The following is a 57,671-nucleotide window of genomic DNA, read 5'->3' as shown; positions in this document are numbered from 1 at the left end:
ATGTCGATCCGGGTGATGGTCGCGGACGATCATCCTGTCGTCCGCCAGGGACTGAAATTCATGCTGGCTCGGGAAGGCTTCGCGGTCGTCGCGGAAGCCGCAGACGGGCGCGAGGCGCTGCGCCAGTCGGAGGGGACCCACCCCGAAGTGGTGGTGCTCGATCTGGCGATGCCGGGCCTGAACGGCATCGACACCGCCCGCGAGATCATGCGGATCTCGCCCGGTACCAAGACCATCATCCTGACCCAGCACGCCGAAGAGCCGTACATCCTGGAAGCGCTGCGCGCCGGGGTCCACGGCTACGTCCTGAAATCCCAGGCGGTCTCCGACATGATCCAGGCGATCCGCGACGTGCATCGCGGGCGTCTCTACCTCAGCCCCGCCATCTCCAACGTCGTGGTCGGCGCCTACCGCGAACGCGGCGAGCTGCCGCGCGACCCGCTCACGCCGCGTGAGCGCGAGGTGCTGCAGCTCATCGCCGAAGGCAAATCGACGAAGCAGGTGGCGGAGGTCCTGGGGATCACGGTCAAGACCGCCGAGTCCCATCGGAGCCGCATCATGTCCAAGCTGGAAATCCACGAGAAGGCGGGGCTCGTCCGCTACGCGATCAAGCGGGGCCTGATCCAGCCATGACGAGCGCAGCACTTGCCCGCGACAGCGACAGCCCGCCACGGCCGGGCTGGCACGTGATCTGGACGCAGAGCCACTGCGAGCAGCTCGTGCACGATCAGCTCGCGTCCCGGGGGTTCGAATCGTTCCTGCCGAAGGTCAACGTCTGGTCGAGCCGGGCCGGCCTGCGGCACCTGGTTCGCCGCCCGATGTTCCCGGGATACCTGTTCCTGCGCCACGCCATGGACAAGAGCTCCTACCTCAGGGTGCGCCAGGCGCGCGGGCTGGTTGCCGTGCTCGGGGAGAGCTGGGAGAAGCTGGCGGTCGTCCCCGACGCCGAGGTCGAGTCGGTGCTAGCGCTGGCGCGATCGGATCTCCCGTGCATGCCGCATCCGTACCTCAAGGAGGGGATGCGCGTGCGCGTCACTCGCGGCCCGCTCGCCGGAGTCGAGGGGATCCTCGAGCAGCGCAGCGACCAGAAGGGCCTGCTGGTTCTTTCGGTGGACCTGCTCTCGCGCAGCGTGGCCGTGCAGGTCGACTGCACGGTGGTAGATCGCGCGTGAGTCCCGCGCGCAGGCCGCCGCTGGTGCCGGGGATGCTCATCTGCGGGGGCCTTCTCTTGCACGGGGCGGCGCGCGCCGGGTCGGACGTCTCCCTGCGCGGCGCCCTCTCCCTGACCGGCGTCGAGGACGACAACCTCTTCTCGACTCCGGGGACCGGGACGAAGGATCGCATCTCCCGGCTCACGCCCCAGGTCGCGGCGGACTTTCGCTCGGCGCGCCTGTCGCTCGCGGGGCGCTACGCCCTCGATGCGGAGCGCTACGCGGAGCACCCGGAGCTGGACACCTCCCGGGCGCGCCAGCACGCGGCGATCGATCTGTCGGCCCGGCCGTCGCACCGGGTCGGCCTGGCGCTGCATGGCGACTACGTGACGACGCTCACGCCGGGAGGGGACCTCAACCTCGCGACCGGGCTTGCGGCCGGCCGCGTGCGCGCCCGCCGCCTCGAGGTGAGGCCGTCGGTCGACTGGCGGGCCGGCCCGGCCTCCGGCGGCAGCCTGACCTACACGCAGACCATGGACGACCTGTCCGGGGGCGCGTCGACAGAGACCCGGGCCGCGGCCCTGGAGCTCGAGCGGCGGACGTCGCCGCGGAACACCGCGAGCCTCCGCCTCGGAACGACCCGTTACGACTTCGACGCGCCGGAGGTCACCACGGCGCACGTTCTGAGCGTCGGCTGGGAGCGGGATCTGGGGCGGAGTGCTGCGCTCGTGCTGCGCGGCGGCCCGCGGTTCTCCGAGGGGAACACCGATCCGGAGCTCTCGGCCTCGGTCCGGGGCGATTTCAAGAGGACGCACCTGGCGCTGACGTGCGGCCGCAGCCTGGTCACCGTCATCGGCCGCGCCGGCGCCGCAGTGACCGACAGCGTCCAGCCGTCCGTGGCCTTTCAGCCGCGCCCGTCGTTTCAGGTGAGCGCCTCCCCCGGGTACTTCCGGATCCGGGACGCGCGCGGGGGACCCGAGGCCACGGTGTATCTGTCGGACGTCCAGGCCGCGTGGCACCTCGGGGAACGGCTGTCGCTGGTCGGCGGCTACCGCAGCGCCCGGCAGCGCGGCGCCCTGGATCCTCCCACGGGGGGCGCGGCAGGCCCGATCGCCCACCACACCTTTCTCCTGAGCCTGGTCGCCCGGCAGGGCGGGCGATGGGCCAGGTCCGGCGGCGTCCCGCCCGCGGAGTGAAGCGATGAGAGCCATCCGATCCGTCGCGCTGTGCCTGGCCATCCTGGCCATCCTGTTCATCCCGGGTCCGCCGCCCGCGGCGCAGGAGCGGTCCCCCGGCCGGAGCGGTCCCCCGGAAACCACGTCCGGGGACTACCGGATCGGGCCCGAGGATGTCCTCACAATCGCGGTCTGGAAGAACGAGGCCCTCGGCGGGGAGATGCCGGTGCGGCCGGACGGGATGATCTCGCTGCCGCTCCTCAACGACGTGCAGGCCGCAGGCCTCACCCCCATGGAGCTCAGGGACGTCCTCGTGAAGCGGCTCTCCGAGTACATGCCGTCGCCCGAGGTCTCGGTGATCATCAAGGAGGTCCGGAGCCCGAAGGTCTCGATCCTCGGAGAAGTGGTGCATCCCGGACGCTACGACCTCAAGGGACGGACCACCGTGCTGGATCTTCTCGCCCTGGCAGGAGGCCTGACCGAATTTGCCTCGCGCTCGCGCATCGTCATCCTGCGCGGCGACGGTCCCGGACCTGCCCGCATCCGGTTCAACTACGGCAAGGCGACGCAGGACGGGGCAAGGGAGAACATCGAGCTGCGTCCCGGCGACATCGTGCTGGTGCTCTGATGGCCCCGAACGCAGAGAATGGGTCCGCCGCCCCGGCCGGAGACTTTGCCTCCATCCGGCAGCCGCCCGGCTGCCCCCCCGTTGCCCGGGCGGCCAGCGGGGCGGCGGACACCATCCCGCCGCCAGGCTCCCAGGAGTGTGTCCGAGTATTCGGCCGGGCCGCGCGCATGGGGCTTGCGGATTGCAGGCAAGGAGCGAGGAGGAGAGCGATGCGGGTTCATCGCCGACGACGAGCGACGCGGTATGCAGCCGCAATCCCCATGCGCCCTTCGGGTTCCGGCGGCGTGGGGCCGTCTGCTTCGTTGCCGCGCCTCGACGATGCTCTGGCATCGGACGTCGTCGCGGCGCCTCGCATCCGGCCCCACGGCGTCCGGAACGCGACCCGGCCCAATACTCGGACACACTCCTAGCCATGGGTGCGGTCGCGCTGTTCTGGATCTCCGTCATCCTGATCGGCTACACGTACCTCGGCTACCCGCTGCTGATCCGGGCCTGGGCCGCGCGGCACCCGGGACGGCCCGCGGCCGGGTGCGACCTCCCCTCGGTCTCGGTCGTGATCGTGGCGCACGACGAGGGGGCGCGCATCGCCGCCAGGATCGAGAATCTCCTGGCGCTGAGCTATCCGAAGGACCGTGTCGAGATCCTCGTCGGATCGGACGGATCGACGGACGACACGGCGGCGCGCGCCCGGACCTTCACCGGGGACGGGGTGCGGGTGGACGATTTCAAGGAGCGCCGCGGCAAGGCGGCCGTGCTCGGCGATCTGCTCCCCCTCTGCCGGGGAGAGATCGTGGTCCTGGCGGACGCGCGGCAGCGGTTCGAGGCGACGGCGCTCGAGGCGCTCCTGCGCCCCTTCGGCGATCCCGCCGTCGGCGCGGTCGGCGGCGAGCTGATCCTGACCGATCGGCCGGTGGCGACGACCGTGAGCCGTGGCGTGGGCCTTTACTGGCGCTGCGAGACGGCGATCCGGGCGAGCGAGAGCCGCATCGACTCGACCGTCGGGGCCTCAGGGGCGGTCTACGCCATCCGGCGCGCGCTGTTCGAGCCGATTCCCGCGGACACGATCCTGGACGACGTGCTCATCCCGATGCGCATCGCGCGCCGCGGCTACCGGGTGGTGTTCGAGGCCGGGGCCCGCGCCTACGACCAGCCGGCGGAGACTCCGCGCCAGGAATTCGTCCGCAAGGTCCGCACTATCGCCGGAAATTTCCAGCTGTTCGCCCGCGAGCTCTGGCTTCTCGACCCGCGCCGCAACCGTCTCTGGTTGCAGACCGTGTCGCACAAAGGGCTCCGTCTGCTGGGCCCCGTGCTCCTGGCGGCGATCCTGGGATCGAACGTCCTGCTCGCCGATCGGCCGCTCTACGCCGCCACGCTGCTGGCCCAGGGGATCTTCTACGCCGCGGCGCTGGGCGGCGCGCTGGCGGGCGCGGGACGTGGCGGCGCCGTCCTGGCCGTGCCGTACACGGTCTGCCTCCTGAACTGGGCGACCGCCGTCGCATTCCTCCGCGTCGTCACCGGGCGCCAGCGCGTCACCTGGGAGCGGGCCCCCGTCTAATCCCCGCCACTCTCCCTAGGCTCCTAAGGTCTTCCCCGAGGAAACCGTCGGGCGTTCTCCGCAGCGCGATTGAGGATTCCACCGATTGTGCGGGCCTTCCTTCGCGCGTACAACAGTTCACGTCAATGCGGAACAATCCGCCGAGGCGCCCACGACGGGGATGAACGAGACGATGAGCGGGCTGACGAAGGGATCGAGGATGGGCCGGGGGCCGCGCGGGGACGCGGGGCGGAGCGCGTCATGACGGCGATGCTCGGCGCGCTGATCCAGGCTATGGCCGCCGTCCGGCCGCTGGCCCGGCGCACGGTGATCCTCGGGACCGGCCCCATGGCCCGCACGGTCGCGCGCGAGATCGCGGCGCGCCGCGGTTGCCGTGAGGCGATCGTCGGAGTCGTCGCCGAGGCCCCGGGAGGAGCGCCCCGGGCGTTCGGCTCGCCCGTCCTCGGGGCTCTCGGCGATCTCGACGAGGTGCTGCGCCGCGCCGCGCCGGGGCGCGTGATCGTCGCCCTGCGCGATCGGCGTGGGCGTCTTCCAGTCGAAAGCCTGCTCGACGCCCGGGTGCGCGGCGTCGCCGTGGAGGAAGCGACCGAGGTCCTGGAGCGCCTCACCGGAAAGATCGCCATCGAAGCCGTCTCCCCCGGCTCCCTCGCTTTCGCGAGCGAGTTCAGCGGCTCCCGGCTGCACGACGCGCTGGCGCGCGCGCTCGGCGTCCTCGTGGCGGGCCTTGGCCTCGTCCTGATGGCGCCGCTCCTGGCGCTGGTCGCCATCGCGATCAGGCTGGATTCGCCCGGTCCGGTCCTGTTCGTCCAGGAGCGGGAGGGTCTCCGCGGCAGGACGTTCCGTCTCCTGAAGTTCCGGACCATGCATGCCCCGGAGGGTCCGACGACTCTGTGGGCGCGGGACAACGGTGATCGCATCACGCGGATCGGCCGCTGGCTGCGCCGGTTCCGTCTCGACGAGCTGCCGCAGTTCGTCAATGTCCTGCGGGGGGACATGAATCTCATCGGTCCCCGCCCGCAGCCGCTGCCGAACTGCGATCTCTTCGCCCGCACGGTGCCGTACTACCGCCTGCGCTCCGCCGTGCGTCCCGGAGTGACAGGCTGGGCCCAGGTCCGTTACGGGTACGCGAACGACCTCGAGGAGGAGACGGAGAAGATGCGCTACGACCTGTACTACATCAAGCATCGATCCGTCTGGCTGGACGTGCGCATCCTGCTGGACACCGTCCGGGTCGTGCTCCAGGGCGGCGGCGCCGAGGCGCGCGAAGCGGCGGCCTCCTTTCCGGCCCGCGTGGGAAGCATGGCGTTCCTGCCGCGGATTCCGCATCGGCACGGCGCAGGACGAAGCCACCGGCTGAGCTTCCGAAGGGACCCGCTCGGGATGCTGGAGGATCCGCACCCGCGCCCCGGCCCGCGGCTTCCATGACCACCATCAGCCACCGGGAGGAACTACGCATGAGACCGAGCCGACTGAGCCGCACCTGTCGGGTCCTGTCCTTCCTTGCGGCCGCCGCCCTCATCGCCTGGATCTCGATCGGGCGCGGGACCGGCGCCCTCGAAGTTCCGACGATCGCCCCGATCTCGCAGGTGGCCGGCCTCGCCCGCAGCTTCGCGCCCGGGGACGTGCTGGTGTCGCTGCGCACCGGCGAAGTGCAGTGGCGCGCCGGCGACGGCTCGCTCGTGGGCGTCCTGGTCAACCTCGTGCCCGGAAAGGCGGAGGGGATGGGGTTCGACGCCGCGGGGAACCTGTACGTCTCGCACTACTGCGCCGACGCCTCCGTCTGCGCGGCGGGGAACTCGGTCGAGAAATTCAGCCCGCAGGGAATCTCCCTGGGTGCCTTCGGGAGCGGTTACGACTGCAACCCGTACGCGTTCGCCTTCGATCGGCTGGGGAACGTCTATGTCGGGCAGGCCGACTGCTCGGGAGACCTGAGGCAGCTCGACCTCTCGGGGACCTTCCGGACGGCCTTCGACGTCGCCAGCGAGGGCCGGGGCTCGGCGCGCATCGATCTCGCCGCCGACGGCTGCACGATGTTCTACACCTCGCAGGGGCCGAACGTGAAGCGCTACGACGTCTGCTCCCGCCGCCAGCTCCCGGACTTCAACGTCGCGCCGGTGCCGGGCGGCTACACGGGGAGCCTGCGCATCCTCCCCGACGGCGGGCTGCTCGTGGCCACCGCGGACGACGTGACGCGCCTGGACTCCGCCGGCCGGGCCGTCCGCCGCTACGACCTGGCCGACGAGCCGGACCTGTGGATCGGGCTCGACCTGGCGGGGGACGGGACCTTCTGGGCCGCCAATTACGGCTCGTCCGACGTCTGCCGGTTCGATCTCGCAACCGGGACCCTGCTCGGACGGTTCAACGCCGGGACCCCCACGACGACCGTGAAGGACGTTCTCGTCAAGCGCTGATCGGTGCCCGCGGCGCGCGGGCGATGTGCCGCGGACCCGGTCCCGGGGAGCTTCCCCCTCCCATCCCCGGGGCCGCGGCCCGCGTCCAGAGCCGGTTTCCCGGAAACACCCTCGTCCCTTCCCGATGATTTCCCATCCGCGCCTTGCGGGATCGACCAGATGGCCCGAGGTCTCGCACGGCCGTAGTCTCGCTCGTGAAGGTTGGTTCGATTCCTGAACGCAGTTCTTTCCATGGAGGTCAGCATGAATCACGGAACGAACGGACTTGGCAGGCTGGCGGCGCTCGCCATGGCAGCGGCGCTTCTGGCCTTATGGCCCGCGGCCGCGATGGCGCAGACCGTCGACGGCGCCGCCACCGCGATCCAGGCGAGCGTCCTGGGCATGAGCACGGCACTCGCGGACACGGGACCGCTGGCCGACGCGCAGGACCTTCGAGAGTCGTCGGAGCCCACCGCCGCCATCCTGTCGGTCGGCAGCGCCGGCGTCCTGCACGCCGCCACGGGGAGCTCGACCAACACGCCGCAGCCCTTCGTGGCGTCGGAGTCGTCCCTCGCCGACCTGGCCCTGTCGGTCGCAGGCAACTCCGTGTCCGCCGCCTTCGTCATGGCCAGGGCGATCGCCCCGCAGGGGGGCACCCCGGTCGGCACGTCGGAGTTCGACGCCCTGTCGGTCAACGGCATGGCGGTCCCCGTGAGCGGCGCCCCGAACCAGATGGTGTCCCTCCTGGGAGGCCGGCTGGTCCTCAACGAGCAGATCGCGTCGACGGCGGGAACGACCGTCAACGCGCTGCACCTGGTCGTCGACGGCATCGCGGACGTGGTGATCGCCTCCGCGAAGGCGGGAACCGGCTCCGGCGGCTCGTCGGTGCCGCCGCCGATCCTGCCGCCCCTGCCGCTGTTCTAACCGAGGAGACTGAAACGATGACTCTCAAGAGAACGATCGCGCGCAACGCAGTCCTGGCATTTGCGGTCTTCAGCCTGATACTGACCGGCGGCGGGCGGACCTTCGCCTGGCCGACCGACAATCTGCCTCCGTCCGACTTCGTCACCGGCGGGGGATGGATCGTCGGCACCCCCTCCGGCGCCAAGGGGAACTTCGGCGTCGGCGGAGGGGTGAAGAACGGCGCCTTCTGGGGACACCTCAACTACCTCGATCACGGCAGCGGCATGCACGTGAAGGCGACCAGCATCACCGGCTACGTCTTCGTGGACGACAGGACCCGCGACATCTGCGGGACCTACGAGACGAACACCGGGGACTCCGGCTACTTCCGGGTCCGCGTGACCGACAACGGCGAGCCCGGCCGAGACGACTTCTTCGGGATCAGGCTGCAGAGCGGCTATCTCGCCATGGGCGACCTGGGCGGACCGGACCCGGGAGGCGGGAACATCCAGCTCCACAAGGGGAACGCCTCCAACACGCCCCCCGCGACCGGCTCCTACTGTCCGGTCTGATCGCATCGGCGGCTGCTCCCGGAATCCTCCACGCTGCAACGTTCCGGGGGCAGCCGGCTGACGCGCGGCTCGGGGGGCGCGCGATGCGGGATCTCCCCGGTTCCGGTTCGGTAGTTTCCCCGATAGGCCGCGCCCTTCGGGCGGCGTAAGGTGACACGAAGGCGCGGGCCGATCGGTGGCCCGGTGAGAGAGGAGCCATGCGCGGACAGTCGGAACAGGGCGAGGGGATTCACCGGGTCCTCGAAATATGGGGCCGGCGGTGGTGGCTGGGGGTCGCGGTCTTCCTCGGCGTGCTCGTCCCCGGGCTCAGCTTCGTGGCGTTCCTCCCGGATATGTACCGGGCGACCACGACGGTCCTGGTGGAGAGGCCGCAGGTCTCGGAGACGTTCGTGCGTCCGGCGGTGACCGAAGAGCTGGAGACCCGGATTCACGCCCTCAGCGAAGAGATTCTCAGCCGGGCGAACCTGGCGGAGCTCCTGACGCGTTTCGATCTCTATCCCATCCTGAGGCAGAAGGCTTCCGTCGAGGACGCCATCATGAAACTGCGGCGCGACATCGACCTGGACCTCAAGGGGGTCGAGAACGGCTGGAGCCGCGGGGCGACGGTCGCCTTCGTCCTCGGCTACAGGGGGCGGGATCCCCGGAAGGTGGCGCAGGTCGTGAACACCCTGGCGTCGTTCTACGTGGAGGAGAACACGAAGGTCCGTGAGGCCCAGGCCGCGCGGACCTCCGAGTTCCTCAAGTCGCAGCTCGCGGAGATGAAGCAGAAGCTGGCGGACCAGGAGAACCTGATCGGGCAGTACAAGAAGCGCCACGCCGGCGAGCTGCCGCAGCAGGTCGAGGCGAACATCGCCGGCCTCGAGCGGCTGAACGCTCAACTGCAGCTCAACAACGAGAAGCAGATCCGGGCCATGGAGCGCCGTGACCGGCTGGCCGGGCCATCCGGCGACGCGGTGGCGGGGCTGGATCCGGAGGACGATGAGGGGCGCCTCGGCCGGCTGAAGCAGGAGCTGGCCGCGCTGCGCCGGCAGTACAGCGCCAAGTACCCCGACGTCGTGCGTCTCGAGCGGGAGATCGCGGCGCTCGAGGACCGGATCGCCGCGCGGGCCGAAGCGCCAGGCACCACGGGGGGCGCCGTCCCGGCCGGGGCCGAGGCGCCTCCCGCGAGCGCCAGCCGGCGCGGCCCGGATGCGGAGATCCAGGCTCTGAAGCGCGAGGAGGAGCGCCTGCGGCAGACCATCGCCGCCTACGAGCAGCGGGTGGACAACGCCCCCCAGCGACAGCAGGAGTTCGAGGCTCTGTCGCGCGATTACGAGACCACACGGGAGCTCTACGACTCCCTCCTGAAGAAGCACGAGGAGTCGCTGCTCGCCGAGAGCATGGAGCACGGCCGGACGACGGAGCAGTTCCGCGTCCTGGACCCTGCCCTCCCGCCCAGCGCGCCGGCGGCCCCCAATCGGATCTGGCTGTCGCTCATGGGGCTCATCGTGTCCGTTGGACTGGCGGTGGGGGCCATGGCCCTGGCCGAGCAGCTCGACACCTCCTTTCACACCGTCGAGAGCCTGCGCGCCTTCACCAGGGTGCCGGTGCTGGCCAGCATTCCGCGCATCGTCACCCGGGGGGACGCCTTCCGGAGGGGCCTGAGGATCGGGGTGGCGGCGGTGGGGCTGGTCATGGTGCTGGCGGCGGCCGCCGGCGCCTCCTGCTACCTGGCGCGCGAGTACGAGCCCCTGGTGTTCATGATGAGCGGCGGCCGCCTCTAGGAGTGTGCATGCCTGAGTCGATCGGCGCGGAGCGTCCGTCACGGATCGGACCGGTCCGGCCGGCGCCCGAGAACGCCTCCGCGGGCGGGGCGAAGAGGCTCGATCCCCATCTGGTGAGCCTGTCCGCACCCGCGTCGTTCGAGGCCGAGCAATACCGGACGCTGCGCGCGCGCCTCGAATCCCGCCAGGAGGGGAAGGCGATCCAGGTCGTGGCGGTCACCAGCGCCACGGTCGGAGACGGCAAGACCACGACCGCCATCAACCTGGCCGGGGCCCTGGCGCAGTCCTCCGAAGCCCGAGTCCTCCTGGTGGACGCCGACCTCCGCCGCCCGTCCGTGGAGTCGCTGCTCGGCTGGAGCGGCCCCGGGCTGGCCGACGCCATCCTCGACACGGACCGTACCCTGATGTCCACCGTCCGCCAGGACCCGTCGATGAACCTGTCGGTCATCACCGCGGGCCGGAAGCCCGAGGCGCCGTACGAGGCGCTGAAGTCGGCGCGGCTCGGCACCCTGTTCGAGGAGATGCGCCGGCATTACGACTACATCGTCGTCGACACCCCGCCGCTGCTTCCGGTCCCGGATTGCCGCTTGATCGCGCGGTGGGTGGACGGCTTTCTCATGGTCGTCGCGGCGCACCGCACCCCCAGGAAGCTGTTCGAGGAGGGGATGAGCCTCCTGGATCCCTCCCGGGTCATCGGGCTCGTCTTCAACGGCGCCAGCCGGCCTTATTCCCGCTACTACGGCCGGTACCACGCGTACGGCCACCCGTCGCGACAGTCCGCCCCGGGCCCCCGGCCTCCTTCGCGGCCCGCCCCGCGTCCCACGTCGGGCTGATCCGCTCAGGGAATTCCCTGAGGGGCTTTGAGGGATCCACTGATTGATGAGGGGCGATCGCCGTTGTAGTAATGATGCGCACAATGGCTTTGATGCGTCGTTCCCGCAGGCCCCCGAAACCGAAGGGGGCGAAGCCCGCCCGGAACCAGGCTCCATGACGAGGGTCTCGAGACGTTCCCGATGCTGAGAGCGGAAGTGGAGAGGAGCATTGCGTCGATCGCGCCGGGGCGATTCCGGGGCCGGGATCGGGTTCCCGCCCGTCGCCTGGTCGCGCTCGGCGGCGGAACCGGACTTCCGGTCGTGTTGCGCGGCCTGAGGAAGGGGCTCTTTCCGCGGCCGAGGCGCGCCGACTCCCTGGAGCGCGAGCGCCTGACCGCCATCGTCAATGTCGCCGACGACGGCGGCAGCTCGGGCAGGCTGCGGCGGGCGTACGGCGTGCTCCCGCCCGGCGACATCCGCAACTGCCTGGTGGCTCTGGCCGACGAGGGATCGGCCCTGTCCCCCGTCTTCGATTTCCGCTTCGAAGGGAACGGGGGGCTCGGGGGGCACAGCCTCGGAAACCTCATCCTGACCGCCCTGAGCCGGATGGAAGAGGACTTCTCCGTGGCCGTGGAGCGAGCCGCGGGCCTGCTTGCCACGCGCGGCCGGGTCTTCCCGGCGACGCTTGAGGACGTCTCCCTGCTCGCCCGGTTCGCGGACGGCAGCCGCGTCGCCGGAGAATCGCGGATCGCGGCGGTCCGCCGCGCGGTCCGCCGGCTCAGCCTGGTTCCCCCGAAGGTGAGGGCGCTGCCGCAGGCGCTCGAGGCTGTCGAGCGCGCGGATCGGATCGTCATCGGTCCGGGAAGCCTCTACACGAGCCTGATCCCGATCCTGCTGGTCGAGGACCTCGTGGAGGCGGTGGCGCGATCCCGGGCCCGCGTCATGCTCGTGATGAATCTGATGACCGAGCCGGGCGAGACCGACGGCTACAGCGCCTCGGACATCGTGCTCGCCCTTCGCCGGCACGCTCCCGGCCTGCCGATCGACGACGTCCTGATCCACGACGCGCCGATCCCCCGGTATCTGGCCGCGCGCTACGCCGAGAGCGGCGCGGTCCCGATCAAGGCCGATCCGCGTCTCATCCGGTCCCTCGGGTGCCGGCCGATCGGGCGCGACCTGCTGAGACGGGGCACCAAGGTCCGTCACGATCCGGTCAAGCTGGCCCGCGCCATCCTGGGGACGCCAGCCGGAAGGCGGGCATGAGCGCCGGCCGGAGCACCGAGTGGTGGAGGCCGGAACTCGCGCCGGCGGCGGCCGATCGACTCCCCGCGGAGGTCCCGGGAGACGCGGCGCGCGCCGGGAGCGAGACCCCCTTCCGGGCGCTCATGGCGTTCACCTTCGTCCTGCTACTCGCCCCCCAGTCCTTCGTTCCGGCCCTAGCGCCGATGCGTCCGGGGCTCCTGATGGCGGCGATCGCCATCACGACCTACCTGTTCGATCGTCTCGTGAGCCGCCGGCCGATCCTGAGAATTTCCCCCGAGATCGCGGCGTCCGCCGCCCTTCTGGCCTGGGCGGTCGTGACGCTTCCCATGTCGTACTGGCCCGGAGGGAGCCTGGCCTTCATCCTCGAGGTCTATTCCAAGACGCTGGCGATCTTCTGCCTGCTCGTCCAGGTCGTGGTGACGCCCCGCAGGTTGCGCACGGTGGCCTGGGGGCTGGCGCTGATGGCGATGCCCCTGGCGGCGTTCGGCATCCGCGAATACCTCGCCGGGCGCTTCATCTCATCCGGCGCGGTCCGGCGCATCCAGAGCTACGATGCCCCTCTGACGCAGAACCCGAACGACCTGGCGCTGATGCTCAACCTCATCCTGCCGCTCACCCTGGCGTTGATCCTGATCCAGCGTGCGCCTCTACCGCGCCTGGCCCTCATCGTCGGCGCGCTCCTGAGTGTCGTCGCGATCATCCTGACGTTCTCGCGCGCCGGCTTCATCACCCTCGCCGTCACCGGCGCCTTCTATCTGGCCAGGACCCTGAGAAGGCCCGGACGGGGCTGGGCGCTCGCGGTCCTCGTGCTGGCTCTCCTGGGCACGCCGTTCCTGCCCCAGGGGTACCTCGATCGGCTGAGCACCATCACCAACATCCACTCCGACCCGACGGGATCGGCGCAGGAGCGCTGGGGGGACACGCAGGCGGCCCTGGAGTTCGTCTCCGAGAACCCCGTGGTCGGCGCCGGAATCGGGATGAACGCCCTCGCCCTGAACGAGCTGCGTGGGGCCCTTTGGAAGAAGATCCACAACGCGTATCTCGAATACGCGGTCGATCTGGGCCTGCCGGGGCTGGCGCTCTTCCTGATCATCCTCGTCGGCTGCATCCGGGCCACCGTCCTGGTCATGCGGCGCACGGCGGCCCGGCCCGAAGGGCGCGACCTGTTCCTGCTCGCGGAGGGAATCCAGGCCGGCCTGGCAGCCTTCGCGGTCGCCGCCCTGTTCCACCCCGTCGCCTATCACTTCTATTTCTACTACCTGGCGGGTCTCGCCCTGGCGGCGCGGGCGGCGTGCGAGGCCGGGATACCAGGCTGAGACGATGAAGATCGCTCAGGTCGGCCCGAGCGCGTGGCTCTGGAAGAAGGAGACGGGCTACTACGCCGGGAGCGCCGAAGAGCTTGCGCTGCGGCCGGTCCTCCCGGACATCGGCCGACTGCGCGATCGACGAATCTTCGAGCTCTTCCTGAGTCACGGCAGTCTGTCGCGGGGCTCCCGGGTCCTGGAGATCGGCTGCGGGCGCTCGCCCTGGCTGCCGTTTCTCGCCCTGCGGCTCGGGTGCCGCGTCGAGGGCATCGACATCGAGCCCCACGCCGCGGATCTGGCGCGCGCCAACCTCGCGGGGGCACGCGCCGCCGGGGAGATCCACTGCGGCGACGCCTTCGCCCTCGTCGCCCGGCCGGATCTGCGCCACACATTCGATCTCGTCTACTCGATGGGAGTGCTGGAGCACTATGACGACGCGGCCGCGCGGATCGCCGTCCTGGCGGATTACCTCAGGCCCGGCGGCCGGATCCTGACGACGGTCCCGAACCTGCAGGGGGTGAACTGGCTGCTGCAGCGCCTGGCCGACCTGCGGACCCTGCAGGCTCACGTGGTGTACGACCGGACCCTGCTGGCCCGGGTCCACGAGGCGGCAGGGTTCACCTCCATCGCGTCCGGGTACGCGGGGTTCTTCGACGCGCACCTGGCATCGGCCGCCGGGGCGACGAGCCGGGTGAGGCGATCGATGCTGCGGCGTCTCTGCCGGGCCCTCGGCCTGGGCGCCGAGGCGTGGCTGAGGCTCTGCGGGGAGCGCGCGGCCCCGGACCTGCGCTACGTCTCCCCGCACGTCTTTTATGCCGGCCGCCGCGCGACCCCTCCGGGCCCGGCCGTGGAGGGCGCGGCGTGACACCGCTCCGGGCCGGCTCGGAAGATGCCCCGGCCGCCGGGGAGGCCCGCACCGGGCTCCTGATGTTCGTGAACGGCTTCGGCATGGGAGGCACCGAGCGGCACGTCGTGAACGTGGGGCGGGCGATCGACCGGACCCGCTTCGACCTCCACCTGGGCTGCTTCAGGCGGTGGGGCCATTTCCTCGAGGAGATCGAGAGCCGGCACGTGCCGATCTGGGAGTACCCGATCGACAGCCTGCACAACGCCGGGACGCTCCGGGCCCAGCTGCGCTTCGCCCGGGATCTGCGGCGCCTGCGCATCCGGATCGTCCATGCCTACAACTTCTATCCCAACGTCTTCGCCCTGCCGGCGGCCCGTCTGGCCCGCATTCCGCTCGTCCTCGCCTCCATAAGGGACACGGGCGTGTACCAGACGACGAACCAGAAGCGCGCCCAGAGGCTCATGTGCCGTCTGGCCCACTGCATCGTGGTGAACGCCGAGGCGGTGAGGCAGTGGCTGGTGGAGGAAGGGTTCCGCCGGGACAACATCGTCGTCATCCGGAACGGCGTCGACCTGTCGCGGTTCGAGAAGCGCGGAGACGGCCCCCGCCTGCGCCGCGAGCTGGGGATTCCGCAGGGCGCCCCCATCGTGGCGGTGGTGACGCGGCTGCACGAGCTCAAGGGACTCGACTACTTCCTGCAGGCGGCCGCCGCCGTGGCGGGTCGCTACCCCAATGTCCGGTTCCTGATCGTGGGGGATCGGTACGGCCTGAAGGACAGGATGGTGGTGCGGGAGGACGCCTACCAGGCCGAGCTGGAACGCCTGGCGGCGCATCTCGGGATCGCGCACCGTGTGGTGTTCAGCGGCTTCCGGCTGGACATCCCGGAGCTCCTGGCCGAGGTCGCCGTGTCGGTGCTGCCGTCCCTGAGCGAGGGGCTGTCGAACTCCCTGCTCGAGTCGATGGCGGCGGGAGTTCCGGTCGTCGCCACCCGGGTCGGGGGGAGCCCCGAGGCGGTGGAGGACGGCGTGTCGGGGCTCCTGGTGCCGCCGCGCGACGCCGCCGCGCTGGCGGAGGGGATGAACGCGCTCCTGGGGGATGCCGCCCTGGCGCGCAGACTGGGCGAGGCTGCGAGGCGCCGGATCGCGGACCACTTCTCTCTCGAGAGCATGACGCGGGAGCTCGAGCGTCTGTATCTGAGATTGCTTCGGGGGGAGCGCCCGCAGGCCACGCACGGTCCGGGGCCCGGACTCCTCCGCGAGGACAACTAGAGGCCATGTTCGACCCGCGCATCGAGATCTTCTCCACCTGCCCGCCGTCCACAGGCGACGATGCGCGGGCGTATGCCGATCACGTCGTCGAGGTGGCGCGCTGGAGCGAGCGCGCCGGCTGCAAGGGGATCCTCGTCTATTCAGACAATTCGCTCCTGGATGCCTGGCTGGTTTCGCAGCTGATCATCGCGGGCACCCGGTCGCTCTGTCCTCTGGTGGCGGTGCAGCCGGTCTATATGCACCCGTACACGGTGGCCAAGATGGTGACCACGTATGCCTCCCTCTTCGAGCGGAGGATCTACCTCAACCTGGTCGCCGGGGGATTCAAGAACGACCTGGAGGCGCTCGGGGACCGGACGCCGCACGACAGGCGCTATCAGCGGCTGGTGGAATACACCTCGATCATCCGGCACCTCCTCTCCGGGCAGAAACCGGTCACCCTCGCAGGGGAGTACCACCAGGTGGAGCGGCTGAGGCTTTCGCCGCCGCTCCCCCCGGATCTGTTTCCGGGCATCTTCGTCTCCGGCTCCTCGGAGGCGGGGAGGGCCGCGGCCCGGAGCCTCGAGGCCACCGCCATCGAGTATCCGAAGCCGGCGCAGGACGCCCCGGAGCCCTCGAAGGACGGGGGAGGGGCGCGCGGGATCCGCGTCGGCCTGATCACCCGGAGGAGCGAGGACGAGGCCTGGGAGCTGGCGCGCGCCCGGTTTCCGGAGGACCGCAAGGGGCAGCTGGCCCACCAGCTCGCGATGAAGGTCTCGGACTCCGTCTGGCACGGCCAGCTGTCAGGCATGGGGCAGGCCGGCGACGGCAGTCCCTACTGGCTGGTCCCGTTCCAGAACTACAAGACGATGTGCCCCTACCTCGTGGGGAGCCACGAGCGGGTCGGCGCGGAGCTGGCGCGATATCTCTCCGCCGGCTGCCGGACGTTCATCCTCGACATCCCACGCGACCCCGACGACCTGGAACAGACGGAGGCCGCCTTCGAGAGGGCCCTCGACCGATGCCCGAATCCCTAGCCCATCTCGTGACACGGCAGGCGGAGCGGCGCCCCGAGGCCGTGGCCGTCGTCGACTGCGGGCGCGCCCTCACCTATGCCGAGCTGGAGGTCCGCTCGCGCCGGCTCGCCCTGAGGCTCCTGGCGGAAGGCTGCGGGCGGGGGGATCGGGTCTGCCTGCTGATGCCGAAATCGCTGCAGGCGATCGTGGGGCTTCTCGGGATCTACCGGGCTTCGTGCATCTACGTGCCGCTCGATCCGTCGAGCCCGGCCCCCCGTCTGGCGAAGATGATCGACTCGTGCGCCCCCCGCTTCATCCTGGCGGGCGGCCCGGTGGGCCGCACGCTCGACGAGATTCTGGAGGATCGACAGCGGGGCTCCGGCATCGCCGTCGGCTGGCTGGACGAGGAACCGCCGGGTGCCGTGACCTTCAGGCCGCGCTTCGCCGCGCCCGACGTCAGCGGCGGAGACGTGGTCCCCGGGGCGCCCGCGACGCCCCCCCTGGACACGGCGCACATCCTGTTCACCTCCGGATCCACGGGAACGCCCAAAGGGGTGGTCATCACGCATGCGAACGTCCTGCACTTCGTCGACTGGGCCACGCGCTACTTCGGGATGGAGGCCTCCGACCGGGTCTCGTGCCACCCGCCGCTGCACTTCGACCTCTCGCTGTTCGACATCTTCGGGGCCTTCGCGGTGGGGGCGGAGCTGCACCTGGTTCCTCCCCAGGCGAGCCTCCTTCCCACCACGCTGGCGGAATTCATCCGCGCCTCGCGGCTGACGCAGTGGTTCTCCGTCCCCTCGGTCCTGAACTACATGGCCAAGTTCGACGTGGTCCGCCCCGGCGACTTCCCGGAGCTCAAGCGGCTTCTGTGGTGCGGGGAGGTGTTCCCCACGCCGGCGCTCGCCTACTGGATGCGGCGGCTGCCGCATGTCTCGTTCACCAACCTCTACGGGCCGACCGAGGCCACGATCGCCAGCAGCTACTACACGGTTCCGGGCGGCCCCGCCAGCGACCGCCAGGCGATCCCGATCGGCACCGCCTGCGACGGGGAGGAGCTCCTGATCCTGGACGACCACCTGAAGCCGGTCGGGGACGGCGAGGTCGGCAACCTCTACATCGGCGGGCGCGGCCTCAGCCCGGGGTACTGGGAGGACCCGCAGAAGACGCGCGAGGTCTTCCTGTCCAGAAACGGCGGCCCCGGCGAAGGCGAACGGATCTACCGCACGGGGGACCTGGCGCGCCGTGGCGAGGACGGGCTGGTCTATTTCGTCGGGCGGGCCGACGCGCAGGTCAAGAGCCGGGGATACCGCATCGAGCTGGGGGAGATCGAGACCTGCCTCGGCGCCCTGGACGGCGTGCGGGAGTGCGCGGTGGTGGCCATCCCGACGGACCAATTCGAGGGGACGATCCTGTGCTGCGCCTACGTCCCGGCGGAGGAGGAGATGAATCCCACGGCGCTCCGCCAGGGGCTGGGTCGTCTCCTGCCGGCCCACATGCTCCCCGCGCGCTGGCAGGCCTACGACCGGCTGCCCCGAAACGCCAACGGCAAGATCGATCGGGCCGTCCTCAAGGAGACCTTCGAGCGTCATGAAGCTGCTTCCGCTTGACAGCCCCGAGCTCATCCGGCTCGTCGCCTCCTGGATGTCCAGCAAGGAGAACTACCAGTGGCTGGATTTCGGGAACGGGCGGCAGATCCTCACACCGGAGTGGCTGAAGATCGCCACGCAGCGCGACTCGGAGGTCCTGCGGGTGTTCACGGGGGAGGACGACAGGACGCCCGTCGGCGTGGTCGGCCTGACCGGTGTCGACCGGGCCTTCGGGACCGCCCGCATCTGGGTCGTGGCCGGAGACAAGTCGTTCCGCGCGCGCGGCCACGCCACGCGGGCGGCCGGAAGGCTCCTGACGCTCGGCTTCCGGGAGCTGGGCCTGGGGGCGATCAACACCTGGATCGTCGAGAGCAACCCGTCGGCCCGCATCGCCGCGCGCCTGGGATTCCAGCCGATCGGCAGGCAGAGACAGTGTCACGTCATCGACGGCCGCCCGCACGACCGCCTGTGGTTCGACATCCTGGCCTCCGAGCACAAGGAAGAGTGAGATGCATGCCGCCGAGGAGTTGCAGGGGCGCATTGTCCGGCTGTTCGCCGACAGGCTGAACCTGGATGTGCCGTCGGGGGAGACCGATCTGTTCGAGGCCGGGGCGCTCGACTCGATGGCCTTCGTGGAGCTCCTGGCCCAGCTCGAGCGCGAGTTCGGGATCGTCGTGTCGCTGCAGGACCTCGAGATGGACAACTTCCGGACGATCGAGAGAATCGCCGGCTTCGTGGCCGCGCGCCGCGGGAGCGAGGGAAATGGATCCTGAGAGCCGGCACAAGACGCTGCGCCTGCTGTCGAACGGTGTGTACGTCATGACCTCGAGGAGCGGCGACCGCTTCGGGGCGGCCACGGTCACCTGGGTGTCGCAGGCCTCCTTCCGGCCGCCGCTCCTCATGGCGGCGGTGCGCCCGGGGAGCAACGTGTTCGCCTGCCTGCGCGACAGCGGGGTCGCGGCGCTGCACATCCTGGGGCGCGGCCAGGAGGAGATGGCCCGCAGGTTCTTCGCGCCGACCGAGGCCGATGCCTCCGGGATCAACGGCGAGCCGTTCCAGGAGGGGACCACGGCGGTCCCGATCCTGCGCAACGCGCCGGCGTACCTCGAATGCCGCGTGCGGAGAATCGTCGACGACCTGGGAGGGGACCACTCCCTGGTCGTCCTGGAGGTCCTGGACGCCAGCTGCCGCGAGCCGGTCCGACCGATGACCATCGCCGAATCCCCCTGGGAGTACGGTGGCTGAGGCGGCCGGATTGGAACGTCAGCCGGCGGCCGATCCGGGTCCGGTCGATCGCGGCGACATGCCGCGGGCGTCCGCGGCCTCCCGGGTCCGCCCGCTGGTCGAGCGGGATCTCCCGCACATCGTGTCGCTGTACGAGCAGGTCTTCGCGGGGCGCGCCGGGCGCGCGCCCGGATCGACGGGGGACCACCTCGAGCAGATCCTGTGCAAGAGCCCGTGGCGGGACCCCACGCTCCCTTCCCTGGTCTGCGAGGACGGCGCCGGCCGCATCGTCGGCTGCCTCGGCGTGATGCCGCGCCGCATGCGGATCGGCGGCCGATCGATCCGCGCCGCCATCAGCCATTCCTTCATGGTCGAGCCGGGCAGCCGGGCCAGCCTGGCGGCCCTGGCGCTCGCCCGGGCGTTCCTGGCGGGCGGCCAGGATCTCTCGGTGGCCGAAGGAGGGGGCCCCTCCCGACGCATCCTCGAGAGCCTGGGAGGCTCCACCTCGCTGCTCTACAGCCTCCGCTGGACGCGGCCGCTCCGTCCCGGACGCTACCTCCTGTCCTACCTGAGGCGGCGCGGGCTGCCCGCCGCCCTCTCGGCGGCGGTCGCCCCGTTGTGCGCCGCCGCCGACATGCTGGCCCCCCGGATCGCCGGCGCCTCCATGCGGACGACCCGCTCGCGCCTCACGGGGCAGGACCTCGCGCCGGGGGATCTCCTGGCCTGCCTGTCCGGAACCGCCGCCGATCGCGCCCTGCGCCCCCGCTACGACGGCGCATTTCTCGACTGGTTTCTCGACCTCCTGGCCGCCAGGCGGGGGCGCGGCCGGTTCGAGAAGGTGGCCGTCCGGGACGGCTCCGGCGCCCTCGTCGGCTGGTACCTCTTCTACCTGAACCCCGGGGGCATCAGCGAAGTCGTGCAGGTCGGCGCCATGCGGGGATTCATGGGAGACGTGGTCGATCACCTCTTCGAGCGCGCCTATCGGGGAGGGGCGGTGGCGGTGTCGGGCCAGATGGACCCGGCGGCTTTCCAGGCGCTGGCCGCGAGGCGGTGCGTGTTCCACCACGACGGGATCTCCTGGTTCCTGGTCCATTCGCGCGACCCCGAAGTGCTCGAGGCCATCCATCGGGGGGACGCCTTCCTGACGAGGCTCGAGGGTGAATGGTGCATCGGTCCCTGAACGTGCCGGGGGAGGGCCCGCCGATCGAATCGTGGCGAGGAAGGCGGCGGCGCCCCTCCCGGCCTGCCGGGTGGAGGTCGTCTCGGACGCGCGCGCGCTCCTGGACATGGGGCCGCTGTGGGACGGCCTCGTCCGGAGGGCCGGCCTGGATCATCCCTTCCAGAGCCACGCGTGGGTGCGCTCGTGGTGGGAGAGCTTCGGCGCCGGCCGGAGGCTGCACGTCCTCCTGGTGCGCGCCGGCGAGGAGGCGGTGGCGCTGGCGCCGCTCATGCTCGGACCGGCCCGGCTGTACGGCCTCCCACTGCGGCGCCTCGGCTCCCTGTACAACGAGCACACCCCGCGCTTCGACCTGGTGGTGGCGGACCGCCGGGACGACGCCTGCCGGGCGATCTGGAGCCACCTCAGGGCCTCGAGCGACGACTGGGATCTGCTGGAGCTCTGCCAGGTGCCGCAGGGATCGCAGGCGACCGCGGAGCTGGCCCGGCTCGCCGAGGCCGATCGATTCCTCGTGGCGTCCTGGCGCGCGTCCGAGTCACCCTACGTGCCGCTTCGGGACGGATGGGATCGGTACCTCATGACGCTGAGCCACAACCATCGGGCCAAGCTGCGCAAGCGCCTCCGCCGTCTCGAGCGCCGGGGCCGCGTGGCGCTCGAGACGATCGACTCGGAGGAGGGGCTGGACCGGGCTCTCGAGGACGGCTGGCGGCTGGAGGCCGGCGCCTGGAAGGACCGGGCCGGGACCGCCGTCCGGCTCTCCTCCTCCCTCGGCCGGTTCTACGCCAGCCTCGCCCGCCACGCGGCCCGCGCCGGGATCCTGCGGCTGTTCTTCCTGACGGTCGGAGGTGCCCGGATCGCCTTCGCCTATGCTCTCCGCCACGGCGACAAGGTCTACGTCCTGAAATCGGGGTACGACGCGGCGTACGCCGGCTACTCGCCCTACAACCTCCTGACCGGCCTGATCCTGGAGGAAGCCTGCAGGCGGGGCCTCAGCGAATACGACTTCCTCGGCGGCAACGACGAGTGGAAGATGCACTGGACCGACAAGGTGCGGTCGCACGAATGGCTCTATGTCTTCCCCGGGCGCCTCAAGGCCCGGGTCCTTCACGGGGTCAAGTTCGGGGTCGTCCCGCGCCTGGCGCGCCTCCCTCTCTATCGGACCGTGCGCGACACCCTGGCGGGATCGGGGGGCCGGTGACGTACATCCCCTCCTGGCCCGTGCTGGCGCCGCGCAGCCTTCTCGGCCACGTGCCGGCGCGCAGCCTCCCCTTTCCACTCAGCGCCCCGAGGCGCCACTCCTTTTACGTCGCGCGAGGCGGCATCTACCACCTGGTGAGGGCCCTGGGGTGCGCGGACGGAGGGACCGTCCTGATGCCGGACTACAACAGCGGTGCCGAGGTCTGGGCCGTCCGGGCGGCCGGGGCGACGGTCCGCTGCTACCACGTGGGGCGCGACATGCAGGTCGATCTCGACGAGCTGAAGGCCCTGTGCGATCTCAGGCCCAGGGCCCTCTACCTGATTCACTACCTCGGCTGGCCGCAGCCGGTGAACGAAGTGAAAATCCTGTGCCGGGAGCGGGGCATCCCCCTGATCGAGGACTGCGCCCTGTCCCTGCTGAGCGAGGTCGAAGGCCGCCCGCTCGGGACGTTCGGGGACTTCGCGGTCTTCTGCCTGTACAAGTCGCTGCCGGTCCCGAACGGCGGGCTCCTGGTGCAGAACACCGACGGGCCGTCCGCTCTCAATGGCCTGGAGCTCCGGCCGTGCAGCCGGGTGTCGGTCGTGGCGCGATCCTCGGAGCTGCTTCTCATGTGGCTCCGCGCCCGCTCGGATCCTCTCGGCGCCGCGCTCCTGCGCGGCAAGCGGGCGGCCGGCTGGACGCTCGATCGCCTCGGAGTCGCCCGCCACCCGATCGGCGACATCTCTCCCGAGTTCTCGACCGCGGGGTACGACATCAGCAAGCTGGACACCGCCATGTCGCCATGGTGCGCGGGGCTCCTCGACCGGCTCGATTACCAGGCCATCGTGCGCCTTAGGCGGGAGAATTTCCTGCGTCTTGCCGGACGCCTGAAGGGCCGGGTCGCCCTGGCGCGCCGGGATCTGCCGGAAGGAGTCTGCCCCCTGTTCCTCCCGATCCTGGTGCCGGACAAGGCCGCCGCCTCCCGGGCGCTCCGCGAGCATGGAATCGAGGCGGTGGAGTTCTGGAACTACGGCCACCCCGATGCGGACGGACAGGCCGGGCCGGACGCCGCGTTTCTCCGCAGACACCTGCTGGAGCTGCCCATCCATCAGGACGTCACAACCGCGCAGATCGACTTCATGGCGGAACGGGTCCTGCGCCTGGATCCATGTGCCTGAAGCCGCGGCCGCGAGAGTGTCATTGAACTCCGTCGAGATCATCGAGAGCACCGAACGCCTCATGGGATTGAGGGAGGAATGGACCGACCTGCTCCGGCACAGCTCCGCCAACTGCCTGTTCCTGACGTGGGAGTGGCTGTCGACCTGGTGGAGGCACCTGTCTCGCGATCGGCGGCTGTTCGCCCCGGTCGTGCGCGACCGGGGTCGGCTGGTGGCGCTGGCGCCGATGGTGATCCGGCCGCCCGGCATCTCCAGCATCCAGCCGTTTCCCGCCCTCGAGTTCATGGGGGTCGGGAGCGTCGGGTCCGACTACCTGGACGTCCTCGTCAGGCGCGGCGAGGAGGAGCGGGCGCTCCCGGCCCTCGCCGAATGCCTGGCGCCCGCCAACCGGCCCCTCGAGCTGGAGCAGATCCGCTCCGCCGGCAGCAGCGCCGAGGATCTCGGCGCGCACCTCGGACGCAGGGGCTGGCACGTGTCCACGGAGGAGATGAACCTCTCGCGGTACATCCCCCTGGCGGGGCAGTCCTGGACGTCCTACCTCGCCACCCTGGGGGGGGCGCACCGGGCCAACTTCAACCGCCGGCTCAGGAGGCTGGAGCGGGAGTTCACCGTCCGGTTCGAGACCGTATCCACCGAGGAGCACCGGCGCGCCGCGCTGGGCCGGCTGATCGCGCTGCACCAGGCGCGCTGGCGGGAGCGCGGCTTCTCGACCGCCTTCCACACCCCCAATCATCTGAGATTTCACGAAGAGTTCAGCCGGCTGGCGTGCGAGAAGGGGTGGCTGCGGATCTACACCCTGTGTCTCGACGACGAGCCGGTGGCGGCCCTCTACGGGTTCCGGTACGACGGGGTCTTCTCCTTCTATCAGTCGGGATTCGATCCGAACTACGCCGGATTCGCCGCCGGGCTCGTCACCATGGGCCTCGCCATCCAGAAGGTCATCGAGGAGGGGGCCTCGGAGTTCGACATGCTGCAGGGGCTCGAGCGCTACAAGGGACTCTGGGCCCGCGAGGCGCGATCGCTGGGGCGCGTGGACATCTTTCCGCCCCATCTCCGGGGGCTCCTCTACCGGGGGACCACGGAGCTTGGCCGCGCCGCCAGGCGGGCGGCGCGCAGGGTCCTGCCCGCGGCCCTGGCCGACCGGATCGCCTCGCTGCGGGAATCCGGCAACAAGTGCTGAAACGGGGATGCGAGGACTCGTGAAATCGGGGCTGGCCAACGGGATGCGCTTCACCGGCGCGAGCCTCGCGATGCGGACCCTGAACGGCTGGTCGGGCCGCCCATTCATCGTGGGTTACCACCGGGTGGTCGAGGACTTCGCGCGGGCCGCCGAGGACTCGATCCCCTCGACCCTGATCAGCCGGGCCATGCTGGAGCGGCAGATCGAGTGGATCGGCCGCCGCTTCGAGCTCGCCTCCCTGGACGAGATCGAATCGCGGCTGACGCGGCGCGCGCGCTGGCGCCTGCCGGCGGCGGCCATCACCTTCGATGACGGCTACGCCGACGTGTACGAGCAGGCGTTTCCCCTGCTCAGGGCACGGGGGATTCCCGCGGCCGTCTTCGTGGTCTCGGACCTGATCGGCACCGGGACGCCGCCGCTCTTCGACCGGATGCATCACCTGCTGGCTCGGGCGTGGACACGCTGGCCGGATCCGGTCCGGGGCCTGGCCCCCCTCGTCGCGGACCGTGGCCTGGATCTTCTGCGCGCGGCCGGCGGGAACTCGGTCCCTCCCGATCCGCAAGTGGTCCTGCGCATCCTGCTCGAGAGCATGACGCATTCTGCCCTCGAGCGCCTGGCCTCGGCCCTCGTCGCCGAGGTGGGATGGGATGAGAAGGTCGTGGCCCGGCACCGTCCCCTGACCTGGGAGATGATCCGCGAGATGCGCGACGCCGGGATCACCATCGGCTCGCACAGCAGGACGCACCCGCTTCTGACCCTGGAGGATCGGGGCAGGGTGCGGGAGGAGACCGCCGGATCGCGCCGCGACCTCGAGGCCCGGCTGGGCGCCTCCGTCCGTCATTTCGCCTACCCGAACGGCTGGTTCGACGGAAGGACGCTCGAGGCGGTCGAGGCGGCCGGCTATCGCTGCGCCTACACCTCGTGCCACCACCGCGATTCCGGCCGTCCGCTCCTGACCCTGCCGCGCGTCCTGCTGTGGGAAAACGCCGGCCTGGGAATCTCCGGAACGTTCTCGCCCGCCGTGATGGGCTGCCAGGCCGACGGCACCCTCCCGCGGGTGTCCGGCTGCCCGCTGGTGCACTGGAACTGAGAACCCTCCTCCCATGAATTCGACGCTCAAGCCCGCCCTGGCCCTGATGTCGGGCCGCCTGATCGGGACGGTGATCGCCTTCGCGATCCCCGTGGTCCTCGTCCGCCTCTTCGACCAGGCCGCCTTCGGCACGTACAAGCAACTGTTCCTGGTGTGCGCCACCCTGTACGGCATCGCCCAGTGCGGCATGGCGGAGAGCCTGTTCTACTTCCTTCCCTCGGATCCGAGGCGGGCCGGCCGCTACGCCATGAACGCGCTCGTGGTCCTCGCGGCGGTCGGGGGGGCGTGCCTCCTCCTCCTGTGGGCCGGCCGGTTCCGCGTCGCCACCTGGCTCGGGAACGACGCCCTGGCCGCGGGGCTCCCCTGGATCGGCGCCCACCTGGCCCTCATGCTGGCCTCCGCCGCGCTCGAGATCGTCCTCACGGCGCGCGGGCGCTACGCCGGGGCCGCCGCGACGTACGCGGCGTCGGACATCGTCCGCACGGCGCTCTGCCTGGCGCCGGCGCTCCTGCTGCGCAGCCTCGAAGGGGTGCTGATCGGGGCGACGGCGTTCGCGGCGCTCCGGTTCGGCGCGGCGATCGTGGCGCTGCGCCGGGAGTTCGGCGACGAGCTGCGGTTCGACGCCTCGCTCCTCGGGACGCAGCTCGCCTACGCGCTCCCGTTCGAGTTGGCGGTCCTGGTCGAGATCCTGCAGGGGAACCTGCACCAGTACGCCGTCTCCCTGCGCTTCGATGCCGCCGCCTTCGCCGTCTACTCCGTGGGATGCCTTCAGGTGCCGCTGGTGGACCTGGTTGCCGGGTCGACCTGCAACGTCATGATGGTCCGGATGTCGGAGGAGCTGCGGGACGGCCGCAGGGAGGCGGCGCTCCTCGAGTGGCACGGCGCGGTCCGCAGGCTGGCCCTGGTGTTCCTCCCCCTGGTCGGCGCGCTGCTCCTGAACGCCCGCGACCTGATCGTCCTCCTGTTCACCCAGGCCTACCTGGCGAGCGTGCCGATCTTCATGCTGTGGGCCGGGGCCTTCCTCCTGGCCGCCCTGCCGGTGGACGGCGTGCTCCGGGTCTACGCGGACACGCGCTTCCTCTTCGTCCTGGGGGCCCTGAAGCTGGCCTTCATCGCCGCCACGGTCGGATGGTTCCTCGGCCGCTTTCATCTCGAGGGAGGGGTTCTGGTCACCCTCGTGGCGACGCTGTTCGGAAAGACGCTCGCCCTGGGGCGGATCGCCGGGCGTCTGAAGACGGGAGTCGCGATGCTTCTCCCCTGGCGGGGCCTCGCCGCGATCCTCGGATCGACGCTGGCCGCGGGCCTCCCCGCGCTCCTCGTGAAGGAGGCCGCGGGGCTCGCGCCGCTCCCCTCGATCCTGGCGAGCGGGCTGGTCTTCGCGGCGGCGTACGCGGCGCTCGCCGGCGCATTCCACCTGTTCGGCCCGGGCGATCGGCTGGTCGCCGTCCCGGAGGCTCCGAAGTAGATGTGCGGCATCGCCGGGATCGTGAGCCTCGACGGCCGGCCCGTGGATCCGAGGGAGGTCCGGGCCATGTGCCGGGTGATGGCGCATCGCGGCCCGGACGACGAGGGACTCTACGCCGGCCGCGGGGCCGTGCTCGGCATGCGCCGGCTCAGCATCATCGACCTCGAGGCCGGGCACCAGCCCCTGGGGAGCGAGGACGAGTCGGTGTGGGGCGTGTGCAACGGCGAGATCTACAACTTCCGTGAGCTGCGCGCCGACCTTCTGCGCCGCGGCCACACGTTCCTGACCGGCTCGGACTCGGAGGTCATCGTGCACCTCTTCGAGGAGCACGGGAAGGGGTGCGTCGAGAAGCTGCGCGGCATGTTCGCCCTGGCGGTGTGGGACGAGCGGCGCGCGGAGCTCCTTCTCGCCCGCGACCGGCTGGGGATCAAGCCCCTGTACTACTCCGTGTCGGGCGGCCGGCTCGCCTTCGCGTCCGAGCTGAAGGCGATCCTGCAGCTCGAAAGGATCGAACGCCGCCTGAGCTGGGGCGCGGTCAACCACCTGTTCACCTCCCTCTGCACGCCCGCGGCGCAGAGCATCGTGGAGGGGGTGCGCAAGCTCGAGCCCGGCCATCTGCTGCTCGCCTCCGCGGAACGGGGGATCCGCATCGAGCGCTACTGGGACGTGTCGTTCGGGGCCGACGCGGGCCGCGACGAGACGGGGCTCGTGGAGCGTTTGCGGGGGCTGCTCGACGAGTCGGTCCGCCTCCACATGGTCAGCGACGTCCCGGTGGGCGCCTTCCTGAGCGGCGGCATCGACTCGAGCTCCGTGGTGGCGATCATGGCGGGCCAGGCCTCCGGTCCGGTGAAGACCTTCTCGATCGGCTTCGACGAGCAGGACTACGACGAGCTGCGCTATGCGCGGCAGGTGGCGGAGCGCTACGACACGGAGCACTACGAGCTGGTCGTCACCCCGGACGCGGTGGACCTGGTGGACGACCTGGCGTGGTTCCTGGACGAGCCGTTCGGCGATTCGTCGGCCCTCCCGACGTTCATGGTGTCGCGCCTGGCGTCGCAGTTCGTGAAGGTCGTCCTGTCGGGGGACGGCGGCGACGAGCTGTTCGCGGGATACGACAGGTACCGGGTCGAGGGGCGCGAGAGGCGCTACGAGATGATCCCGCGGCCGCTCCGGGGGGCGCTCGGCGCCCTGGCCGGCTGGATGCCCGAGACGATGCGGGGCAGGAACCTACTGCGGCACCTGTCGCTGCACGGCCCCGAGCGCTACCTGGACGCCGTCACGCTGTTCCGCGCGGAGGAGAAGCGGCGCCTGTTCCGGCCCGCGGCGTTCGAGATGCTCTCCCTCGAGGATCCGTGGCAGGCCGAGGCGGAGTGGCTTCAGCGCTCGAGCGGCGACTGGCTGTCGGCCCTGCAGTACCTGGACATCAAGTCCTACCTGCCTCTCGACATCCTGACCAAGGTCGACCGGATGAGCATGGCCCACGGCCTCGAGACGCGGGTGCCGCTTCTCGACCACAGGCTCGTCGAGTTCGCGGCGACCATCCCCGCCGACCTCCGGCTGCGCGACGGCGTCACCAAGCACATCCTCAAGCGCGCCATGAGGGGGCTCCTGCCCGACTCGATCATCGATCGGCCGAAGCAGGGGTTCGCCGTCCCGCTCGGGAGATGGTTCAGGGGGCGGCTCGACGGGTTCGTCCGCGACCTGCTGCTCTCGACCAGGAGCCGCAGCCGCGGGATCCTCAGCGAGACGTACGTCGAGCGGCTCATCGAGCGGCACGGCGCCGGGCGGCCGCTCGATCTTCAGCTGTGGACCCTGATCTCGTTCGAGCTCTGGTGCCGGACCTTCCTCGACAGCCGGACCCCGAGGTTCGAGGCGACCTCCGCCGCGCCACGGGTCGCGGCGGCTCCCCATTCCGGAACCGGGGTCCCAGCATGAGCGTCGAAACGGTGCCCGGGCCTCGTCCGCAGCTTCCCCGGATCGCCGTCGTGGCGGCAAGCCTCGACATCCTGGGCGGGCAGGGGATCCAGGCGGGCGCCCTGGAGCGGGCCCTCCTGGCGGAGGGGGCCGAGGTCCGCTTCATCCCAGTCAACCCGAAGTTCCCGCGCGGGCTCGGCTGGCTGCGCCGCTGGCCCGGCCTCAGGACCATCCTGAACGAGGCGCTCTACGTCGGAGGCCTCGCCGGGCTGCGCCGCGCCGACGTGGCGCACGTCTTCTCGGCCTCCTACTGGTCGTTCCTCCTGGGCCCCGCCCCCGCGATGCTCCTGGCGCGCGCTCTCGGCAAGCGCGTGGTGCTCCACTATCACAGCGGCGAGGCCGAGGATCACCTGGCGCGCTGGGGAGTCAGGGTCCACCCCTGGCTGCGCCTTGCGGACGAGATCGTCGTCCCGTCCGAGTTCCTCCGGGGAGTGTTCCAGCGTCACGGCTACCGCCCGCGCGTCATCCGGAACGTGGTGGAGCTGTCGCAGTTCCGCTACCGCGAGCGCCTCCCCCTGCGCCCGCGCCTCCTGTCCGCCCGAAACCTCGAGCCCCATTACCGGGTGGACGACACCCTCCGGGCATTCGCCCTGGTCCGCGCCCGCCACCCCGAGGCGACCCTCACCGTCGTCGGCTACGGCAGCCAGGAGAAGGAGCTGCGGCGGCTCGCGGCCCGGCTGGGCGCGGCGGGCATCCGGTTCGCGGGCCGGGTGGAGCCCGAAGCGATCCCCCGCCTGCACGACGAATGCGACATCTTCCTGAACTCCTCCGTCGTCGACAACCAGCCGGTCTCCATCCTGGAGGCGTTCGCCTCCGGCCTTCCGGTCGTGTCGACGCCGACGGGGGACATCCAGGCGATGGTGCGGCACGACGAGACCGGACTCCTCGTCCCCCCGCGGGATCCCGCCGCCATGGCGGCGGCCGTCCTTCGTCTTCTCGGCGATCACGACCTGGCGCTGCGGCTGGTCCGGCGCGCCCGGCGCGAGGCCGCGGACTACGCCTGGCCGCGGGTGCGCGAGGCCTGGCAGGCGGTCTACCTGGGACGGGCGGCGTGAGGCTCGACCGGCTTCTGCGCATGGGGCCGCCGGAGGTGGCGGAGCGCGGCCGGCAGCAGGCCCGCAAATGGCTGGATCGATCGCGGGCCTCCGCCCGGAGCCCCGGCCGGGAGGATCCCGGGCGCCTGTTCCGCATCGTGGCGGGCCTCGTGGCTCCGGCGAATGGCTCGAGCGAGTCCGCCCGTCGCGCGGCCGCGGCCGCCCTCCTGGAGCGCTTCCGGGAGGGGGGGGCCGCCCGATTCTTCGCCGGCGCCACCGACGCCGCCACCCCCGCGATCGTGCGACAGCGGATGCCCGAGGAAGCCAGGCAGCTCCAGGCCGAGGCCGGGACGATCCGGGGAGGACGCTTCAACCTCCTCGGCTATCGCGGACTCTCGTTTGGCGACCCGATCGACTGGCGCCTGGATCCGGTCTCCGGGCGCCGGTCCCCGCTTCTGCACTGGAGCCGCCTCGATCCTCTCGATCCCGAGGAGGCCGGGGACTGCAAGATCGTCTGGGAGCTCAACCGCCACCAGTGGCTGGTCCGTCTCGGCCAGGCGTTCCGCCTGACCGGAGACGAGAAGCACGCCCTCCTGTCCGCCCGGCTCCTTGGCGACTGGCTGATGGAGAATCCGCCGGGCCTCGGGATCAACTGGGCCAGCAGCCTGGAGGTCGCCCTGCGCCTGGTCTCCTGGTCCTGGGCGCTCCATCTCCTGCGCGACTCCAGAGCCCTCACGCCGGACTTCTTCCTGGAGATGCTCGGGGCGATTCACGACCACGCGGCGCACGTCGAGAGGTACCTGTCCCGCTACTTCTCGCCGAACACCCACCTCACCGGCGAGGCGCTCGGCCTGTTTTATGCCGGCGCGATCTTCCCGGAGCTGCGCGCCGCGGCGCGCTGGCGGACCCTGGGGTCGGGCATTCTCGTGGAGGAGAGCCGCAGGCAGGTGCTGCCGGACGGGGTGCACTTCGAGCTGTCCACCTGCTACCACGTGTACACCATCGACATCCTGCTCCACTTCCTGGTCCTCGCGGGTCGAATAGGCCTGGAGGTCCCGGCGGACGTCTCCCGGACGGTGCAGCGGATGCTCGATTTCCTCCTGGCCGTCAGGCGTCCCGATGGATCGATCCCGCCGATCGGCGACGGCGACGGCGGTCTGATCCTGCCGCTCGCCCGGCGGCGGCCGGACGAGGCGCGGAGCCTCTTCTCGATCGCGGCCGCCCTGTTCCACAGGCCCGACTATGCCTGGGCGGCGAAGGGACCCTCTCCCGAGACGGTGTGGCTCCTGGGACCGGAAGGGCTGGACGCCTTCGAGGCGCTCCAGCCGGAGCCGCCGGCGGCACCCCCCTCGCGACTCTTCCCGAGCGGCGGGTACGCCGTGATGGCGGACGGCTGGGCTCCCGACGCCCACCACCTGATCTTCGACACGGGCCCTCTCGGCTGCCCCGTCAGCGGGGCTCACGGGCACGCCGATCTCCTGAGTCTCCAGCTGAGCGCGTTCGGCAAGCTCTTCCTCCCCGACCCGGGGACCTACTGCTACACCCCCGAGCCGCGCTGGCGCGACCACTTCCGCGGCACCTCGGCGCACAGCACCGTGGTCATCGACGGCCAGGAACAGGCGGAGCCGGCAGGCCCCTTCTCCTGGCGCGCCCGGCCGCGGGCGCAACTCCGCCGCTTCACGTCCAACGCCGAGTTCGACTTCGCGGACGCCGATCACGACGCCTACGGACGTCTTCCAGACCCGGTGATCCACCGCCGCCGGGTGCTGTTCGCCAGGCGGCGGTACTGGCTCGTGGTCGATGACATTCTCGGGGCGGCCGACCACACCGTGGAGCTCCGCTTCCAGTTCGCGCCGATGGTCGTCACCGTGGGTGCGGATCTCTGGGCCCGGGCCTGGGGCTGCGGCCGCCACGACCTGCACGTCCGGCCGTTCTCCACCGTGCCGCTCGAGGCCTCCGTCCGCGAGAGGAACGAAGAGCCGATCGAGGGCTGGATCGCTCCGGCCTACGGCGCCCGCAGCGGCGCCCCGGCCCTGGTCTATCGCGCCCGGACCCGCCTGCCGCTGCGGATCGTGACGCTTCTCCTTCCCACGCGGCATCCGCTCTCCGCCCCGCCGATCGTGTCCCCGCTGCTCTCCGGCGGCAGCGGCCCGGTCGGGGTCCTCTTCCGGGAGCCGCGCGAGTCGGTGCGCTTCGACGAGGACGGCTACTCGGTGGAGCGCGCCTGATGTGCGGGATTGCCGGCATCCTCAACTTCTCTTCGGATCTCGCCGTGGACGAAGCGCGGCTGCGGCGCATGCGGGACACTCTGCGTCACCGCGGACCGGACGGAGAGGGGCTCTTCATCGAGGGATCGGTGGGGCTCGGCCACCGCCGGCTGGCGATCGTGGATCTGGCTTCCGGCGCCCAGCCGATGGCCAACGAGGACGGCACGATCCTCGTCGTCTGCAACGGCGAGATCTACAACCACCCGGACCTGCGCCCCGAGCTGGAAGCGCGCGGACACCGGTACCGCACCCGCAGCGACACGGAGACCATCCTGCACCTCTACGAAGAGGAGGGGGAGCGCTGCGTCGAGCGCCTGCGCGGCATGTTCGCCTTCGCCCTGTGGGACCGCAGACGCCGCCGGCTGCTCCTGGCCCGGGATCGCCTGGGGATCAAGCCTCTCTACTACGCGCGCACCGGCCAGGGCCTGCTGTTCGGGTCCGAGATCAAGGCGATCCTCGAGGCGGCGCCGTTCCCGGCCGAGCTGAACGAGGCCATCCTCCCGGAGTTCCTCGCGAACCGGTTCGTCTCGGGCGGGGAGACCTTCTTCAAGGGCGTGAGCAAGCTCCTCCCCGGCAGGACGCTCACCTGGTCGCTCGACGAGGGACTTCGGGAGCGCCGTTACTGGTCCCACCCCGTCGAGAGCCCGGCTCCCCGCGCCGGTCTCGGGGACGAAGCGGCGGCCCTGCGCGAGCGGCTGCGGGAGGTGGTGCGCATCCACCTCATGAGCGACGTGCCGGTCGGAGTGTTCCTCTCGGGCGGCCTCGATTCGAGCGGGCTCCTGGGGCTCATGACCTCGATGGCAGAAGCTCCGGTTCGCACGTTCTCCGTCGGCTTTTCCGAGCTCGAGGCGAACGAGCTCCCCTACGCCCGCCTGGCGGCGGGCTCCGCCGGGGCGGAGCACCGCGACATCAGCGTGTCGGCGCGGCAGTTCTTCGCCGCACTGCCGTACCTGGTCTGGCATGAGGACGAGCCGATCGCCTTCCCCTCCAGCGTGCCGCTCTACTTCGTCTCCCGCCTGGCCGCGGAGCACGTCAAGGTGGTCCTGACCGGCGAAGGGGCGGACGAGCTGTTCCTGGGATACAACCGCTACCGGATCGCGGCCTGGAACTGGCGGCTGGCGGCCGCCTGGGCCGCCGTGCTCCCGGGAGGCGCCCGGGGGGCGATCGGCCGGGGCGTGGGGAGCCTTCCCCCCTCGATCCGTCGTTACGCCCGCCGGAGCTTCCTGGCGCTTCCGCCCGGCGCGCGCAGTCACGTCTACGAGAATTTCGCGGTCTTCCCCGAGGCCGTGCAGCATCGCCTCTTCCCGGAGGCCGGCCGGTCCGGCAGGCGGGACCCGTACGCCGCGGTCCTGCCCCTGTACGAGCAGGCCCCGGGCGATCCGCCCGGCCGCATGGCCCACGCCGACATGCAGACCTATCTGGTGGAGCTGCTCATGAAGCAGGACCAGATGAGCATGGCGGCGTCCATCGAGAGCCGGGTGCCGTTCCTGGACCACGAGCTCGTCGAGCACGTGGCGGCGCTCCCCCGGAACCTGAAGCTCCGGGGCCTCAGGACCAAGGCGATCCTGCGCGAGGCGCTCAAGGACCTCGTGCCGCGGCCCATCCTGGCGCGCCGCAAGATGGGATTCCCCGTCCCGGTGGGGCGCTGGCTGAGGGGGCCCTTCCGGCCGCTCCTCCAGGAATTCGTCCTCGGCGCGCGCGCCCTGGAGCGGGGCCGCTTCGATCCGTCATTCCTGCAGCGCCTGGTGGCGGAGCACGTGGTCGGGAGCGCGGATCACGGCGATCGGCTCTGGCTGTTGCTGAACCTGGAAATCTGGCAGCGCATCTTCGTCGAGGGACAGGACCCGGCCGCCCTGGCACCGCCCGGAAGCCGGCCGTCCCAGGGGCGCAGGGCGCTCATGAAGGAAGGAGGCGTCTCGCATGTCGGTGCTGAAGCGCGTGCTCAGTAGGCTGCTCATCCCGGTCGAGCGGGCGGTCACCGCGGCCCTCTACCCCGTCTGCCGGCTCCGGGAATCTCTCTCCGGGACCGTGAAGGTCCCGATCCTCATGTATCACCAGGTCGGCCCTCCCGTGGACGGGGGACCGCCACGTCCCGATTGCGTGTCGCCGCAGAGCTTCGAAAGGCAGATGCACGCCATCCTGGACGCGGGGTACCGGGTCATCGCGCTGCACGACCTGGTGCGTATCCTGGATGCGGGCCGCCTCGAAGACCTGAGGCGTTCGGTGGTCCTGACCTTTGACGACGGCTACCGCGGTCAATTCGTGTTCGCCTGCCCGGTCCTGCAGCGCCTGCGGCTCCCCTCGACCTTCTTCGTGACCACCGGCATCGTCGGGAAGCCCGCTTTCTTTCCGCACCTCGCCATCCAGCCGGCGCAGGGCGGGGCCTCCCCTCCGCTCGCGTGGCTGCCGCTCTCCTGGGACGAGGTGAAGGAGATGGCACGTCAGGGCATCGACATCGGCTCGCACGCCGTCACGCACCGCTCGCTCGGCCGCCTGGCCGACGGCGAGGCCGAGATCGAAGTGTGGCTCTCGAAGGAAGCGCTGGAGCGGCGCGCCGGGATCCGGGTCGATCTCTTCGCCTATCCGTTCGGGTCCGAGGCCTGGGGCGATTTCCACCGGAGCCTCCAGGACACGCTGCGCCGCTCGGGATACCGCGGGGCGTGCACCCGGGCGATCGGCCGAAGCGGCCCCGGCTCCGATCCCCTGGCCCTGCCGCGCATCCCGATGGAGGAGCGGGACGGCCCGTTCCGCGTCCGCTGCAAGCTCGCGGGCGCCTTCGACTGGGTCGGCCCATTCGTCTCGCTCTGGCAACGATTGACGGAGCGGGACGATCCGGGGAAGGCGTCGATCCCCCTCGAGGCGGATCCCGCCCTCGGGATCATGACGATGCCGGCACGAATCGATGCGCGCATGCCGCGCGCGGGGCGGTGAGGGACCGTCGTGCAGGTTGAGCCGCGGAACCGGAGGGGAGGTGTCATCCTGGCGGCGCTCCCGGCCGCCGGCCTGGCCCTTCTTCTGATCGCGGGCGGCACCTCCGGGCCGCCGGGAAAGGATACGGACGATCCCGGGACGCTGCGCGCGCCTCAGAAGCCGAGGGTGTACCTCGACACGGCCCTGCCGACGCTTTCCGGCCGGACCGTGTCCGTGCCGGCAGGCGGCGATCTTCAGAAGGCCCTCAACGAAGCCAGGCCGGGGGACACCCTCGTCCTCGAGGCGGGGGGCGTCTACCGGGGCCCGTTCACGCTGCCGAGAAAGCCGGGCTCGGACTGGATCGTCATTCGATCGAGCGCGGTCGGACGGGACTTCCCGCCCGAGGGGGCGCGCGTCGGCCCGGCGCACGCCCCCAGGATGCCGAAGCTCGAGGCCGCGTCCGGCTCGGTCATCGAGGCGGCTCGGGGGGCGCACCACTACCGGTTCATCGGGATCGAGATGCGGCCCCGGGAGGGGACCTTCCTCTACAACCTGGTGCTGCTCGGCTCCGAGGAATCGTCGGCCGCAGAGCAGCCACACGACATCGTGTTCGATCGGTGCTACCTCCACGGCGATCCACGTCGGGGCACGCGGCGCGGCATCGCGCTCAACTCCCGCGCCACCGCCGTCATCGACTCGCACCTGTCGGACTTCAAGGAGGCCGGCGCCGATTCGCAGGCCATCGGGGGATGGAACGGCGGGGGTCCGTTCAAGATCGTCGACAACTACCTCGAGGGGGCGGGGGAGAACGTGATGTTCGGGGGGGCGCCGACGTTCATCGACCGGCTGGTCCCCTCGGACATCGAAATCCGCGGCAATCACTTCTTCAAGCCGCTCGCCTGGAAGGCCGGCGATCCCGCCTACGAGGGGACCCCCTGGTCGGTCAAGAACCTGTTCGAGCTGAAGAACGCCCGCCGCGTGCTGGTCGAAGGCAACCTGTTCGAGAACAACTGGGCGGCGGCGCAGAACGGTTTCGCCATCCTGCTGACCGTGCGGACCGTGGAGGACTCCACCCCCTGGGCGGTGGTGGAGGACGTGATCGTCACGCACAACATGGTGCGGCGCACCTCCTCGGCCGTCAACATCCTGGGGCTCGACGACGGGTCGCCTACCCGGAGCGGCAGGACCCGGTTCGTGTCCATCTCCCACAACCTGTTCCTGGACGTCGGCGAGCCGGGTCGGAGCGGATCCGGGATCTTCATCCAGATCCTCGAGGGGGCGGCCGGAGTGACGGTCGAGCACAACACGGCCCTGCATTCGGGAAGCATCCTGGTGGCCGACATGGGGCCCAGCAGGGGGCTGGTGTTCCGGGACAACATCGTCGAGCACAACGAGTACGGCGTGTTCGGCAGCGGCAAGGGGATCGGCCTGCCGGCGCTCGAGCACTACTTCCCGGGGTACGAGTTCCGCCGGAACGTCCTCGTGGGGGCCGATCCCCGCGCGTATCCTCCGGACAACTTCTTCCCCAAGTCGCTCGCCGCCATCGGGTTCCAGGACCTGCAGGGCGGGACGTACCGGCTCGCAAGCACGAGTCCCTACCGGCGGAAGGCGAGCGACGGTTCCGACGTGGGGGCCGATCTCGCGCAGGTCAGCAAGGCGGGCGGGGCGAGATGAGCGACGCCGGAGGGGGGCGGCTGCGGATCGCCTGGATGGAAGAATGGATGAGCACGCTGGCGAGGGAGGTCCTGCCGGACCTGTCGCGCCGGCACGAGATCACCTACGTCACCGCGGGGGAGGAGGTGCCCCGGGGAGATTTCGCGCGGGTGATCCGCGGCAGGCGCTGGCGCCACATGAACCTGGCGGGATTCGACCTGTCGCGCAAGGTCGACCGGCTGTACAGGGACGGGGAGATCGACCTGGCGATGGTGTGGGCCAGCATCGGCTTCGCCCTCAGGCGCGCGCCGTTCATCAACCTGGAAGGGACCTCCGTGTACGCGCAGATCGGGCTGTTCGCCTCCCGGGCGCCCGTGCACCGGCGCGCGCGGTTCCTGCCCGGCCTGGTGCATTACGCCCTTCCCGAGATGCTGTGCAACCGCCGGGCCCTCCGGATCATCGTGCCGTCCGAGGCCCTGAAGCGGGACATCGTGAGGCTGCACCGCGTTCCGGACGGACAGGTGGCGGTCGTCCCGCACGGCGTCGAGCCGGTACACATGAGGTGCTACGAGCGCAAGCGACCCGCGCCCCGGACGACGCTGCTGTTCGTCGGGCGGCTACATTTCGGCAAGGGGATCGCCGATGTCCTCGAGGAGTTCGCGCGCCGGCGGGACATCGAGGCCGACTTCGTGGTGGCGGGCGACGGCCCGGACCGCCCGCGGGTGGAGCGGGTCGCGGCGGCCGACGGGCGGGTCAAGATGACGGGGGCGCTCGGCCGCGGCGAGCTCGAAGCGCTGCTCACGACCACGCGCGTCTTCGTCCTGCCGACCTGGTACGAGGGGTTCGGGCTGTCCCTGCTCGAGGCGATGGCCAGCGGGCACGCCTGCGTGTGCTACGACGTTCCGGCGGTCCGGGAGGTCCTGGGGGAGGCGGGGATTCTCGCTCCCCTGGGGGACGCGCGGGCCCTGGTGGATGCCGTCGCCGGGCTGGTGCGCGACGAGGAGCGGATGGCGTCCCTGGCCCTCCGGGCGCACCACAGGGCCGCGCGGTTCTCCTGGGAGGACGCCGTCTCCGCCATCGACCGGATCATTCGCGACAGCGCTCCGATGAGGCCCCTTCCCGAACGAGAACCCGTCGCGCTGCGACGGACGCCTGCGCCCTGAGCGGCGCGTCATTCCCCACGGCGGCGGCCGGGCTGCGCCTTTCCAGCACGTCTTCGAACGCCCTGGTGACCGCCTCCCAGGAGCAGCGGGAGCGCACCAGCTCGGCCGCAGCCAGGGCCTGCCGGGCCCGGGCCGCGGCGTTCTCCATGAGATCGAGGCACGCCTCGGCGAATGCCCCCGGCGTCTCGGCCAGGCGGATGTTCTCCGGCGACGACACCTCCAGGCCCTCCGCGCCGACGGGGGTCGAGACCACCGGCGACCCGGCGGCCATCGCCTCGTAGATCTTCAGGCGCGTCCCTCCGCCGATGCGCAGCGGCACGATCGAAACGGTCGAGCCCCACAGGTAGGGGCGGACGTCGTCGACCGTCCCGGTCACGAAAATGCGGGGGTCCTTCGCGGCCAGCCCGGCCACCGTCCGGGCGGGTGAACGGCCCACGATGGCGAGCGTGCACTCGGGACGGCGCCTGCGGATCAGGGGGAAGATCTCCCGGACGAACCAGGTGACGGCGTCCGTGTTCGGCAGCCAGTCCATCGAGCCGACGAACACCAGATCGGCTACGCGGGGCACCGGCTCGGGCCGGGCGAAGTATTCCGCGTCCACGCCCGTCGGAATGACGGCGACCCGCGACAGGTCGAACCACCTCCGCATCGTTGCGGCGTCGTGCCGGGAGACCGCGACGACCTGTCCCGCCTCGCGGCACACGCGGCCTTCATAAGCGAGCATGCGGCTCGCCTGCAGCCGCAGGTAAGCCCTCCTCACGGGATCGCGGGCGTGCTCCGCGTGCCGCCGCCAGATCGCGCTCTCGACGTTGTGCTGGAACAGCACCCAGTCGGACAGCCGCGGGATGTTCGGCGCGGGAGCGAGGAAATCGCACACCAGGCGATCGAAGGCGTGCGCCGCGAGCAGCACTTCAATCCGGCGCCGCATGGCGGCCGAGCGGCAACGGCGCAGGGTGACCGGCAGCGGCGAAATCAACCCGGCCGCGAGCTGCCCCAGGAACGCCGGCGAATCCTTCCGGGGCATGACATGCCGCACCGGGTAGGCGCGCGAGCAGTACTCGGCGCTTCGCCGCGGCCCCTCCGGATTGCCGGGATCGTCGAACGCGACGTAGTGGATCTCGTGCCGCGCGTGCAGCCGCTTGAGAATCTCGAGGGTGCGGATGTGCCCGCCCTTCGTGGTCGGATGCAGGAAATCGGTCTTGACCCAGAGGATTCTCATGGCCGCACCCCGTGTTTCTACATCCTGCCGCCGCGCGGCTCAATCGGTGAATCCCTGCAAGTCGCCGGGGGAAATCCCTCATGCCTCCTGGAAGGGAAAAGCCTGGGGATGCCCCGGAGGGCGAGGCGGACGTCGCCCCCCGGGGCTCTCCCCGGGAGTTACGACTGCGGGCCGGCTGCGGCAGCCGACTTGCTCGCCGACGCGGGCTGCGCGTCGCACGGCTTGTGCAGCTGGATGTTGCCGCCGTCCAGGTCGCCGCACCGCGGCTCGTTCACATCGCAGACCTTGGCCGAGCTGCTGTCGTCCGCGAAGTAGAGCATGGTCCCCGCGGCATCCATCACGATGATGCGGAAGCGATCGTCGCGGCCCGGCTCGCCGTAGTCGCACACCTCGACGTGGTACCTGAGTCCGGTGGTCCCGTTCATCTCCGCGTCCCCCTCGAACATCCGGCAGAGGCTCTGCGGATCGCCGAGCCTAAAGTACGAGTCCACGTTGAGCCCCTTGATGTGGGTGCCGTCGTTGTGGTCGACCACGTTCACGTGCCCCTTGAGCTCGCCGCCGATGGTCCGGTACCCGGCGTTGAACCCGAAGTTGACGCGCAGGGGCGGCCCCCCCTCGAAGCGCGGCTCGAACCAGCCGCCCCCCGTGACGAAGTCGAAGCACTCGGGCTGCTCGTGGACGAACAGCGCCCTGGGGCGCGAGGCCCCTTCCCGGCTGCGGTACACCGCCGGCTCCGAGCCTCCCCGCCGGGGCGCCGTGGTGCGCAGCCCCGCCGGCGACGTGCTCGCCTGCCGGTCCAGGATGCTGTGGGCGCCGGCCAGGATGACCTGGTCGCCGGTGGCGAGCACCAGGTGGAGGGCGTTGACGGTCAGCTCCGCCACGCCGGCCTTGGACGAGGCGATCTGCTCGTTGATGATGAGCGATCCCACCCCCAGGAGATCGATCCTCTGGTTCGGCTTGCCGGTGACGGTGACGCTCTGGCCGCCGAACCTCAGTCCGTCGATCTCGGTGACGCCGTTAAACCTCGACGATCCGTTGACGTCCAGGACGTCCGCCTGCGCACGTACGAACGCCGCGGTGAGCTCCGCCGGCTGGCCCGCAAGGACGACGACATCTGCGATCGAGGTGGAGCTGGTGGCGATGCCGGGCTCGACGCTCGTCGTGGCGGTGAGGACCTTCGCGCTCAGGACTCCGGGCACGCTCGCGTCATGCAGGTCGGCCCCTTCCCCGCCGGCCATGTCGGAGAGGGTCAGGACCTCGCCGGTGTCCGCCACGAAGATGGGGGACACGCCGAGGAGGGGGGCGTTGGCGAAGGCGCCGGACGCGCGCCCCCCGGACGCCCCCGAGCCTGCCAAGGTCGTCGCCAGCAGGCCGGCGGCCAGGAGAATCAGGCTCGCATGAGAAAGAACGCGGTGATACTTCCGTCGAACGCATCGGGACATGCTGCCCTCCTTGCGAAGAAATGCATCACTGCTGAACGCACGGTCACTCCACGTCAAACGCGTCCACGACGACCCAGGCGGAAACGCTGGACGAGCTCCAGGTGCCCGTGACCCGGATCTGGATGGTGTGATTCCCCGCCGGCAGGCCGCTGACCGTGTACATCACGACCTGCGCCTGCTCGACCGGGCCATAGGTGTCGACCGTCGCCCTCAAGGTCCCGTCGAGGAAGACCTCCGCGATCCCGGCCCACGGCCCCCTGAAGCCGATAAATTTCACTCCCGTCCCGCTGAAGGTCAGTGTGGCGGTCTCGCCGGGGTTCGCGGCCTCGACGATCGAGCCGCCGCTCAGATCGTCGCGGAAGTGGGTGATCCAGTCGCCGACGAGCCGGACGGACGGATCGGTCTCCTCGATCCGTCTCGGGCCCGATCCGCTCCCGGTGGAGCCCTCCACGTCGAAGGCGTCCACGACGACGTTGGCGCCGCCGGAGGCGGCGTTCTGCGTGCCGGTGGCTTCCACCACGAGCGTGTGGCTCCCGGACACGAGCCCGCTTCGGGTGAACATCGCCCGCGACGCGGCGGGGCGTGTGGCGGCGTAGGTGTCCACTGTGCCGACCAGCGTCCCGTCCAGGAAGACGTTCGAGAAGCCGCAGATCTCGCACGGCAGGCCGATCCAGCTCACCCCGGTGCCGCTGAAGGTGAAGCTGGCCCTGGCCCCGGAGGTTGCGGAGAACACGGCCCGGTCGCCGCTCAAGGTCGCCCCCACGCCGGCGCCGGTGGTCACCGACCAGGCTCCGCTCGGCGTCAGGGTCGCGGCGGTTTCCTCGAATCGCGTCGTGCCGGACGAAGCGTTCGACACGGTCACGGTGACCGCGCCGGACGTCGTCGAGTTGCCCGCGGCGTCGCGTGCCCTCGCGGTGAGGGAGTGGGAGCCGTTGGCGACGGTCGTGGTGTTCCAGGAAGCGGAGTACGGCGAGGTGGTGTCCTCGGCGCCGATGGCGGAGCCGTCCACGAAGAACAGCACGCCGGCGACCCCGACGTTGTCGGAGGCGGAGGCGCTGACCGTGGTGGTCCCCGAGACGGTCGCCCCGGAAGCGGGCGACGTGATGCTGACCGTCGGCGGGGTCGTGTCGGAGGGCGCCGCGTTCGACACGGTCACGGTGACCGCGCCGGACGTCGTCGAGTTGCCCGCGGCGTCGCGTGCCCTCGCGGTGAGGGAGTGGGAGCCGTTGGCGACGGTCGTCGTGTTCCAGGACACGGAGTACGGCGAGGTGGTGTCCTCGGCGCCGATGGCGGAGCCGTCCACGAAGAACAGCACGCCGGCGACGCCGACGTTGTCGGAGGCGGAGGCGCTGACGGTGGTGGTCCCCGAGACGGTCGCCCCGGAAGCGGGCGACGTGATGCTGACCGTCGGCGGGGACGTGTCGGAGGACGGAGTCGACCCGGTCACGTCGAAGGCGTCCACGAGGACGTTGGCGCCGCCGGAGGCGGCGTTCTGCGTGCCGGTGACTTCCACCACGAGCGTGTGGCTCCCGGACGCGAGCCCGCTTCTGGTGAGCATCACCTGTGACGCCGCGGGGCGCGTGGCGGCGTAGGTGTCCACCGTGCCGACCAGCGCCCCGTCCAGGAAGACGTTCGAGAAACCGCAGATCTCGCACGGCAGGCCGATCCAGCTCACCCCCGTGCCGTTGAACGTGAAGGTCGCCCTGGCCCCCGACGTCGCGGAGAACACGGCCCGGTCGCCGCTCAGGGTCGCCCCCACGCCGGCGCTGGTGGTCTCCGACCAGGCTCCGCTTGGCGTCAGGGTCGTGGAGCTTTCCTCGAACCGGGTCGTGGTGGGGGGCGAACTGTTCGACACGGTCACCGTCACAGCGGTCGAGGTGGTCGTGTTCCCGGCGGCGTCACGCGCCCTGGCGGTGAGGGAGTGCGAGCCGTTGGCGACGGTGGTGGTGTTCCACGAGGTCGAGTACGGCGAGGTTGTGTCTTCGGCGCCGAGCGCTGAGCCGTCGACGAAGAACTGGACGCCGGCGACGCCGACGTTGTCGGAAGCGGAGGCGCTGACCGTGGTCGTCCCCGAGACGGTCGCCCCGGAAGCGGGGGAGGTGATGCTGACCGTCGGAGGGGTCGTGTCGGGAGGCGGAGCGTTCGACACGGTGACGGTGACCGCGGCGGAGGTCGTTGAGTTGCCCGCGGCGTCGCGTGCCCTCGCGGTGAGGGAGTGCGAGCCGTTGGTGGCTGTCGTGGTGTTCCACGAGGCCGAATACGGCGAGGTTGTGTCTTCGGCGCCGAGCGCCGTGCCGTCGAGGAAGAACTGCACGCCCGCGACGCCGACGTTGTCGGAAGCGGAGGCGCTGACCGTGGTCGTCCCCGAGACGGTCGCCCCGGAAGCGGGGGAGGTGATGCTGACCGTCGGAGGGGTCGTGTCGGGAGGCGGAGCATTCGACACGGTGACGGTGACCGCGGCGGAGGTCGTTGAGTTGCCCGCGGCGTCGCGTGCCCTGGCGGTGAGGGAGTGCGAGCCGTTGGCGACGGTGGTGGTGTTCCACGAGGTCGAGTACGGCGAGGTTGTGTCTTCGGCGCCGAGCGCTGAGCCGTCGACGAAGAACTGCACGCCGGCGACGCCGACGTTGTCGGAAGCGGAGGCGCTGACCGTGGTCGTCCCCGAGACGGTCGCCCCGGAAGCGGGGGAGGTGATGCTGACCGTCGGAGGGGTGGTGTCGGGAGGCGGAGCGTTCGACACGGTGACGGTGACCGCGGCGGAGGTCGTTGAGTTGCCCGCGGCGTCGCGTGCCCTCGCGGTGAGGGAGTGCGAACCGTTGGTGGCTGTCGTGGTGTTCCACGAGGTCGAGTACGGCGAGGTTGTGTCTTCGGCGCCGAGTGCCGTGCCCTCGACGAAGAACTGGACGCCAGCTACCCCGACGTTGTCGGAGGCGGAGGCGCTGACGGTTGTCGTCCCCGAGACGGTCGCCCCGGACGATGGAGAGGTGATGCTGACGGTCGGAGGGGTCGTGTCGGCGTTCGATACGGTCACCGTCACAGCGGTCGAGGTGGTCGTGTTGCCGGCGGCGTCCCGCGCCCTGGCGGTGAGGGAGTGAGAGCCGTTGGCGACGGTCATGGTGTTCCAGGAGACCGAGTAAGGCGACGACGTGTCCTCGGCGCCGAGGGCCGACCCGTCGACGAAAAACTGGACGCCAGCTACCCCGACGTTGTCGGAGGCGGAGGCGCTGACGGTTGTCGTCCCGGAGACGGTCGCCCCGGACGATGGGGAGGTGATGCTGACGGTCGGAGGGGTCGTGTCGGCGTTCGACACGGTCACCGTCACAGCGGTCGAGGTGGTCGTGTTGCCCGCGGCGTCCCGCGCCCTGGCGGTCAGCGAGTGAGAGCCGTTGGCCACGGTCGTGGTGTTCCAGGAGACCGAGTAAGGCGACGACGTGTCCTCGGCGCCGAGGGCCGACCCGTCGACGAAGAACTGGACGCCGGCTACCCCGACGTTGTCGGAGGCGGAGGCGCTGACGGTTGTCGTCCCGGAGACGGTCGCCCCGGACGATGGGGAGGTGATGCTGACCGTTGGAGCGGTCGTGTCGGCGTTCGACACGGTCACCGTGACCGCCGCCGAGGTGGTTCTGTTGCCGGCGGCGTCACGCGCCCTGGCTGTGAGGGAGTGAGAGCCGTTGGCGACGGTGGTGGTGTTCCACGAGACCGAGTACGGGGAAGAGGTGTCCTCGGCGCCGATCGCGGAGCCGTCCACGAAGAACTGGACGCCGGCTACCCCGACGTTGTCGGAGGCGGAGGCGCTGACGGTTGTCGTCCCGGAGACGGTCGCGCCGGAAGCGGGCGAGGTGATGCTGACCGACGGAGGCGTCGTGTCGGGCGGCGGAGCGTTCGACACGGTGACGGTGACCGCGGCGGACATACTGGTATTGCCGGCGCCGTCACGGGCTCTCGCGGTGAGCGAGTGCGAGCCATTGGCGACGGTCGTCGTGTTCCAGGAGGCCGAGTAGGGAGAGCTCGTGTCCTCGGCACCGAGCGCGGAACCGTCCACGAAGAACTGCACACCGGCGACGCCGAGGTTGTCGGAGGCGGAAGCGCTGACCGTAGTCGTCCCCGAGACGGTCGCCCCGGAAGCGGGGGAGGTGATGCTGACCGTCGGAGGAGTGGTGTCGGGCGGCGGCGCGTTGGAGACGGTGACGGTCACAGGGCTGGACTGGAACAGAAGTCCGAGCGCGTCCCGCGCGACGGCCGTGAGGGTGTGCGACCCATTGCTCTTGCCGGTGGTATCCCAGGGGATCGAGTACGGGGCCGTCGTGTCTTCCGCGCCGAGGTTCGCGCCGTCCACCTTGAATTGAACGCCTCCGACAAGGGCACCCACGGGGCTCACGCTCGCGCTGACCGTGATCGTGCCCGAGACAGTCGCTCCCTGACTTGGAGACGTGATGGTGACGACCAGGTCGCCCGGCAGGATCTGCGCCTCGGTCCGGTGCGGTGACAGCGACAGCGAGCCGATGATCGCCATCAGAACGGTGGAAGGAATCCGCGTCGCCCGCACTCTCGCCGTCATCTGCACCTCCTGATTGTTTCGTCCGGCCCGAGCATGGGCCCATTCGAAGACCCCAACAATCGGGTGAAAACCGCAAGGAGAAAGAAGAAAATGCGGTACGGGTCGTCAGGGATCCGGAACGGATCGGTTGGTGAGTCGCTTCAGGAATACGACGGAGTCCCCATCGAGGCTCTTCCCGTCCCGGGTTCGGGGTTCCCCCGGATAGTGTGCCCGCGCCGCTGCACATAGTCTTGGTCTTTCGCACACGACCTGATTGCCCGGTCGACGCGGGAGGGACCATGGGAACGCTTGAACGGCGGACGGGATGTGTCCAGGAGCATGGGCTTCACGATGTGCTCCGGGGCAGGGGACTGCGCATCCGTGCCCGCCTGTGCGCCGCCACCGCCGTCATCCTCGGAGCGGGCCTCGCGTTCCCGCCGGCTCCGGGGTGGGGCCGGCAGGGACCTGCCGCGGAGCTTCTGCCCTTCGTCGGCGGGTTCCTGGAAACGGCCGGCACCGGGCTGGTGAGGCCCCGCCCGACACTCCAGCAAATCCTGTCGTTCTTGCCGGCCCGCGGGGCGTTCCTGTTCCCCCCGCCCTATGGAACCGCGGGCGTGCGTCTGACGAACGCCGGCGACTGTGGCGGCGGGGATTGCGTGGACTACGTCGGCTACTCCTACTGGCGCAACATCAACAATCACGCCGGCAGGAACGAGATGTGGATCCTGCTCGGGCTCGACCGGGCGCGCGGCGGGCCGGGCCCGTCGCTCTTCGCGTACGACAAGACGACCGATCAGGTCTCCAATCGAGGGCCCCTGTTCGAGCCGGCCTCCCCGCTCAGCTGGCGCAGCGCGGAGGGCTGGTACTGGAGCGCCACCCAACCGGACACGCTCTACCTCGACAACGGCCCGCAGCTGCTGCGCTATGACGTCGCGACGACTCAGTTCCAGACCGTCTTCGACGTCACGTCCCGCTTCGGCCCCGACCGGGTCATCCGGCAGGCGCATTCGAGCGACGACGACCGGGTCCACTCCGCGACCCTCGAGGCGCTGCCGGGCTTCGGGCCGCTGGGCTGCGTCGTCTACCACGAAGACACGCAGCAGTTCCAGATGTTCCCGAAGATCGGAGTGTTCAACGAGTGCCACGTCGACAAAAGCGGCCGCTGGCTCCTGAGCCTGGAGGATGTGGATCAGAGGCACGACCTGGAGATGCGGGTCTTCGATCTCGCGACCGGGAACGAGAGGCTGGTCTGGGACCAGGCCGGGGCGGTCGGTCACGCCGACATGGGGCACGGCTACGTGGTGGGCTCGGACGACTGGAACCTCGCTCCGAACGCCGTTCTCCTCTGGGACTTCTCCAAGGATCCCCTCTCGGGCGTCCTCGTGTCGCACAGCACGGACTGGTCGGCGCCGGCGCCCAACCACATCGCCCATGGCAACGCGCGCCCGGATCTGCCGCTCGAACGGCAGTTCGCGTGCGGCAGCAGTGCGTCCCTCGCCGACGCCGTCTGGGCGAACGAGATCATCTGCTTCCGCCTGGACGGCACGCTCGACGTGCTGGTCGTCGCCCCCGTGCTGACCGATCTCGACGCCGCGGGCGGGGGGAACGACTACGGCAAGGCGCCGAAGGGGAACCTGGACGTCACCGGGGAGTACTTCATCTGGACGAGCAATGCCGGCGGCGATAGGCTGGACGCGTTCCTCGTCAAGGTCCCCTCGCACCTCCTGCTCGAGAAACCGGCCCGGGCGACCCCACCGACGCTCGTCGTCAACGGCGCTCCCGATCCTGTCGGTGCGGGGGGCGTGGTCACCTATACGCTGAGGTACTCCAACCCGGGTGCGACCGACCTGACAGGGGTCGTGATCCGTGACACGGTGCCCCGCGACACGGTCTTCGTGTCGGCGACGGCGGGAGGAGTCCATTCCAGCGGAGTCGTCATCTGGGAGATCGGGACGCTGCCAGCCGGATCGGCCGGCTCGGTGGGGATGTCGGTGCGCGCGCCGTCGCCGCCCCCCGACACCGGGATGATCGTCAACGGGATCAGCGACATCGCCAGCCACGAAGCGCCGACGGCCGGCGGATCCCAGGCCGTGACCGCCGTGATCGCCGCCACGGCGCCGACCGTCGTCTCGGTCGTCGAGACGCGCACGGGGTCAATCTACCTGCCGCAGGGAGGGCTCTTCGAGATCCGCGTCGACGGAGCCGACTTCCTGCCCGCCGCCCGGGTGGATGCCGGTGACGGGATCGCCGCGGGGGCCGCGACCTTCGTGTCGTCCGGCCGCCTGACGGCCCCCGTCTCAGTCGACGGCGCGGCCGCCCTCGGCCCCAGGTCCGTCGCGGTGACCAATCCGGACGGCCTGACCGGGGGCCGGCCGGCCGCGATCAGGGTGGTCAAGACGCCCGACATCAACCGCGACTGCCGGGTCGATGGCGCGGACCTCAACATCCTGGCGCGCGCCTGGGGAGCCGCCGCGTCCGAGCCCGCGTACAGCTCCGGGGCGGACCTCGACGGAGACGGCTTCGTCGGGCCGCTCGACTTGGTGATCCTGGTCGAGTACTTCGGCCTGACCCTCTGTCCCTGAAGAGCCTCCCAAACAATTCCAGTTCTCCGGTTGCATCAGCGTAGTTTTGCTCGTATATCCCAATGAATTTCCCCACTTGGGACTCAGTGAAGAGGTGCGCATGTCACGTGTACGCCTCGGGTCAGTCGTGCTGGTGGCGGCTCTCGTCGCTTCCACGCAGGTCCCAAGCCTTTACCCCACCCAGCCCGTTCATTCCGTTCCCTTAATCACAATCGCCCTGGATGATATTGCTCGAGGTGAATATTCCTTCGACGAGGGATCCGACGGCACCTGGTCGGCCCCCAATCGGGCCCAGGGTCTCAGGACCCGGGCGGACGCGACGGGTGTCCACTTCACGCCCCGCGGTCCGGCGCCGGCGCGCTGGAACCTGGCCCTCAGGCTGCGCGCCTTCGGGAGAGAGGGGGCCTTGCTGCCGGTTCCTCCCGCCGTCGTCAGGGCCCATGGCGTACGCGTCGAGCAGGCGCGGGTCTCCCTCGGCCTGACCGAGTGGTACGTCAACGAGCCGCGCGGGATCGAGCAGGGGTTCACCATCTCCGGGCCGCCCGCCGGAGATCCCGAATCGCACCTCATTCTGGAGATCGCCCACTCCGGAGATCTCGGGGCCGTCGCCGACGGGGACGACGCGATCGCGTTCGCCGTGCCGGACGGCACCGTGGCCCTGCGCCAGTCCGGGCTCGTGGTCTTCGACGCCGACGGCCGCCGCGTGCCGGCGGAGATGCGGCTCGTGCCCGGGGCGATCCAGATCGCCGTCGCGGATCAGGGGCGCTCCTACCCCCTGGTCGTCGATCCGACCATCGTGACTCCCGCCTGGACGGCGTTGGGGGATCAGTTCGACGAGCGGTTCGGCACCTCGGTGTCCGGAGCGGGGGATGTGAACGGCGACGGCTACGCCGACGTGATCGTCGGCGCGCCGCGTTTCGACGGTGGCAGCTTCGACGAGGGACGGGCCTTCGTCTTCCTCGGCTCCTCGACCGGTCCTGCATCCCAACCCGCGTGGACGGCGGACGGGGGCCTGGCCGGCGCCTGGTTCGGATACTCGGTGGCCTCGGCGGGGGACGTCAACAACGACGGCTACGACGATGTCATCGTCGGCGCCAGGCTGTACGACAACGTGCAGGTGGACGAGGGTCGCGCCTACGTCTATCTCGGCTCGGCCGCGGGGCTGGGGACGGTGCCGGCGTGGACGGCCGAGCCCGACCAGAACGGGGCCAAGTTCGGGTCCTCGGTCGCCTCGGCGGGGGACGTGAACGGCGACGGCTATGCCGACGTGATCGTGGGGGCGCCGGAGTTCGACACCTCCTTCAACACGGACGAAGGGCATGCCTTCCTCTATCTCGGGTCGGCCGCCGGACCGTCCGCCTCCCCCGCCTGGACCGCGGGGAGCGGTCTGTTCAGCTCGGCCTTCGGGTTCTCGGTGGCGTCCGCCGGCGACGTGAACAACGACGGCTACGACGATGTCATCGTCGGAGCGCCGCTCTACGACAACGCCGGTTTCTCCGACGAGGGGCGCGTCTTCGTCTATGCAGGCTCGGCGTCGGGACTCTCGACCAACCCGGTGTGGACGGCGGACAGCGGCAAGACGCTCGCGCAGCTGGGCTACTCGGTGGCCTCCGCGGGAGACGTCAACAGGGACGGCTTCGACGACGTGATCGCCGGGGCGCCGTTTTATGACTCGGGCCGGGCGTTCGTCTACCACGGGTCCGCGGCGGGCCCGAGCCTCTCGTCCAGCTGGTTCGCGAAGATCACCGTGAACCCCGCCGAGTTCGGCACGGCCGTGGCCGGCGTGGGAGACCTCGACGGCGACGGGTTTGGCGACGTGGTGATCGGCGCGCCGCGCGTCGACGACCAGACCAGGACGGCGGTGGGGCTGGTCAGGGCATTCTACGGCGGCACCAATGGGCTGGGGAACCAGGCGGCCTTCAACGCCCAGGAGTCGCAGCCCAACGCGCTTCTGGGCGGTTCCGTGGCGCGCGCGGGAGACGTGAACGGCGACGGGCTGGGGGACATCATCGCCGGCGCCATCGGCCTGAACAACGCCGGGCTCCAGGTGGATCAGGCGGGGGGCGCCCACCTCTACCTGGGGTTCCGCACGGGGACCTGCTCGCCGACGACCGAGGTCTGCAATGGAGTTGACGACGACTGCGACGGGCAGGTGGACGAGGGCCTGGGCAACACGACGTGCGGCACGGGGGCGTGCGCTCGCACCGTGATCGCCTGCGTCGGCGGCGTGCCGCAGACCTGCACGCCCGGCACGCCCACCGCCGAGACCTGCAACAACATCGACGACGACTGCGACGGCTCGGTCGACGAGGGGCTCGGCAGCATCACCTGCGGCACGGGGGGCTGCTCGCGCACCGTGAACGCCTGCGTCGGCGGCGTGCTGCAGACCTGCACGCCCGGCTCGCCGACGGCCGAGGTCTGCAACGGGATCGACGACGATTGCGACGGCGCCGTGGACGAGAGCCTGGGCAGCACGACGTGCGGCACAGGGGCCTGCACGCGGACCGTCAACAACTGCATCGGCGGCGTGCCGCAGACCTGCACGCCCGGCGCGCCGGTCGCGGAGTCCTGCAACAACATCGACGACGACTGCGACGGCGCGGTCGACGAGAACTTCGATGTCGATGGGGACGGCTTCACCACCTGCGGGGGGGATTGCAACGATGCCGCGGCGGCGATCCATCCGGGCGCTCCGGAGATCTGCAACGGGGTGGACGACAATTGCAACCAGCAGGTCGATGAAGGGTTCGGTGACAGCGACGGGGACGGGCTGAACGACTGCGTCGATCCGGACGACGACAACGACCTGGTGCCGGACGTCTCCGACTGCGCCCCGCTCACCAACAGCGTCAGCGCCATCCCGGGGGAAGTGGGCCAGACCGTGAGGTCGGTGGCCGGCGTGCCGCCGCTCACCTTTACCTGGACGCGAATCGCCCAGGCGAACGTCCACAACGTCTACCGCAGCACCTGGAACCGCTTGACGGGGGCCTGGAACGACACCCTGGCTTGCCTGGTGTCGGAGTCGACCGGAAGCAGTTTCGCCGATGCCAGCAACCCGCCCCGCGGGGCGGCGTACTTCTATGTCATCACGGGCACCAACCGTTGCGGCGAGGGAACGGCCGGTTCGGGAAGCGGCGGCCAGCCCCGCACGATCCCCTCCCACTGCGCACCGCAGGGCCTGGATACCGATGCCGACGCGGTGTCCAACATCGACGACAACTGCCCCCTCGTGGCCAACGCGGGCCAGCTCGACGGCGACCATGACGGCCGAGGCAACGCCTGCGACAACTGCGCCGGGACCTCCAATCCGGGCCAGGAGGACTCCGATACCAACGGCATCGGAGATGTCTGCCAGGACCTGGACCACGACGGCTACACCGACGACGTGGACTGCGATGACAACGTCGCGTCCGTCCACCCGGGCGCGACAGAGACGTGCAACGGCGCCGATGACGACTGCGACGGATCGGTGGACGAGCAGCTGGGTACGACGACGTGCGGGGTCGGCCCCTGCACGCGCACGGTCAACAACTGCGTGGGTGGAGTGACGCAGACCTGCACTCAGGGGACGCCCGGGACGGAGACCTGCAACGGCATCGACGACGACTGCGACGGGGCGACGGACGAGAACCTCGGGTCGACCACCTGCGGGGTGGGGGCCTGCACGCGCAGCGTCAACAACTGCGTCGGCGGCGTTCCCCAAACCTGCACGCCGGGGACGCCTGGGACGGAGACCTGCAACGGCATCGACGACGACTGCGACGGGGCGACGGATGAGAACCTCGGGTCGACCACCTGCGGGGTGGGGGCCTGCACGCGCACCGTCAACAACTGCGTGGGCGGAGTGACGCAGACCTGCACGCCGGGGACGCCTGGGACGGAGACCTGCAACGGCATCGACGACGACTGCGACGGGGCGACGGACGAGAGCCTCGGGTCGACCACCTGCGGGGTGGGCGCCTGCAGGCGCACCGTGAACAACTGCGTGGGCGGAGTGACGCAGACCTGCACGCCGGGGACGCCTGGGACCGAGACCTGCAACGGCATCGACGACGACTGCGACGGGGCGACGGACGAGAACCTCGGGTCGACCACGTGCGGGGTGGGGGCCTGCACGCGCACGGTCAACAACTGCGCGGGGGGCGTGACGCAGACTTGCACGCCGGGGACGCCGGGGACGGAGACCTGCAACGGGGTGGACGACGACTGCGACGGGGCGACGGACGAGAACCTGGGGTCGACCACCTGCGGGGTGGGGGCCTGCACTCGAACGGTTGCCAGCTGCGTGGGAGGCGTGCCGCAGACCTGCACGCCGGGGACGCCTGGGACGGAAACCTGCAACGGCATCGACGACGACTGCGACGGCTCCATCGACGACAACCTCGGCACGATCACCTGTGGTGTGGGAGCCTGTACCCGCACCGCCAGCAGTTGTGTCGGGGGGGTTCCCCAGAACTGCACGCCCGGCACGCCAACGGCCGAGACCTGCAACGGCATCGACGACGACTGCGACGGGGCGACGGACGAGAACCTGGGGTCGACCACCTGCGGAGTGGGGGCCTGCACCCGAACCGTCAACAACTGCGTAGGTGGCGTGCCGCAGACCTGCACGCCGGGGACGCCGGGGACGGAGACCTGCAACGGCATCGACGACGACTGCGACGGCGCGGTGGACGAGAACCTTGGAAACCTGAGCTGCGGACTGGGGGTGTGCGCGCGCACCGTCGCCGGCTGCGTGGGGGGCGTGCCGCAGACCTGCACGCCGGGGACGCCGGGGACGGAGACCTGCAACGGGGTGGACGACGACTGCGACGGGGCGACGGACGAGAACCTGGGGTCGACCACCTGCGGAGTGGGGGCGTGCGCCCGCACCGTCAACAACTGCGTGGGGGGCGTGCCGCAGACCTGCACGCCGGGGACGCCGGGGACGGAGACCTGCAACGGTCTGGACGACGACTGCGACGGGGCGACGGACGAGAACCTGGGGTCGACCACCTGCGGAGTGGGGGCGTGCGCGCGCACCGTCGACAACTGCGTGGGCGGAGCGCCGCAGACCTGCACGCCGGGGACGCCAGGGACCGAAACCTGCAACGGGGTGGACGACGACTGCGACGGGACCGTCGATGACGAATTCGTGCCGACGCCGACCGTCTGCGGGGCCGGTGCCTGCGCCTCCACCGGAACCACGGCGTGCGTTGGCGGGACGGTGATCGACACCTGCGTTCCATTGGCGCCGCAAACGGTGGCGGTGGAGTTCGGATCGCCCATGACCTACCGCGCCAACCTCACCGGGCCGCCCCAAGACGCGGTCCTGATCGAGGCCGGGTCGCTGATGAGGTATCTGGCGAACGCCGGCGACCCGGGGATCGGCCTGTCGTGGACCGGCGAGACCTTCGATGATTCCTACTGGGGAGGTGGCCAGTCGGGCGCCCCGTACGGAATCGGCTACGACACCGGCCCGCCGCCCAATGCCGTGAACCTGATCCGTACCTCCGTGCCCGCAGGGACCTTCTCGGTCTACACCCGGGCCCGCTTCTCGATCCCCGACAGGTCCCGGGTCACGGGCCTCTTCCTCGGTGCCGACTTCGACGACGGCTACGTCGCATACATCAATGGCGTGGAGGTGGCCCGATCCTCGATGCCGGCGGGGGATCCGGCGTGGAACACCGATGCCATCCTGCACGAGTCGAGCAACGGCACGGTCCCCAATTACGGGCCACCGATCGACATCTCGGCGGCCGCGCTACCCGTGCTGCACGACGGGATCAACGTCCTGGCGATCGGGGTCTGGAACACCACCGCGCCGACGTCCACGGATCTGGTGCTCGTGCCGAGGCTGGCGGCCACGCTGGACTGGACCAGGGAGGGCTACGACGACAGCGCCTGGCCCGCCGGAACCTACGGGGTGGGATACGAGACCGGCCCGCCGCCCAATGCCGTGAACCTGATCCAGACATCCGTGCCCCCAGGGGCCCTGTCGGTCTTCACGCGGGCGACATTCAGGGTCAACAAGCCGGCGTCCGTCACCGGCATGTCCCTCGGCGCCGACTTCGACGACGGCTTCGTCGCCTATCTCAACGGCGTGGAGGTGACGCGCGCCTTCATGCCGGCAGGGACCCCGAACTGGTTCACCAACGCGGCCCTGCACGAGTCGAGCAACGGAACGACGCCGAACTACGGGACGCCCATCGACATCTCGGCGGCGCTCCCGCTGCTGCATATGGGAACCAACATTCTGGCCGTCGGCGTCTGGAACAGCGGGGGACCGACCTCCACCGACCTGGTCATCGTGCCGCGGCTGACCCTTTACGGATCCTGCGGCCCGTAAAGGTCCCCTCGATCCATGCTATGGAGCGCCGCCGCGCCGCGCTGGCGGAGAACCCCGGACGGGTGTATGCTGAAAGCACCCAGCCGGTGCGGCTTTGGAGAGAATGCCATGAAGCGAATCCTGCCCCTCACCGTCTTCTCGATCCTTCCTCCCGTCGCTGTCGTGCTCGTCGTCGCGCTCGCCCTCCTGTCCAGCCGCGCCTCGGCGGCCCCCGAGACCCCGGCGCGGATCGTGAGCGTCGATTACGTCCTCGCCCTGCTGGACGCGGGGATCGAGCAGAGGGAGATCATCCAGCGAATCGTCGAGAAGAACCTGACTTTCCGCCTGGCCCCCGGCGACCTGGACCGGCTGCGCGAGGCGGGTTGTGAAAAAGAGCTCGTTGAAGTCGTGACCGGCGAACAGGACACGAGCCAGTGGGAGCACCCGAACCGGCTCGGCACGGGGGAAGGGGACTACGCAGCCCCCTCCGACGGCAGCTACGTGCCGGGGTACTCCAGCTTCATGTTCTCCTACGGGTACCCTTATTACTACGGCTATCCTTATTACTACGCCCCGTACTACGCGTATTCCTACTACTACACCCCGTACAGGTTCCACACGCGCTTCTCGGCCCCCTATTGCTACTACCCGAGGTATTCCTACCGGAATGCGCCCCGGGTGAGCGGGTCATTCCGGGGCGCGCCGCGCGGCGGCAGCCTCAGATCCGCGCCACGCGGCGGGGGCAGCCCGAGACCCTCTCCCCGCGGCTCGCACCGCCACTGAAACGAAAAAGCCGCCGGGGAGGTCCCCGGCGGCTCGCTCGCAAACGGCAGGGCGCGATTCAGTCCGCGGCGCAGAACAGCAGGTCCGCGGCGTCCGCGCAGATCTCGGGCATCTCGGTCCCACCGTTCAGGCAGGTGTCGCCACCGATGCCGCCGAAGTGGTGCAGCGCGATGACATGTCCCGTGGCCGGATCGATGATGGGGGAGCCGGACGATCCCCCCTCGCTGTCGCAGGCGTAGAAGTTCTGGCTGGACGGGGCAACCCCCTTGACGTTCTCATCGACCGCGTCCAGCTTGCAGAGGACCGCCTTGTCGTCGTCCTCGAAGAATCCGACCGTCTTCCGGCCGCCCCCACCGTGCTGGATGAACCAGATGGGATCCCCGACCGCCGTCGGCTTGGTCGTCGGGATCAGCTCCCCCCAGGTCGCCTCGGGATTTCCAGGTATGGCCAGGAGGGTGTAGTCGAGGCCGTCCCTGCGACCATGCTTCCGGATATTGTTGGTCTTCAGCAGGAGCCCGCCGTCGTAGGACGTGATGGGGGCGTCGAAGCTGCCGCCGCATTCGGTGGCCTGGAAGTTGAACGTCGTCTGCAGGGTGTCGGCCTCGCGCTGTCGGCTGATGCAGTGATTGTTGGTGACCAGAGTGCTCTCGTTGCTGCCCCGGGCGAGCCAGCCGGTGCAGACATAGAGAAACCCCCCGCTGGCAAACAGCAGCCGCGCCACCGGGGCCTGGGCCGCCGCGAATCCCGCATCGGACATGTGACAGGCGACGTCCTCGCGGCCATCGGTGCCGCACAGGACCTCGGGAACCGGGCCAGGGCTGCTCGCGTCCAGACGGACCTCTCCGTGTCCCACGGCATCGATCCGGTAGCCGTGCCCCTGCCCCCGCCCCGCATGGATCCTGACGATGGCCGTGTCCCCATTGATGGCGAACGCCCAGACATCTCCGTCCCCGCGCGGCCCCGCATCGGTGTACGTCCAGGCCTGGAGGCCGTCCGGGCTCGACACCGACACATAGTCCCCCGGCGCCAAGTTCAGCCCGCTGAAATGGACGCGGACGAATTCGGCCCCCGGCGAGACGACCCTGTCGGTCCAGACCACCGGGCGCTGCCTGGTTCCCATCGGGTAGGGGTGTGGCGTCTCCGCCAGGTAGGGCCTGATGGACCCGACCCTGAGCGGCGCCTGGGCCCAGGCGGCCGTTCCGGCCAGGAATGCAACGAGGGCGATCACGAACAGCAAGCGGGCAAAGCGGGGCATCATGTTCCTCCCAAGATTCGGTATTACAGACAGATACGCCGTGTCGGGGGGGTCTGTCAACCGGAAAAGCGCCGCCGGACCGGGTTTCCCGGGGGCCTACCGGTCCGAAGCCTGCTTCATCCGCAGGCCGATCACCGCGTCCGTTTCGGGCGACTCCTCGGCCGGCGTGCGGCGGAAGCGGTCGAGCGACGGGTGCTCCGGGTATAGCAGGGCCAGGTCCCCCACGATGGCATCGATCTGGTCGTCGAGCAGCGTCTCCTCGAGACCGCAGCTCTTCGCCAGGAGGAGGACCATGTCGAAGTCCTCGGGGTCCACCGTGATCGCCACGCCGATGACCTCGTCCCCCGGATCGATGACCTCGAGGAGCCCGGCGTCCATCAGCCCGCGGGCGAGGTCCGACTCGGCCTCGTTTGCGGGAAGGTCGAACTCGCGCCTGATCAGCATGATGCCCTCCTCTGAGGCTCCCGTCGGCAGTGCGCGGGGGTGTTCGATGAACCGCATCGGGACCCAGCAGTGCTCCGTGTCGACGCCGCTCACGCCGACCCAGGACTCTCCGCCCAGCTCGAAGTGGTCGTCGATCCGGACCGGTATCCCGGCCGGCAATCGGGGGAAGTCCTCGGGATCCCCGTTGACCCCCGGGTAGCGCCAGCAGCGAATCGAATGAAGCCAGGGGAGAGGGGAGACGACGAGGCTGCTCGAATCGTCCGGGTCGGTGGAGAGCAATCCCAGGGAGCAGGAAAGGCTGTGCACGAGGACCTTTCCCTGCTTGTCGCGATCGCGCGCCAGGTAAGCCTGAAGATCGGACAAATCGCCCGAAGGAAATTCCTCGTCCCTCGGCACGAAACCCTGCAGAGCGTCCAGGATGGAGGGATCGTCGATTTCCCGCAGCTCCGAGAGGACACGGCGATGCAGCCGGGAATCCGATTCCGGCGCCGGCTTCCGGAGGATTTCGACCAGGACGTCGATGGCGCGCCAGGGGGCGATCTGGCTCATGCCCTCGATGGCTGCGGCTCGCACGTCGGCATCGCCATGGGGGTCGAGGGCCAGCTCGACGAGCCGGCCCTCCGCTTCGTGGCCGGAGAAGGAGGCGAGGCTGCGCACGGCGCGCTTCCGGACCCCCGCCCCTTCGGCGCGGCTGGCAAGGAGAACGGCCTCGCGCGCCTCGCGATCGAGCGGCCAGGTCACGAGCGCCTCGAGCGCCGCGAGGCGCGCGGCATCGGGGCCGTGCCGGATTATCCTCGCCAGGGCGGGGATCGCCCGCCTGTCCTCGAGCGTCGCCAGGGCCTCGATGGCCGCGACCGACAGGTCGGGGTCCGGGCCGCGGGCCAGCTCGATGAAATCGTCCAGGTCCTCCTTCGAGCCCTGCTTGGCCAGGGCATCGATCAAGTCGAGCCTGACCCACGGCCGCTCCTCGCGCCGCCAGGCCTTCCGAAGCTCGGGAAGCGCCTCGGCGTATTCAACATAGGAAAACCGCTGGATGCCGTACCAGGACAGGTTGGGCGAAGGGCTCATCAGGGCGTCTAGGAACAGCGGCTGGAGCGCGTCGCCGTCGCTGAAGACATGCTGGTCCAGGACGACCTTCATGATCCAGTCGTCCTTCTCGGTCCGGAGCAGCCGCCGCAGCGAATCGACGACCCGGGTCACGTCCTCCTCGTCGCGACCGGGGTGTGCCTCGAACAAGGGCCTCAGGTACGAGTGGGCCGACTCGGCGAGATCCCGTTTCGTCCGGGAGTCGCTCGTGGCGAGCGAGGCGATGTATCCCTCCATGTTCGTCCAGGGGTCGTCGTCCGGCGCGTCCGCACGGCCGTCGGCGCCGAGCGCGAGCGCGGCGATGCAGGCCAC

At 70.4% G+C, this 57,671-nt stretch carries 41 protein-coding genes (1 of these 41 running past the window's edge); 36 read left to right on the top strand and 5 right to left on the bottom strand.

Annotation, left to right across the window (positions count from 1 at the left end; genetic code table 11):
- The 33 genes from VGV60_15455 to VGV60_15295 form a co-directional block, all read left to right on the top strand.
- Window positions 1–633: the 3' portion of a response regulator transcription factor gene (locus VGV60_15455; GenBank protein HEV8702670.1), read on the top strand. The gene continues 39 nt to the left of window position 1, outside the view; only the last 633 of its 672 coding nucleotides appear in the window; the start codon falls outside the window, past its left edge; the stop codon is at window positions 631–633.
- Window positions 630–1,172: a transcription termination/antitermination NusG family protein gene (locus VGV60_15450; GenBank protein ID HEV8702669.1), complete on the top strand. Its 543-nt coding sequence runs from the start codon at window positions 630–632 to the stop codon at window positions 1,170–1,172. Before VGV60_15455 ends, VGV60_15450 begins: the two co-directional genes overlap by 4 nt.
- Complete coding sequence (locus VGV60_15445; GenBank protein HEV8702668.1) at window positions 1,169–2,347, top strand: hypothetical protein; 1,179 nt, start codon at window positions 1,169–1,171, stop codon at window positions 2,345–2,347. The genes VGV60_15450 and VGV60_15445 overlap by 4 nt, the downstream gene beginning before the upstream one ends.
- A 4-nt stretch (window positions 2,348–2,351) precedes the next feature.
- Window positions 2,352–2,954, top strand: coding sequence for a polysaccharide biosynthesis/export family protein (locus VGV60_15440; protein ID HEV8702667.1), 603 nt, complete (start codon window positions 2,352–2,354; stop codon window positions 2,952–2,954).
- A gap of 412 nt (window positions 2,955–3,366) precedes the next feature.
- Window positions 3,367–4,509, top strand: coding sequence for a glycosyltransferase family 2 protein (locus tag VGV60_15435; GenBank protein ID HEV8702666.1), 1,143 nt, complete (start codon window positions 3,367–3,369; stop codon window positions 4,507–4,509).
- Between the two features lie 240 nt (window positions 4,510–4,749).
- On the top strand, window positions 4,750–5,934 hold the full coding sequence (locus VGV60_15430; GenBank protein HEV8702665.1) for a sugar transferase: 1,185 nt from the start codon (window positions 4,750–4,752) through the stop codon (window positions 5,932–5,934).
- Between the two features lie 29 nt (window positions 5,935–5,963).
- Window positions 5,964–6,920 carry a hypothetical protein gene (locus tag VGV60_15425; protein ID HEV8702664.1) on the top strand — a complete coding sequence of 319 codons (957 nt, stop codon included), beginning with the start codon at window positions 5,964–5,966 and terminating at the stop codon, window positions 6,918–6,920.
- A 243-nt stretch (window positions 6,921–7,163) separates the two neighbouring features.
- Window positions 7,164–7,823 carry a choice-of-anchor P family protein gene (locus tag VGV60_15420; protein HEV8702663.1) on the top strand — a complete coding sequence of 220 codons (660 nt, stop codon included), beginning with the start codon at window positions 7,164–7,166 and terminating at the stop codon, window positions 7,821–7,823.
- Window positions 7,824–7,840: 17 nt separating this feature from the next.
- Complete coding sequence (locus tag VGV60_15415) at window positions 7,841–8,374, top strand: post-COAP-1 domain-containing protein (protein ID HEV8702662.1); 534 nt, start codon at window positions 7,841–7,843, stop codon at window positions 8,372–8,374.
- 197 nt (window positions 8,375–8,571) lie between these two features.
- Entirely contained in the window at window positions 8,572–10,137 is a 1,566-nt protein-coding gene (locus VGV60_15410) for an XrtA system polysaccharide chain length determinant (protein ID HEV8702661.1), read from the top strand.
- A gap of 8 nt (window positions 10,138–10,145) precedes the next feature.
- Entirely contained in the window at window positions 10,146–10,970 is an 825-nt protein-coding gene (locus tag VGV60_15405; protein ID HEV8702660.1) for a CpsD/CapB family tyrosine-protein kinase, read from the top strand.
- Window positions 10,971–11,150: 180 nt separating this feature from the next.
- A complete protein-coding gene (gene yvcK, locus VGV60_15400; GenBank protein HEV8702659.1) occupies window positions 11,151–12,212 on the top strand; it encodes a uridine diphosphate-N-acetylglucosamine-binding protein YvcK in 1,062 nt (353 codons plus the stop codon).
- Entirely contained in the window at window positions 12,209–13,528 is a 1,320-nt protein-coding gene (locus VGV60_15395) for an O-antigen ligase family protein (protein HEV8702658.1), read from the top strand. Before yvcK ends, VGV60_15395 begins: the two co-directional genes overlap by 4 nt.
- 4 nt (window positions 13,529–13,532) lie before the next feature.
- The gene (locus VGV60_15390; protein ID HEV8702657.1) at window positions 13,533–14,381 is read left to right on the top strand and encodes a class I SAM-dependent methyltransferase; all 849 of its coding nucleotides are present in this window, start codon (window positions 13,533–13,535) and stop codon (window positions 14,379–14,381) included.
- Window positions 14,378–15,631, top strand: a complete 1,254-nt coding sequence (locus tag VGV60_15385; GenBank protein HEV8702656.1) for a glycosyltransferase — start codon at window positions 14,378–14,380, stop codon at window positions 15,629–15,631. Before VGV60_15390 ends, VGV60_15385 begins: the two co-directional genes overlap by 4 nt.
- Before the next feature lie 5 nt (window positions 15,632–15,636).
- Entirely contained in the window at window positions 15,637–16,647 is a 1,011-nt protein-coding gene (locus VGV60_15380) for an LLM class flavin-dependent oxidoreductase (GenBank protein HEV8702655.1), read from the top strand.
- Window positions 16,632–18,236 (top strand): amino acid adenylation domain-containing protein, encoded by a 1,605-nt coding sequence (locus VGV60_15375; GenBank protein ID HEV8702654.1) that lies wholly within the window; start codon window positions 16,632–16,634, stop codon window positions 18,234–18,236. The genes VGV60_15380 and VGV60_15375 overlap by 16 nt, the downstream gene beginning before the upstream one ends.
- Entirely contained in the window at window positions 18,217–18,723 is a 507-nt protein-coding gene (locus tag VGV60_15370) for a GNAT family protein (protein HEV8702653.1), read from the top strand. Before VGV60_15375 ends, VGV60_15370 begins: the two co-directional genes overlap by 20 nt.
- A 1-nt stretch (window position 18,724) precedes the next feature.
- The gene (locus tag VGV60_15365) at window positions 18,725–18,988 is read left to right on the top strand and encodes an acyl carrier protein (GenBank protein HEV8702652.1); all 264 of its coding nucleotides are present in this window, start codon (window positions 18,725–18,727) and stop codon (window positions 18,986–18,988) included.
- A complete protein-coding gene (locus tag VGV60_15360) occupies window positions 18,978–19,460 on the top strand; it encodes a flavin reductase family protein (GenBank protein HEV8702651.1) in 483 nt (160 codons plus the stop codon). The genes VGV60_15365 and VGV60_15360 overlap by 11 nt, the downstream gene beginning before the upstream one ends.
- Window positions 19,461–19,470: 10 nt before the next feature.
- Window positions 19,471–20,619, top strand: a complete 1,149-nt coding sequence (locus tag VGV60_15355) for a hypothetical protein (GenBank protein HEV8702650.1) — start codon at window positions 19,471–19,473, stop codon at window positions 20,617–20,619.
- 31 nt (window positions 20,620–20,650) lie between these two features.
- Window positions 20,651–21,814: a GNAT family N-acetyltransferase gene (locus VGV60_15350; GenBank protein HEV8702649.1), complete on the top strand. Its 1,164-nt coding sequence runs from the start codon at window positions 20,651–20,653 to the stop codon at window positions 21,812–21,814.
- Window positions 21,811–22,971 (top strand): DegT/DnrJ/EryC1/StrS family aminotransferase, encoded by a 1,161-nt coding sequence (locus tag VGV60_15345; GenBank protein ID HEV8702648.1) that lies wholly within the window; start codon window positions 21,811–21,813, stop codon window positions 22,969–22,971. The genes VGV60_15350 and VGV60_15345 overlap by 4 nt, the downstream gene beginning before the upstream one ends.
- A 22-nt stretch (window positions 22,972–22,993) precedes the next feature.
- Complete coding sequence (locus VGV60_15340) at window positions 22,994–24,151, top strand: GNAT family N-acetyltransferase (protein HEV8702647.1); 1,158 nt, start codon at window positions 22,994–22,996, stop codon at window positions 24,149–24,151.
- A gap of 19 nt (window positions 24,152–24,170) precedes the next feature.
- A complete protein-coding gene (locus tag VGV60_15335; GenBank protein HEV8702646.1) occupies window positions 24,171–25,241 on the top strand; it encodes a polysaccharide deacetylase family protein in 1,071 nt (356 codons plus the stop codon).
- Window positions 25,242–25,254: 13 nt separating this feature from the next.
- Window positions 25,255–26,706: an oligosaccharide flippase family protein gene (locus tag VGV60_15330; GenBank protein HEV8702645.1), complete on the top strand. Its 1,452-nt coding sequence runs from the start codon at window positions 25,255–25,257 to the stop codon at window positions 26,704–26,706.
- Entirely contained in the window at window positions 26,707–28,641 is a 1,935-nt protein-coding gene (gene asnB / locus VGV60_15325) for an asparagine synthase (glutamine-hydrolyzing) (GenBank protein ID HEV8702644.1), read from the top strand.
- Window positions 28,638–29,735 carry a glycosyltransferase family 4 protein gene (locus VGV60_15320; GenBank protein ID HEV8702643.1) on the top strand — a complete coding sequence of 366 codons (1,098 nt, stop codon included), beginning with the start codon at window positions 28,638–28,640 and terminating at the stop codon, window positions 29,733–29,735. Before asnB (VGV60_15325) ends, VGV60_15320 begins: the two co-directional genes overlap by 4 nt.
- Window positions 29,732–31,942, top strand: coding sequence for an alginate lyase family protein (locus VGV60_15315; protein ID HEV8702642.1), 2,211 nt, complete (start codon window positions 29,732–29,734; stop codon window positions 31,940–31,942). Before VGV60_15320 ends, VGV60_15315 begins: the two co-directional genes overlap by 4 nt.
- The gene (asnB, locus tag VGV60_15310) at window positions 31,942–33,930 is read left to right on the top strand and encodes an asparagine synthase (glutamine-hydrolyzing) (protein HEV8702641.1); all 1,989 of its coding nucleotides are present in this window, start codon (window positions 31,942–31,944) and stop codon (window positions 33,928–33,930) included. The genes VGV60_15315 and asnB (VGV60_15310) overlap by 1 nt, the downstream gene beginning before the upstream one ends.
- A complete protein-coding gene (locus VGV60_15305) occupies window positions 33,902–34,912 on the top strand; it encodes a polysaccharide deacetylase family protein (protein HEV8702640.1) in 1,011 nt (336 codons plus the stop codon). Before asnB (VGV60_15310) ends, VGV60_15305 begins: the two co-directional genes overlap by 29 nt.
- 9 nt (window positions 34,913–34,921) lie before the next feature.
- Complete coding sequence (locus VGV60_15300) at window positions 34,922–36,565, top strand: hypothetical protein (GenBank protein HEV8702639.1); 1,644 nt, start codon at window positions 34,922–34,924, stop codon at window positions 36,563–36,565.
- The gene (locus VGV60_15295) at window positions 36,562–37,707 is read left to right on the top strand and encodes a glycosyltransferase family 4 protein (GenBank protein HEV8702638.1); all 1,146 of its coding nucleotides are present in this window, start codon (window positions 36,562–36,564) and stop codon (window positions 37,705–37,707) included. The genes VGV60_15300 and VGV60_15295 overlap by 4 nt, the downstream gene beginning before the upstream one ends.
- Here VGV60_15295 and VGV60_15290 read toward each other — a convergent pair.
- The 3 genes from VGV60_15290 to VGV60_15280 all read right to left on the bottom strand — a co-directional run bounded on the left by VGV60_15290 (window position 37,631) and on the right by VGV60_15280 (window position 44,923).
- Window positions 37,631–38,926 carry a glycosyltransferase gene (locus tag VGV60_15290; GenBank protein HEV8702637.1) on the bottom strand — a complete coding sequence of 432 codons (1,296 nt, stop codon included), beginning with the start codon at window positions 38,924–38,926 and terminating at the stop codon, window positions 37,631–37,633. The two genes, VGV60_15295 and VGV60_15290, sit on opposite strands and share 77 nt — an antisense overlap.
- Before the next feature lie 158 nt (window positions 38,927–39,084).
- Complete coding sequence (locus VGV60_15285) at window positions 39,085–40,368, bottom strand: choice-of-anchor P family protein (protein ID HEV8702636.1); 1,284 nt, start codon at window positions 40,366–40,368, stop codon at window positions 39,085–39,087.
- Between the two features lie 43 nt (window positions 40,369–40,411).
- On the bottom strand, window positions 40,412–44,923 hold the full coding sequence (locus tag VGV60_15280) for an Ig-like domain-containing protein (GenBank protein ID HEV8702635.1): 4,512 nt from the start codon (window positions 44,921–44,923) through the stop codon (window positions 40,412–40,414).
- Between the two features lie 278 nt (window positions 44,924–45,201).
- Here VGV60_15280 and VGV60_15275 point away from each other — a divergent pair, with 278 nt between their 5' ends.
- From VGV60_15275 to VGV60_15265, 3 genes are all read left to right on the top strand, one after another.
- On the top strand, window positions 45,202–47,484 hold the full coding sequence (locus tag VGV60_15275; protein HEV8702634.1) for a dockerin type I domain-containing protein: 2,283 nt from the start codon (window positions 45,202–45,204) through the stop codon (window positions 47,482–47,484).
- Window positions 47,485–47,584: 100 nt separating this feature from the next.
- Window positions 47,585–53,812: a MopE-related protein gene (locus VGV60_15270; protein ID HEV8702633.1), complete on the top strand. Its 6,228-nt coding sequence runs from the start codon at window positions 47,585–47,587 to the stop codon at window positions 53,810–53,812.
- Between the two features lie 108 nt (window positions 53,813–53,920).
- Window positions 53,921–54,574, top strand: a complete 654-nt coding sequence (locus VGV60_15265; protein ID HEV8702632.1) for a hypothetical protein — start codon at window positions 53,921–53,923, stop codon at window positions 54,572–54,574.
- Window positions 54,575–54,632: 58 nt separating this feature from the next.
- Here the strand turns inward: VGV60_15265 and VGV60_15260 are convergent, their stop codons facing one another.
- Both VGV60_15260 and VGV60_15255 read right to left on the bottom strand, forming a co-directional pair.
- Window positions 54,633–55,829 carry a serine protease gene (locus VGV60_15260; GenBank protein ID HEV8702631.1) on the bottom strand — a complete coding sequence of 399 codons (1,197 nt, stop codon included), beginning with the start codon at window positions 55,827–55,829 and terminating at the stop codon, window positions 54,633–54,635.
- 96 nt (window positions 55,830–55,925) lie between these two features.
- Window positions 55,926–57,671 (bottom strand): HEAT repeat domain-containing protein (locus VGV60_15255; protein ID HEV8702630.1); only part of this gene is annotated, 1,746 nt, incomplete at its 5' end.

Source organism: Candidatus Polarisedimenticolia bacterium, assembly GCA_036001465.1.
GTDB lineage: Bacteria > Acidobacteriota > Polarisedimenticolia > Gp22-AA2 > Gp22-AA2 > Gp22-AA3.
Note: the sequence above shows the minus strand (reverse complement) of the source record. Positions and strands in the feature narration are given on the sequence as shown.

Coding starts and splice junctions, on each gene's coding strand:
- VGV60_15360 (HEV8702651.1), top strand. CDS start 18,978: ATGGATCCTGAGAGCCGGCACAAGACGCTGCGCCTGCTGTCGAACGGT.
- VGV60_15265 (HEV8702632.1), top strand. CDS start 53,921: ATGAAGCGAATCCTGCCCCTCACCGTCTTCTCGATCCTTCCTCCCGTC.
- VGV60_15435 (HEV8702666.1), top strand. CDS start 3,367: ATGGGTGCGGTCGCGCTGTTCTGGATCTCCGTCATCCTGATCGGCTAC.
- VGV60_15365 (HEV8702652.1), top strand. CDS start 18,725: ATGCATGCCGCCGAGGAGTTGCAGGGGCGCATTGTCCGGCTGTTCGCC.
- VGV60_15305 (HEV8702640.1), top strand. CDS start 33,902: ATGTCGGTGCTGAAGCGCGTGCTCAGTAGGCTGCTCATCCCGGTCGAG.
- VGV60_15330 (HEV8702645.1), top strand. CDS start 25,255: ATGAATTCGACGCTCAAGCCCGCCCTGGCCCTGATGTCGGGCCGCCTG.
- VGV60_15375 (HEV8702654.1), top strand. CDS start 16,632: ATGCCCGAATCCCTAGCCCATCTCGTGACACGGCAGGCGGAGCGGCGC.
- VGV60_15290 (HEV8702637.1), bottom strand. CDS start 38,926: ATGAGAATCCTCTGGGTCAAGACCGATTTCCTGCATCCGACCACGAAG.
- VGV60_15405 (HEV8702660.1), top strand. CDS start 10,146: ATGCCTGAGTCGATCGGCGCGGAGCGTCCGTCACGGATCGGACCGGTC.
- VGV60_15370 (HEV8702653.1), top strand. CDS start 18,217: ATGAAGCTGCTTCCGCTTGACAGCCCCGAGCTCATCCGGCTCGTCGCC.
- VGV60_15395 (HEV8702658.1), top strand. CDS start 12,209: ATGAGCGCCGGCCGGAGCACCGAGTGGTGGAGGCCGGAACTCGCGCCG.
- VGV60_15280 (HEV8702635.1), bottom strand. CDS start 44,923: ATGACGGCGAGAGTGCGGGCGACGCGGATTCCTTCCACCGTTCTGATG.
- yvcK (HEV8702659.1), top strand. CDS start 11,151: ATGCTGAGAGCGGAAGTGGAGAGGAGCATTGCGTCGATCGCGCCGGGG.
- VGV60_15440 (HEV8702667.1), top strand. CDS start 2,352: ATGAGAGCCATCCGATCCGTCGCGCTGTGCCTGGCCATCCTGGCCATC.
- VGV60_15390 (HEV8702657.1), top strand. CDS start 13,533: ATGAAGATCGCTCAGGTCGGCCCGAGCGCGTGGCTCTGGAAGAAGGAG.
- VGV60_15380 (HEV8702655.1), top strand. CDS start 15,637: ATGTTCGACCCGCGCATCGAGATCTTCTCCACCTGCCCGCCGTCCACA.
- VGV60_15410 (HEV8702661.1), top strand. CDS start 8,572: ATGCGCGGACAGTCGGAACAGGGCGAGGGGATTCACCGGGTCCTCGAA.
- VGV60_15285 (HEV8702636.1), bottom strand. CDS start 40,368: ATGTCCCGATGCGTTCGACGGAAGTATCACCGCGTTCTTTCTCATGCG.
- VGV60_15295 (HEV8702638.1), top strand. CDS start 36,562: ATGAGCGACGCCGGAGGGGGGCGGCTGCGGATCGCCTGGATGGAAGAA.
- VGV60_15450 (HEV8702669.1), top strand. CDS start 630: ATGACGAGCGCAGCACTTGCCCGCGACAGCGACAGCCCGCCACGGCCG.
- VGV60_15425 (HEV8702664.1), top strand. CDS start 5,964: ATGAGACCGAGCCGACTGAGCCGCACCTGTCGGGTCCTGTCCTTCCTT.
- VGV60_15260 (HEV8702631.1), bottom strand. CDS start 55,829: ATGCCCCGCTTTGCCCGCTTGCTGTTCGTGATCGCCCTCGTTGCATTC.
- VGV60_15270 (HEV8702633.1), top strand. CDS start 47,585: ATGTCACGTGTACGCCTCGGGTCAGTCGTGCTGGTGGCGGCTCTCGTC.
- VGV60_15320 (HEV8702643.1), top strand. CDS start 28,638: ATGAGCGTCGAAACGGTGCCCGGGCCTCGTCCGCAGCTTCCCCGGATC.
- asnB (HEV8702641.1), top strand. CDS start 31,942: ATGTGCGGGATTGCCGGCATCCTCAACTTCTCTTCGGATCTCGCCGTG.
- asnB (HEV8702644.1), top strand. CDS start 26,707: ATGTGCGGCATCGCCGGGATCGTGAGCCTCGACGGCCGGCCCGTGGAT.
- VGV60_15275 (HEV8702634.1), top strand. CDS start 45,202: ATGGGAACGCTTGAACGGCGGACGGGATGTGTCCAGGAGCATGGGCTT.
- VGV60_15430 (HEV8702665.1), top strand. CDS start 4,750: ATGACGGCGATGCTCGGCGCGCTGATCCAGGCTATGGCCGCCGTCCGG.
- VGV60_15420 (HEV8702663.1), top strand. CDS start 7,164: ATGAATCACGGAACGAACGGACTTGGCAGGCTGGCGGCGCTCGCCATG.
- VGV60_15415 (HEV8702662.1), top strand. CDS start 7,841: ATGACTCTCAAGAGAACGATCGCGCGCAACGCAGTCCTGGCATTTGCG.